The following is a 57,671-nucleotide window of genomic DNA, read 5'->3' as shown; positions in this document are numbered from 1 at the left end:
TAGTGTTAGCTTTAATAGGGGTAGAATCCATGGAAATAAACTCACCGGAGATAATACCCATATTTTTGAGGATATTGACCTGATTTTGAAAAATAGAGGTCAAATAATCATGAGAGAAGTCATTAATAAAACGGCGAAAAGTCCAATAAGAAGGAAGAGGTTTAGAAATGTCGAAGCCACAAAGATGAGCAATGATAAGATTATTGCGGAGATAATCTAAAAGGTCAGAAATTGTGCCGAATCTTTCAGCTTTCATGACAATAAAAGCTCTAAAAAGTGCATGGTGAGAATAACCCTTACGGCCAGGACTAGAGGAAGGGAATTCAGGTATTGAAGACAGGTCAAGATTTTCAAACATAGAAGAATAGAAATCAATTTTAGACTGAGAGGTAAAGAGTTCAGGTATATTTAAAAGCAATTGAAGCTGGTACATGTAGGATTTCCTCCTTCTTAAAAAATTTTTTATAGTGTATATATAATAATTCGACAAATGGGAGGGGAAATCCTACATAAAAGATAAAAAATTCAAGAGTGATAGGAAAAAAGTATGTCTGTAGAATGGCTTAAATTAAGGCTTCTGAATTTTGCACAAGTCTATAATATTTAACAAAAGAGGGGGGAATTCCTTTGAAAGTATATAACTGAACCCCTTAATTTAAGGATTTTGGGGATTTGCAAAAGTTTAAAAATAATTTAAAACTGAAGGAGGTGGCGGGGGTTTTTGTTCACAATAGGAACTGCAAAAGCCTAAAAAATAATTAAAATGAAGGAGGATGTAAAGATGGATCAACAAATTACTCTTAGTGCTGGACAGGCAGCTTTAATAGCTCTATGGGTAGCAATAGTAGAAGCACGTGCTCTTGGATACTCTACGTTAATGCTTCGCTTTACTCCTATGATGACAGGTTTGATAGTTGGCATAGTTCTGCATAATATTCCTACTGCTATGACTGTTACTGCTGCTATTCAACTAATTTACATGGGTTTAATTGCTCCAGGTGGTACAATGCCAAGCGAACCGGCTGTGGCAACTGCTATAGCAGTACCGGTCGCGATTTTGGCAAAGCTAAGTCCAGAAGCAGCAATTGCTGTAGCTGTTCCTATAGGGCTTTTAGGTAGTTATCTTTATACTTTTAGGTTTTTTATTAATACCTTTGTCGTTCGTTTAGCTAATAAATTTGCAGATCAGCTAAATGAGAGAGGTATAACTTTCTCTATTGTCGTTCTCCCCATCATTGTGAGTTTAGTTATCTTTTTTCCAACAATTTTCATTGCACTTTATAAAGGGACACCTTTAATAGCTGCATTAGTGAAAACAGTTTCTGCTGGCAAAGTTTTTCATATGTTGTCGGTTATAGGAGGAGGGTTGCCTGCGTTAGGAATTGCTTTGACATTAACTGTTATAGGGAAAAGAAAATTCGTTGTATTTTTCCTTCTGGCTTATTTTATGACAGTAATTTTGAAACCTCTTAATGTAAATACTGTAACATATGCAGTCTTAGGGGGAATAATAGCTTATTTGTATGTTATGTTAGCTAGCCCGCAACAAGTCGAAGAATAAAAATGATTAAGGAGGTAGATGAGAAATGGGGACAAACGAAAAGAGTAAAGATTTAAGTACTGACCAGGCTAATGGTTTTCCAGAGAAGATTACTAAGAAAGATTTACACCGGGCTTGGTTTCGATGGTGGTATGTAAATGAGATTCCTCATAATTATGAAACAATGATAGCTCCTTCATTTTTGTGGGCTATGATGCCTATTTTAAAGAAATTATATAAAAAGGCAGAAGACTTAAAAGAAGCATATAAAAGACACCTCCTATTTTTTAATACCCAATGTATCTGGGGAGGAGGTACTATACTTGGAATTACGATTTCTTTAGAAGAAGAGAGAGCTAAAGCAATAGCTGAAGGAAGAAAAGAAGAAGCCGTCACTCCTGAAGTTATTAATAATACAAAAGTTGGTTTGATGGGGCCGCTTGCGGGTATAGGAGATGCGATAGATTCTGGGACTGTTCAATATATTTTAATAGCTCTTGCTCTTCCTTGGGCACAAGCAGGCAATCCTTTGGGTGCTTTGATTCCGTGGGTTGCATTCGTTACAATAACATATCTTTACGGATTTTACTTTGTTAGGGCAGGGTATAGTTTGGGACGAGCTGCAGTAGCGGAGATAGTTAGTGGTAAACGCATAAGAAGCATCATAGATGGATTATCGGTTTTGGGTACCTTTATGATGGGCGTTTTAGCAGCTTCATATGTGAATGTAAGTACTCCACTTAAGTGGACTATTTCAGGGAAAGAATTTGTGCTTCAACAGATACTGGATAAAATATTACCTGGTATGCTACCTTTACTTGTGGTAATGTCAGTTTATTTATATTTCTCTAGAAAAGGATTGAAAATTATACAAGTGCTTATGTGGTTAATAGTTATCTTTGCTGTGTTAGGGTTTATAGGTATACTCTAATATTAAATAGGTATACTCTAATATTAAATATTAATGGTTTTTAAGAGTTAAAAATATAGACTTAATTGATATATTTTGTAATACATTAGTAGAATAATGAAAGATAAAATTTTAAAAGTTGACTATGATAAAATCGCAAATTGATAAACTTGTAATTCTCTGAAATTATAAGGGAGGAGGGATGCTTGTTTCTCCCTCTTACCTTGTTTAGGGATAAACATATATACTAAAAAACTTGAATGAAAGACAAGCTATTTAATTAAAGAATGAATATGCTATGTATGAAGGAAACATTTTAACATTTAACGCCATTAAAAATAGAAAGAGGGGGAACAATGAAAGAGAAGGCTATTTTGATTATTACGCACGGAAATTTTGGTAAAGAGTTATTAAAGAGCGCTGAATTGATTATGGGAGACCAAAAAGATGTAGTTGCACTTGGACTTAATTTAGGGGATGATGTTGAATCATTACGGATGGACGTCGAAAAAATTGTTAAAGACAACCAAAAAGCGAATAAAGAAACAATTATTCTTGTAGATCTGTTTGGTGGAAGCCCATCAAATAGTGCTTTATCTGTTTCAAAGCAATATGATGTAAAAATTTTGACAGGGGTTAATTTGCCAATGTTGATAGAAATGTTATCATCTAGGGACAATTATGATACAGAAGATTTGATTGAAATAAGCTATAAATCAAGTGTTGATGGAATTAAAAAATTAGGATACAAAATTAGTAAAAAGGAGGAAAATAACTAGAAATGGGAGAAATACTTTTTGCTAGAGTGGATGATAGATTAATTCATGGCCAGGTTATGACTAAATGGTCAAAAGGATTTGGTTGTAATGCTGTTTTTGTAATTGACAATAATCTTGCGAAGGATGAATATATGAAAAGTATTTATTTAATGTCAGCTGCGACATCTAATTTAGCGGTAAAAATACTTGGCGTGGACGAAGCAATCTCGTTATGGAATAATGATAAGTTTGGGAATTACAGAGTTATTTTGCTTTACAAAGATATTGCTACAGTGAAAGAATCTATTACTAAAGGCTTGCCTATAAAAAAGTTGAATGTAGGAGGACTTGCTAAAAGTCCAGAGAAAAAATTTGTGATTCCGAGTGTTAGTTTAAAAAAGGAAGAAGCGGAGATGCTGTGGGAATTGGCAAATAATTTTGATGTCGAGGTATTTTTTCAAACACTTCCAGAAAGCAAAAGAGTTAACTTAGACGCTGCTCTAAAGCTATTTGGAATAAATATGTAAGTTTAGATACAGTGATAGAAAGGGTGATGTTAATGCCAAAGATTGTAGATGCAAAAAAATTAAAAGAACTAGAAGTAGAAATTTTTAAAAAAGCGGGTTTTAAAGAGTCAGATGCCAAAATAATAGCGGAGAACCTTATATATTCAGATTTAAGAGGAATAGAATCTCATGGAATATCTAACTTACCTATTTATGTAAAAAGAGCAAAATTAGGCTTGTATAATTTATCAGGTGATATAGATATCTTGAATTTAGATAAAGATATACCATTATTATTGATAGATGGTAAAAATAACATGGGACAGGTTGCTGCATATAAAGCGGTGGAACCTTTAGTAAATAAAGCAAAGAAAAGTGGGATTGCAGCAGCATTTATAGGGAATACAAACCATTGTGGTTCATTAGGGTATTATGGAAATATGATAGCAAATAATGACTGCATCTTTATAGGTATGACAAATGCTCCTGCATCAATGGCACCATGGGGTGGGAAAGTCAAATTTGTTGGGACAAATCCTTTATGTATTACAATTCCGTATAACGGCCAAGTAATAAATTTAGATATGGCAACTTCTACTGTAGCAAAAGGAAAAATTTATGTTGCATTGTCTAAAGGTGACAAAATACCAGATAATTGGGCTTTTGATGCAAATGGGAAGCCCACAACTGACCCTCAAGAAGCTTTAAAAGGAACACTATATCCGTTAGGGGGATATAAAGGATTTGGACTAGCAATGTTGATTGATATTATATCCGGTTTACTAACAGGTTCGTCATGGGGACCGGAGGTAGGATCACTTCATAACACATTAGATCGTGGTCAGGATGTAGGAATAGTATTTATAGCAATTAATATTACTGATCTAATGCCAATAAAAGAATATAATGAGAAAATTAATTGTTATATTGAAAAAATGAAATCTGTTCCAAGGTCAGAGGATAATATTGAAATTATGTTTCCAGGTGAACCAGAACTAAGAAAGATGGAAGAGCGTTTGAAAAACGGAATTCCGATAAACGACAAAACGTATGAAGAAGTAATAGAGTTGGCAAAAGAGTATAATATAAATTTTGAAGTGTAAGGTAAAGTGAGTAGCAAATGTAAAGTTGACTAAATCGTGGTGGGTTAACAAAGGGCAATCTTATAGGAATTACAATTAAAGTAAAACAAAATATGTTATATTTTTAACGTAAATTATGTGTCTTGGTATTATAAAAAAACTATAACATGGGTGGTTCGAGATGAGAAAAAAGATATTAATAACACCAAGATCTTTTGGCAAGACAAGTAATGTTCCATTTGAAATGCTAAAAAAATACGATTATGAAATTATAAGAAATGAATCAGGGAAACCATATGAAGAATCTGAATTGATTAATATTATAAAAGATATAGATGGTATTATTGTAGGTTTAGACAAAATTACAAGTAATGTATTAAAAAACGCAAAAAAGCTAAAAGTTATAACAAAGTATGGAGTTGGGATGGATAATATAGATATTGAAGAAGCTGAGAAGTTAGGAATAAAAATCACTTTTACTCCTGGTGCGAACAAAGAATCTGTAGCAGATTTAGCCTTTTCTCTGATGCTGTGCTTAAGCAGAAATGTTATTAAGTTGGATAATATAGTGAGGAGCAATAAATGGGAAAAGATAGTTGGTTATGAGGTGTATGGTAAAACTTTAGGAATCGTTGGTACAGGGAGTATTGGAAAGGGTGTTGCCAAAAGAGCTACAGGTTTTGACATGAAAATATTAGCTTATGATAAATACCCTGATTATGATTTTGCAGATAAAATAGGCATGAAATATGTTGATAAAAAAACGTTATTGGAAGAATCAGATTTTATAACATTGCATATACCGTTAAGTGATGAAACATATCACTTTATAGATGAAGAAGAATTTAATATTATGAAAAATACGACATATATAATTAATACTTCTCGGGGTGGAATTATAAACGAGAATGCATTATATAACGCTTTAAAAAACAAAAAAATAGCAGGGGCAGCATTAGATGCTTTTGAAGAAGAGCCACCACTAAATAGCAAATTGTTTGAATTAGATAATGTAATTTTATCACCTCATTGTGGAGCGTCTACTAAAGAAGCTACAGACAGGATGGGAATTATGGCGGTAGAAGGGCTTATCAGTGTGTTAGAAGGTATGGAACCTAAATATCTTTATAAGAAATAAAAATTAAGAGGAGGATGCGAAATGAAAAAGCAGGAAATAATTGAAAAACTTAAACAACTTAAAATAACAGCTGTAATTAGAAATAGCGATATAAACACAATGTTTTCTTTAGCTGATGCCTTAAAAAAAGGTGGTATTGAAGCATTAGAAATAACTGTTGAAACTCCTGGTGCTTTAGATGTAATTAAAGAATTAAATAAAGAAAATAAATATTTTGTTGGAGCTGGAACAGTATTAGATGCAGAAACAGCGAGGGCTGCTATTATAGCTGGTGCGAAGTTTATATTTACACCAGTTATGAGACTTGATGTAATAAAATTGTGCAATAGGTATGGTATACCTGTAATTCCCGGTGCTACAACACCCACAGAAATTTTAACAGGTTATGAGGCAGGAGCAGATTTCATTAAAGTTTTCCCTGCGGGTGTATTTGGACCTCAATATTTAAAAGAAATTTTAGGGCCACTTAAACATATACCTATTTTTGTAACGGGAGGAATTAATAAAAATAATATTAAAGATTTCATTTTAGCAGGTGCAACAGGTGTATCATTAGGTGGAGCATTAGTAGATAAAGATCTTATAGCAAAAGGCATGTTTGACAAAATAACCGAAAGAGCCAGGGAGTTTGTAAATTTAGTAAATCAAGTTTAAATTTACGTTGGTAAGTAAAATTAGGTATACAATGCTTAATTTTACTTACCATATTTAATTTAATAAATGGGGGATTTAAAATGGAGAGGGGAAAGAAACGATAGAAAGAGCATTTGCAAGATTTTATCCAATATTTATCAAATTTATTCAAAAACAACGAAGACCCCACTTTTTGTATGAGTTAAAAATGGAGTTTGTCTTAAAACTGAAGTGCAGAGAATTTCCTCTGCACTTTTAAAATATATTTTTCAAATCAATTTTTAAGTCATCGTATATCACCGATTTTAATACCTCATCTTTTGAAAAATTAATTGGTTCACCGTATACGCCGTCTTGCAAACTGAATATCTGAATTTCTTGGTTTTTTGGTGATACTATCCAGTATTCTTTTACTCCAAACCTCATGTACAAATCCATTTTTATTATATAATCTTTTGATGCTGTGGAAGGAGATAGTATCTCCACTACAAGTTCAGGTACTCCAGTATAGTTATTTTCAGTGAGTCCTTTTTCATCACAAATAACAGTTATATCTGGCTGTACTTTGTGCTTTTCTTGGTCATTTTGTAGTATAACATCTAAAGGGGCAACAAAATGTTTGCACTTTTTATCTATAAAATATATTCCAAATTCTGTCGATAAGTTCGTTAAAATTCTTTGGTGTGCCACTGAAGGGGCGGATAACAAATATATTTCGCCGTTTATGAATTCGAGCATTTCATCAGTTTTAGAGTCTATTTCTTCGAATTCTTCATAAGTAATTTTTTTGTTTTTAGGTATTATATTTTCCATTATATCATCCCCATTTACTACGTTCTAAATATATTTTAGCACATTTTTCAATATTAACAATTATTCATTACCTTTATAAGATAGTGTCAAGATACTGTAGGATATTTTTTTAAAGACAACCCCTGAAATTGCTTAAATCAAGGTTTCCATTATTATGTGTTTTTTATATCACTCTTTCATATTTTATTGCTTTTAAAATTCTATATATTGGTGTTACTTTGCCCATGTTTAATACTGTAATATTGTTTATTTGTTCTTTTGTATACGTTTTAGCTCTCTTTACTGCCTCTTTTATTTGCTTCTTTGTTAATTTATAACCTTCATTGTTGTTTTTGCGCTTTTTACGCCATTCTACTTCTCTTAAATTGCCTCCATTTTTCTTAAATACTCTTAATTTCGCCATTAGCTTTAATCCTTCTCTACTCCATCCTAATGGGTTCCTGCTTAACCTGTCTGAAAATACATGGCTTATATGCCCTTCTGCACTGCACCCTATTGCATCCTCATCTTCTTTGTATATTTTTATCCCTTCCCAGTTGTTTAATATGTATTTCTTTACTTCCCTTATTTTCTTCTTCTCTTGCTCTGTTTGTGCTATTTTTGATAGTTCATTAAATGCTTCTTTTAATTCTTTTTCATTCCCTTCATTTATTGCTCTCCATATCCTATCTCTATATCTTGGCTCTTTCGATGTTGCCATGAGTATGTATTTGTTTAAATGATACCTGTCTAATACAAATCTTGATTTTGGTATCCACTCTATCCCTTCTTTTATCCATCTTGCTCCATCACCTGCTATGTATATCTTCTCTATTTTTTCTTCTTTGTAATTGTCATTTATGTAATTTGCTACGTCTATCCATATGTCTTCTGGCTTTTGTCCTACATATGCTTTGTAATGGACATTCTTTAGCTCAGACCTACCGTTCTTTGTCTCTTTGCCTTCATGTATGTATACAAGTCGTGGCATTTCTTTTCCCCCGTCTTGTAAGGATACGTGGTCTTCATCTGCTTCTATGTATAATACTTTTATTTCTTTCTTTTCTTCTACTTCTTTTTTTATTTCTACTTCTCCTATCTCTCTTATTGCATTTAATACTGTCTGTCTACTTAATTCTACTGGGCTTGCTTCTTTACTGCTTTTTTCATAGGATTCTTCTGTCGCTTTTTCTACTATCTTTACTTTTACTCCTTCTTCTATCCTCTCATGCCTACCTATCCCTAATGCGTCATCTGTTAAGTAGGTGTATCTCCCATCTTCTTTTGATTTGTAATATGTCCTTTTATATTTTATTTCTCCTACTGTCGTTATTAAAGTCTTTTCATCTTCCCTTTCTACTACCCATTTCTCTTTCCTTCTCTTGTCTTCTTTTATTATCTTATCTAATTCTTCTATAATTGCTACCATTGTTTCTATACCTAATTTGTCTACCATTTCTCTAACTTTTAATGAAAGTTCTGTTATATCCATCCCTTCTTCTAATAACTTTTTAAAAATTTCTATCACATTATTGATGTAATTACATGCATTTTGTAGTATAATATCTTCAAACTTAATTTTTTTCACAAGAGACACCCCTTTCATGTTTTTTTGGTTTTCCACAATCTATTTTATCACAGGGGTTGTCTCTTGTTTTTTTATCATCTAAAAATCCTACGATAATTTTACACTATGCCTTTATAAAAATATCTAAAAAACTTTTTATAAACTAGAAGGAATTTTTAAATATGTGTCGAATATAAATAAAAAAGAGGTTAATTAAAATAATAAACAAACTCTTTTAAATGTTTTTCATTGCATGTGAATGTCATGTTTTAATAATCTCTTGTTTTAACAAAGCCATTGTATACTGTGGATTTCTTTTTTATTACAGACTTAATTAAAAAATATAATAAAGTCACTGGAGGATATATTATGGATTCCAGAGAGGTAGCATTACACATCGAGCGGCTTATAAAGTTTGCACTTAAAAAAGGCTTGATAGAGGAATTAGATGTGATTCCAAGCCGCAATGCACTTATGGATTTATTTAAAATAGAAAAACCTTATGAAGGTGAGGTTTCTGAGGAGGAATTAGAAAGCCCTTCTCCTATTTTAAACAAATTATTGGACTATGCGGTGGAGATAGGCCTTATTGAGGATACTGTTACCTATAGAGATTTAATGGATGCAAGAATTATGGGGCTTTTAATGCCAAGAGAATCAGAAGTTGTAAAAAAGTTTAATACCATTGCCTCTGAAAAGGGGATTGAAAAAGCCACTGAGTATTTTTATGAGCTTTCTAAAGCTTCTAACTATATTCGCATGGATAAAACTTCACAAAATCTATACTGGCGCACTCCCACTGAATATGGGGCTTTGGAGATTACAATAAATCTTTCAAAGCCGGAAAAAGATCCAAAAGAAATTGAGGCGGCAAAGAAAATTCCTCAGTCAGGATATCCAAAGTGCCTTTTGTGCATTGAAAATGTAGGTTTTGCGGGAAATTTAAATCATCCAGCAAGGCAAAACTTAAGAATAATCCCGGTAAAAGTTGCGGGAGAGCAATGGTATTTCCAGTATTCACCTTATGTATATTACAATGAGCACTGCATTTTGCTCCATGAATCCCATATTCCAATGAAAATATCAGAAAAAACTTTTGTGAGGCTTTTTGATTTTATTGAGCAATTCCCCCATTATTTTATGGGCTCCAATGCAGATTTGCCAATTGTGGGAGGCTCGATTTTATCCCATGAACATTTTCAAGGGGGAAGGCACGTTTTTCCAATGGAAGAGGCTTCTATAGAAGAATACTTTATACATCCTCAATATCCTAACATTAAAGCAGGAATAGTCAAATGGCCTATGTCTGCAATTCGCCTTTCAAGTAAAGACAAGGATAAACTAATAGAGCTTTCTTCACATATATTGAATACTTGGAAGGACTATAGTGATGAATCCTGTGACATATTGGCATATACTAAAAAGAATAGGGAACTCGTTCCTCACAATACGATTACACCAATTGCGAGGATTAATAAAGAGGGGAAATTTGAAATTGACCTTGTCCTTCGGAATAATAGGACAACAGATGAATACCCCTATGGAATTTTCCATCCTCATGAGGAACTTCACCATATAAAAAAAGAAAACATTGGACTTATAGAAGTTATGGGATTAGCAGTTTTGCCAGGAAGGCTGAAATTTGAGCTGGAGGAAATTATTAAGTTTTTAATAGGGGAAGAAAAATTTAATCCAGACTTGTATGGTGAAGGCAGTCCTTTATACAAACATATTCCATGGATTAAAGAATTGCTTCTAAAATATGGTACTAACTGCACTAGGGAAGAAGCCGAAAGCTATATAAAACAGGAGGTTGGAAACAAATTTTTGAAGGTTCTTTTAGATGCAGGAGTTTTTAAAAGAGATGAAAAAGGGAAAAAAGCCTTTGAAAGATTTATGAAAACAGTAGGCTTTGAAAAAATAGATATGAAAGGAGACCTTAAATGAAAACGGCTGTAATTGAAGCACTTGAAAAATTCTACGGTAAAAATGATGCTGAAATAAGGCTTTTCTATTCTCCGGGACGAGTAAATCTAATAGGAGAGCATACAGATTACAATGGAGGCTATGTATTTCCTTGTGCCCTTGACTTTGGAACATATGCTGCGATTAGAAAAAGAAATGACAAAAAAGTCTTCATGGCTTCTTTAAATTTCGATTTAAAGGTGGAAGTAGACCTTGATGCACTCAATTTTGATAAAAGCCATGATTGGGCCAACTACCCGAAAGGGGTTTTAAAAGTGCTACAGGATGAGGGGTATGACTTTTCTGGATTTGAAATTGTGTTTGAAGGCAACATTCCAAATGGTGCTGGACTTTCCTCATCTGCTTCAATAGAGCTGGTTACTGCTGTTGCAGTGAATGAAGTTTTCAATTTAAATATTGACAGAATAAAATTGGTGAAATTGTGTCAAAAAGCAGAAAATACTTTTGTTGGGGTAAATTGTGGCATAATGGACCAATTTGCTGTTGGAATGGGTAAAAAAGACCATGCTATTTTATTAAAAAGCGATACATTAGAGTATTCATACGTGCCTTTGAAGTTAGAAGGTTATAAAATTTTGATAACAAATACAAATAAAAGGAGAGGGCTCTTGGATTCAAAATACAATGAAAGAAGAAGTGAATGTGAAAAGGCCCTTTCATATCTTCAAGAAGCTTTGCCTGTAAAAAATCTATCTGAAATTACAATTGAACAATTTGAAGAATACAAAGATTTGATACCTGACGAAGTGCTTAGAAAAAGGGCAAAGCATGTTATAACTGAAAATAAAAGAGTTTTAGATGCAGTAAAAGCACTTAATGATAAAGACTTAATCAAATTTGGAGAATTAATGATTGAATCTCATAATTCTTTGAGAGATGATTACGAAGTTACAGGGAAAGAACTGGACACTTTGGTAGAAGAAGCGCTAAAATTAAAGGGAGTAATAGGTTCCCGTATGACTGGAGCAGGCTTTGGTGGCTGCACTGTAAGCATTGTAAAAGAAGATGCAGTAGAGGAATTTATAAAAGTGGTTACTCACAATTACACTCAAAAAATAGGCTACAGGCCAACAGTCTATATAACGGGAATAGGTGAAGGAGCAGGAGAAATTAAATACTGAAGGAGGTAAAAATATGGCGGTTTTAGTATGTGGTGGTGCAGGTTATATTGGAAGCCACACAGTTGCAGCACTTTTAAGGAGAAATGAAGAAGTTGTCGTTGTAGATAACCTCGTCACAGGACATAAAGAATCTGTTTTGGGAGGGAAATTGTATATAGGAGATTTAAGGGATGAAGCTTTTTTAGACAAGGTATTTACAGAAAATGAAATTGAAGCGGTGATTGATTTTGCAGCTTTTTCACTTGTAGGAGAAAGTGTAGAGGAGCCATTTAAATATTATGAAAACAACGTATGCGGGACATTGAGCCTTTTAAAAGCGATGAAGAAACACAATGTCAACAAAATCGTGTTTTCTTCAACAGCTGCAACATATGGAGAACCAGAAAGAATTCCAATAGAAGAGGAAGATAGAACTAATCCCACCAGCCCTTATGGTGAGACAAAGCTTGCCGTTGAAAAGATGTTAAAATGGGCAGACAGTGCTTATGGAATCAAATACGTCGCTTTGCGATATTTTAACGTTGCAGGGGCTATTGAAACAGGCGAGATTGGAGAGGACCATTCTCCTGAGACGCACCTTATACCGATTATACTTCAGGTTGCACTTGGGAAAAGAGAAAAGATAATGATTTATGGTGATGATTATCCTACTAAAGATGGGACATGTATAAGAGATTATATTCACGTGATGGATTTAGCAGATGCACATATACTTGCGCTTTATAAATTGAGAAAAGACCATAATAGCGCAATTTATAACCTGGGAAATGGAGAAGGTTTTAGTGTAAAGGAAGTGATAGAAGTTGCAAGAAAAGTGACAGGACATCCTATTCCAGCAGAAGTTGCTGGGCGCCGTCCGGGAGACCCTGCAGTACTTGTGGCATCTTCCAAAAAGGCAATAGAAGAGTTAGGTTGGGTGCCAAAACATCCATCTTTAGAAGAAATAATTGAAAGTGCTTGGATGTGGCACAAAAATCATCCAAATGGCTTTAAGAGAGGGTAAAGGAAGGGGTATAAATGGAAAACTTAATACCAGTCAGCTACAAATTGTTAAAAGGAATGAACGAATCAGTTATATTAAATATCATAAGAAAAATGGGACCTATTTCAAGAGCGGATATTGCCAAAGAGACAAATTTAACGCCACCGACTGTGACTAATATTGTAAACAAACTCATTGCTGAAAATATTGTAATGGAGTACAAAGTTGGCGAATCAAATGGTGGAAGGCCTCCTGTACTTATCAAATTAAATCCTGATTTTATGAGTATTATTGTCATTCATATAAGCACCTACAACTTACATCAATATACTCTTGATGCAGAACTTAAAACAAAAAAGAAAGAGAAGAATTCTATTAGAGGTTTAAAGCAAGAAGAAGTTTTAGAATTGTTGACATCTGTTCTTGATAAAGCAATAAAAGAATCTCCACAAAATGTATCGGGGATAGGAATTGTAGTTAGAGGACCTGTAAAAATGAAAGAAGGTATATCTGTATTTGCACCTAATATTGGGTGGAGAAATGTTCCTTTAAAATCAATTGTAGAAGAAAAATTTGGTGTACCTACCTATGTTATAAATGACGTGCGAGCTATGGCTTTAGGAGAATTTCACATGGGCAAAGCAAAAGATGTTGAAAATATGATATTTTTAAAGGTTGGCTATGGAATAGGTTCAGCAATACTTATAAATGGCAGGATATATACTGGAGCCAGTGACGGTGCGGGTGAAATAGGGCATACAACTATTGATGTAGCAGGGCCACAATGTAGTTGCGGCAATTACGGTTGCTTTGAAGCGTTGGCTTCAGAAAAAGCCTTAGTGAATTTAGTTGTTAAATCTATTAAAGAGGGTATGGATTCTATTGTGTATCAAATGGCAGAAGGGATGTTAGACAGTGTTACTCCTGAGATGATATACAAGGCAGCAAAACTAAACGATAAATTAGCAGTCAATGCTTTAAAAACTATAGGAAGATATTTAGGAATAGGTATAGCCAATACAATAAATACATTTAACCCAGAGCTCATTTTGATAGGGGGAGGGATTGTGCAGGCACGTGAGCTTATTGAAGATATCATCATAGAAAGTGCTAAAAAGCGCACTTTTGAGAATTCATTTTCTTCCTGCAGAATAGCTTTTGCTGAATTAGGTGATGATGCTACACTCATCGGTGCTGCCAATATGGTCATGGATGAAGTATTGTAACACCTCTCTGTCATTCTGAGCGCAGCGAAGAATCTTACCTACTGAAGTAATGAAAAAAATAAAAAATTATGCAGAAAGGAATGAGAATAGTATGGCAATAAAAATTGACAAAATAAACTTTTTAGGGTGGGAAAATAGTATAAAGCTGTCCAATGGCATTATTGATGTTGTGGCTACAACTGATATAGGCCCAAGAATTGTAAGGTTTGGATTTGAAAATGATGTAAACGAATTTAATTTGGACCCTAAAACTATTGGCTTAAAAGGAGGTGACGAATACAGATATTATGGCGGCCATAGACTGTGGCATAGCCCTGAAGACAGAAAGAGGACATATGTACCAGATAATGATGAAATTGATTGGCATGAAATAGAAAATGGTGTGAGACTTATTCAAAAGCCAGAAAAATGGGTTAACACACAAAAGCAAATCGATATAATCTTAAATCCTGATGAGAGTAGAGTAAGGCTTATACACAGGATAACCAATCTTGGAGCATGGCCTATTGAGCTTTCAGCATGGACAATAACAGTATTAAACACAGAAGGAATTGAAATAATTCCTCAGCCAAATAAAGACACAGATTTACTTCCAAATAGGCAAATTGTACTCTGGCCTTATTCTAAAATGAATGATAAAAGGGTGTATTGGGGAGAAAAATATATTGCACTGAAACAAGATCCTAATAACAGAGAACCTTTTAAGTTAGGAATTAACAATCAAGAAGGCTGGGCAGCTTACGCAAGAGGAGGACATCTTTTTGTAAAAAGATATTATCCACAACAAGATGTAACATATCCTGACTTTGGAGTATCTTTTGAAACCTATACAAACGATTGGATGCTTGAAATAGAAACGTTAAGTCCGTTTACAAAATTACAGCCTGGTGAAACTGTTGAGCATGTTGAAGAATGGGAGCTTTACAATAATGTAAATGTAAAAGATATAGATGAAGGTGCTTTTGATGAGGTTGTAGAAAAATATTGCAGGAAGTAAATTTTTGGTTACAAAAAAGTTTATAAAAATTTTTAATAAATTACGCTTTCGAAGAAGGAATTTTCGAATTCATGTCGAATATATAATATAGGAGTTAGTTAAAATAAAAAATAAAGTATAAAGAATGAGTTTTTGAAAAGCGAATTAAAAATGTTTACAGAAGGAATATATGATAATGAAATTGCAATAAATAACAATAATAATAAAAGTGTTTTAATAAACTATTATACCATAGTGATAAGTTTAGAAATTGTATAAATTAGATTAATTAGAATTTTTAAAGAAGATTATGTTAATTGATAACGTTCGCTGAAATCTACTTATAATTCTTCCATAGAGAAATTTTATTGTGAAAGAAGGTGGTAAAGCATTTTACGAATAAAAACAAATTTAAAAATAAAATAGAAAGCATAAAATCTTAATTGACTCTTAATTTTAAATTTCTTAATTACAAAAAAGGAGGAGAAACAATTTATGAGAAAACTATTAACTTATGTTGCCTTGCTTATGTTTGTTATTTCAATAGTACTTACTGGATGTGGTAATTCCAGTAATACTACATCAACTAGTAATTCTCAGCAAAATGCGGGAAGCAGTACAAGCAGTAATACCAACAACAAAAAATTACCTGTTATAGGTGTAGCAATTTACAAATTTGATGATACTTTTATGACAAGTGTAAGAAATGCTATGAATGAAGATGCGCAAGGTAAAGCTCAGCTTAATATGGTAGATAGTCAAAATTCACAGCCTACTCAAAATAATCAAATCGATCTTTTTATAACTAAACATGTAGATGCACTTGCAATTAATCCAGTTGATAGAACTGCTGCAGGTACTATTATTAGCAAAGCTAAAGCAGCAAATATTCCAGTTGTGTTTTTCAATAGAGAGCCATTACCACAAGATATGCAATCTTGGGATAAAGTTTACTATGTAGGAGCTAAAGCAGAGCAATCTGGTATTTTGCAAGGGCAAATAATGGCAGATTATTGGAAATCACATCCAGAAGCTGATAAGAATCATGATGGTGTTATGGAGTATGTTATGCTGATGGGACAACCAGGGCATCAAGATGCTATACTTCGAACAAAATATTCTATACAGACTGTCGAAGAAGCAGGTATTAAAGTTAAATGCCTTGCACAAGATTATGCAAATTGGGATAGAGTAACAGCACATGACAAGATGGCTGCTTGGTTATCTGCATATGGAGACAAGATTGAAGCAGTATTTGCTAATAATGATGATATGGCGCTTGGTGCTATTCAAGCACTGAAAGAAGCAGGCTATTTCAAAAATGGTAAATATATTCCTGTAGTTGGAGTAGATGCAACAGTTCCAGGAGTGCAAGCTCTTAAAGATGGTACATTGTTAGGTACAGTTCTAAATGATGCTAAAAATCAAGCTAAAGCTACATTTAATATTGCTTACGTTCTTGCACAAGGGCAAACACCGACTAAAGAGAATATCGGTTACGATATTACTGATGGCAAATATGTATGGATTCCTTATAAGAAAATCACAAAGGATAATATTAATGATGCTCTACAATAAAATTTAATGGCCAATATTATGTTTTTATAAATTTCTAAAGCAAGGGCTTGAATGTCCCTTGCTTTAGAAAAATTTTTAATGGCAGAAGCAGGAGGCATAAAAATGGCTGCTAATGAATTCGTATTAGAAATGAACAATATTTCAAAGCAGTTTCCAGGAGTAAAAGCTTTGGATAATGTAACACTTAAAGTTCGTAAAGGAACAGTACATGCAATTATGGGGGAAAATGGGGCAGGAAAATCTACTTTAATGAAATGTCTTTTTGGTATTTATGAACCTGATTCAGGCGAAATAGTATTAAATGGGCAAAAAATTACCATAAAAAATTCTAGAGAGGCTTTGGAGTGAAAAGAAAATGTACGTAGAAACGGAAAAACTTTTATCTAGGTTAGATATAGACATTAAGCCAAATGAATTAGTCAAAAATTTGTCAGCATCAAAGATTCAATATATAGAAATAGCTAAAGCAATTTCTTATAATGCAAAAATTATAATTATGGATGAACCAACATCCTCTCTGACAGAAAACGAAGTTGCTCATTTATTTGACCTTATACGCACTTTAAAAAAAGAAGGTGTTTCAATAATTTATATATCTCATAAAATCGATGAAATTTTTGAAATTGCGGATGAAGTAACTATTATGCGTGATGGAAAAGTGGTTGGCACATGGGATACTAAAGAATTAACGGAAGACATGATAATATCAAAAATGGTTGGACGTGAGATGACTAACAGATTTCCAATAAGGAATAGTAAGCCAGGAGAAGTATTCTAAAAGTTGAAAATTTAACATCGCCATTACCAAAATCATTTAAAAATGTTTCTTTCGAACTTAGGAAGGGTGAAATTTTAGGTATAGGTGGGTTAGTAGGTTCTCAGCGTACCGAACTGGTAGAAGCTATATTTGGATTAAGGTCAATAGCGTCAGGGAAAATATTTATTAAAGGGAAAGAAGCTGTTATTAGATCGCCTATTGATGCAAAAAGATATGGATTGGCATTACTTACTGAAAGCATGGAATTTCTATGATACATCAGGAATTACATCCTGTAAGAGATCGAAATGTAATGGAAAACATATGGCTTGGGAGGTTTCCTATAAAAAATTATGGATTTATGAAATTAGTTGATACGTTCTACTGGAATTTTCCCGGATTTAAATATAACAGAAAATGCTACGATTGCTAATATATCAAAATATATAGGCCGTTTTTTGTTACTTAATGATAAAATAAGGAAAGATGACACTACACAAATGGTAAAAACTTTAAGAGTTAAAACACCATCATTAGGAACTTTGATAAGGGATTTATCAGGTGGAAACCAACAAAAAGTACTTTTAGCACGATGGCTGCTTACTTCTCCTGAAATATTAATACTTGACGAGCCAACAAGAGGAATCGATGTTGGTGCGAAGTATGAAATATATACAATTATGAATGAACTTACAATGCAAGGCAAAAGTATTATAATGATATCATCTGAGATGCCTGAACTTTTAGGAATGGCAGATAGAATAATGGTGATGTGTGAAGGCTATTTATCTGGAATCCTTGATAAAGAAGAAGCAACTGAAGAAAAAATAATGCGCCTTGCTAGTAAATATACAAACTAAGACGGAGGAGATATTGATGAACAACAAAATTAAAACGTATTTAAGTCAATATGCAATATATTTTGTATTACTATTATTAATTATAGTTATTGCTATTAAGGATCCTTCTTTTATATCGGTAAGAGTTTTTAGAGATATTCTCGTTCAAAGTTCTACGAGGATTATTATTGCGTTGGGAGCTTCTCTTGCTATTTTGATAGGAGGTGCAGATCTTTCTGCAGGGCGTTTAGTCGGACTTGCAGCAGTACTTTCTGCATCACTTTTGCAAGACCCAAATTACTCAGCAAGATTTTTTCCACATTTACCACAACTTCCATTGTTAGTTCCGCTTTTAATAACTGCTATAGTTGGGTTGCTATTTGGACTGTTAAATGGATTTGTTGTGTCAAGATTTAATGTACCTCCTTTTATTGCAACTTTAGGTACTATGGTTATTGCTTATGGAGCAGATAATATTTATTTTAGCTTACCTCCTAATAATTCACAGCCAATTGCTGGTCTTAGAAAAGATTTTCTTGAATTAGGTACAGGAGGATTTCTTGGGATTCCATATGTTGTTATTATTGCTGTTATTATTACCATAATTATGTGGATAATTATGAATAAAACAAGTTTTGGTAAAAATTTATATGCAATTGGTGGAAATAGAGAGGCGGCAGTTGTATCAGGTGTTGATGTAAAGAAACATATTTTATGGCTATTTGCTATCGCAGGGACTTTATACGCTATTGCTGGTGCACTTGAAGCTGCAAGAACAGGAGGAGCAACTAGTGAATATGGAACTATGTATGAATTAGACGCAATAGCTGCCTGTGTTGTTGGTGGATGGTCAGTATCAGGAGGGGTTGGAACAGTCCCGGGCGTCATAGTTGGTGTTCTTTTGTTTACTGTTATTAATTACGGCTTAACATTTATTGGAATGAATCCTTATTGGCAATTAATAATCAAGGGAGCTATTATTGTATCAGCTGTTGCTGTTGATATTAGAAAATATTTAACTAAAAAATAAAGCTCATCCACACTGTAATACATCTTGATTTAAGCGGGATAGCTGATATTGTTTCTAGGCTAGTTTGAATAATTTATCAAAAAGTATTATAAAAGAGAAAATGAATGTGGAGAATGTAGTAGAGACATTTAATCCCACCCTTTGCGGTGGGGTTTTTTGACGTGCGCCCGGCATGAGCGATAACTAGGCGGTGAAAGTCCATTGTGGGCTTGGTACTAGCCAAGAGCAAGGGTGTCCATCGTGAGGTGGAATCTGAAGGAAGCTTAAGGCAAAATCTCGGTCTGATGAATAAAAACCAGATAGGAGGCTGAATTGGGGCTGATGAATTTGCATTACAAAACGAAGTCCAACACTACTCGAATCTCATACAGTAAATCTGGCAGATAGATGAGAAAAAAGTTATCGTTCTTACCGGGGAGGTCTGAATGATATGCTCAAGTCGAGAATAAATTTTCTCCATGAGTAACCTATATCGTGAGATATAGCTTAATATTCAGAAGTCAGTTCAAGTCATAGTACTGTTTGAACCTACCGAAGGGATAGGTAAAGGGGACTTGACGGTAGTATTTAAGTAGATATTAGGATAGACTATTCATGTTTGAAAGCTGTCAACCCTGATAGGGACTGCCTAACAGAAAATAGAGTGGAACTCGAAGATAAAGGTTAGGAGTGCTTAGTGAAATTTACGCCTAATATATGGAGCATTCCTGTAATGAATAAAAAATAAGGAAGAATGAACTTTAAAAAAATAAGTACCTCCTGATAAAATACAGAGTGTAAGTTCTAGAACTTACCTCGAATTATCAAAATAAACAGGAGATACCTAAAATGAAGTATACACAAAATGAAAAGATTTTGCAAGTAACAGAAGACACATTAATTGCGGGAGTAGACATAGCAAAAGAAAGCCATTATGCCAGAGCATTTGACTACAGAGGAGTAGAATATGGGAAATACCTAAGATTTGAAAACAATAGAGAAGGTATGACAAAATTTTTTAGATGGGCAAAAGAGTTGATGGAGAGACATAAGAAAAACAAACTAATAGTAGGGATAGAACCGACAGGGCAATATTGGCTATGTTTTGCCCAATACCTTAAAGACAATAACATAAAGGTAGTATTGGTTAATCCATTTCATGTAAAGAGGAGCAAAGAATTAGATGACAATTCTCCCACAAAAAGCGATAAAAAAGACCCAAAAACAATAGCAATGCTAGTAAAAGATGGGAGATATGTAGAGCCGACAATACCTGAAGGAGTATATGCAGAATTAAGGGTAGCGATGGACATAAAAGACAGGTTGAACAAACAAATAGGGATGACAAAAAATCAAATAACAAGATGGATGGACATATACTTTCCGGAGTTTAACACCGTATTTTCAGACTGGGAAGGGAAAGCAGCACTTATCACATTAAGAGAATTTCCAACGCCTGAGAAGATAGAAAAAAAGAGTGCTGAAGAAATAATATCGATATGGAAGAAAGAAGTACAAAGAGGGGTAGGAGAAAAAAGGGCTATAAAGCTGATAGAAACTGCTAAGGAGAGCATAGGGAAGAAGCAGGGCATAAAGATGGCGGAATACGAGATAAAGACTCTCATTGAACAATACGAATTTCTCAAAAAACAAATTGAAGAAATAGAGAAGAAGATAGAAGAATTAATAGTTGAAATACCAGGGGTTAAAGAACTACTAGAAATCAAAGGGATAGGAGTAAATACAGTAGCGGGTTTTATTGCAGAAGTAGGAGATATTGAGAAATATGAACATCCAAAACAGATACAAAAACTAGGAGGATTAAACCTAGTAGAGAATAGCTCTGGTAAGCATAAAGGAGAAACGACAATAAGTAAAAGAGGGAGGAAGCGATTGAGGAGAGTACTATTTAATGCAGTAATGGCCTTGGTTGCAAAAAACGAAGAGTTTCGTGAACTACACAAATATTACACTACCAGAGCGCAAAACCCGCTAAAAAAGAAGCAATCACTAATAGTATTGTGTAACAAACTGATAAGGGTATTTTATGTCATATTAAAAAAGGAGTAAAATATGACCCAATCAAGATGATGAAGGACATAAAGAGGCCAGCCTTACAGGAAGCTGCATAAAAAGTGCTAACATACTATCAAATCAATTAAGGGTTAATCATCTTCTCTTCAGCTTTAAATTACTCACATCTAAAAAGCTGACCCTTAAGAAGAATTAATTTTTAGGGAAAAGGAAAGTGTGAACGACGTGACATAAAAGGTAAAGTAAGGAATAAAACAAAAACAACTAGTCAAGAGATGGGATATTGACAACAAGAGCGGGAATTGTCATACAAGAATAATCACCATACGGGCAAAGACCCTGCAATGGAGCAGAAATGACATCCACCTCATGGCAGGTAGAACGAAGGAATTAAGGACTAAGATCCAGTGAGACATGGGAGGGTAAACCCCATGAGATAAGTGGAGCTATCCCGCCATAATATGGAAATAGGATATGAGGTTTATTAAACTTACCTATTTAATGGTTAGATAAGTAAGAAATGATAATATAAGCCATGAGATGCTCTTGTTGTGATGAAAAAATTAAAGAAAAACTAAGATATTAAGAGAAAATAAAAAATAATATAAGGAGGAGGACTTACTATGCCTATTCATTTTAATGATAAAACAAAAACTTTTTACCTAACTGCCAAAGATACAAGTTATGTAATTTATGTTTTAAAAAATGGCGCTGTTTTACATGCATATTTTGGCAAAATAATAAAGGATCCCAATATATACCATTTATTAAAATTACCTCATACAAGTATAGATAATGATATTATTAACTTTGGGAATCAGTTAATGCTGGATTTTTTACCACAAGAGTACTCTGCGTATGGTAATACTGATTTTAGGAGTCCTGCATATCAAATTCAGCTTGAAAACGGTTCTACTGTTTCTGATTTAAGGTACTTATCTCACAAAATCTATAAAGGTAAGCCTAAATTAGAAGGGCTTCCGGCTACTTATGTTGAAAATGAAGATGAAGCTGATACTCTTGAGTTAGAATTGTATGATAAAGTAGCTAATTTAAAGGTAACCTTAATTTATACAGCATTTAGGGATTATGATGTTATAACAAGGTCAGTGAGATTTGAAAACATGGGAAAAGGAGACATAAAACTACTTAGAGCTTTGTCTATGAATGTTGACTTTAATGATAGTAATTTTGAAATGCTTCAATTGTCAGGGGCTTGGGCAAGAGAAAGACATGTTATAAGAAGACCCCTTGTACCAGGAATTCAGTCTATTGAAAGCAGAAGAGGTGCAAGCAGCCATCATCAAAATCCTTTTATAGCACTTTTAAGAAAAGACGCTGATGAATGGCGTGGAGATGTTTATGGATTTAGCATTGTTTACAGTGGCAATTTCTTGGCACAAGTAGAAGTAGATCAATATAATATGGCAAGGGTTTCTATGGGAATCAATCCATTTGATTTTTCATGGCTTCTAAAGACAGGTGAGGTATTTCAAACACCAGAAGTCGTTATGGTTTATTCGGATAGTGGCTTAAATAAAATGTCAAATACCTATCACAAATTGTACAGAAATAGAATTATGAGAAGTAAATTTAAGGACAAAGAAAGACCAATTCTTATAAACAATTGGGAAGCCACTTATTTTGATTTTACAGAAGAAAAGCTTAAAGAACTTGCTAAAGAAGCTAAAAATTTGGGTATTGAATTGTTTGTTCTTGACGATGGATGGTTTGGGAAAAGAAATTCTGACAATTCTTCACTGGGAGATTGGTTTGTAAATAAAGAAAAGATTCCAAGTGGTTTGGATGGCCTTGCAAAAGACATAAATTCTTTAGGTTTAAAATTTGGATTATGGATGGAACCAGAAATGGTATCTCCTGATAGTGATCTATATAGAAAGCATCCTGATTGGTGTATACATGTGCCTGATAGGTTAAGAAGTGAAAGCAGAAATCAACTTGTGTTAGACTTGTCGCGAAAAGATGTACAAGATTATATTATAAAGGTAGTCTCAGATATTTTAGAAAGCGCCAATATAAGTTATGTAAAATGGGATATGAATAGAAATATGACAGAGATAGGCTCTGCACTTTTGCCTCCTGAAAGACAAAGAGAAACTGCTCACAGATATATACTTGGACTTTACAGGATATTAGAAGAATTAACGACAAAGTTTCCTGATGTTTTGTTTGAAAGTTGTGCTGGTGGTGGCGGCCGTTTTGACCCTGGAATGCTTTATTACATGCCACAGACTTGGACCAGTGATGATACAGATGCTGTAGAAAGACTCAAAATACAGTATGGTACAAGTATAGTTTATCCTCTTATTTCAATGGGAAGCCACATATCTGCTGTACCAAATCACCAGGTTCACAGAATTACACCTTTAAAAATACGTGCACATATAGCAATGTCGGCTAATTTTGGCTTTGAACTTGATTTGACCAAACTATCTAATGAAGAAAAAGAGGAAATAAAGAAATATGTAAGAAAGTATAAAGAAATTAGGAAACTGGTGCAATTTGGAGATTTTTATCGATTGTTAAGTCCCTTTGAAGGGAATGAAACTGCTTGGTTGATTGTTTCTGAAGATAAAAGAGAATTTTTGCTTTATTATTTTGAAGTTTTGAAAGGAGCAAATGAACCTATTAAAAGACTTCGTCTAAAAGGAATAAATCCAGATTTTAATTATGTTTTAGAAGATGATGGCAGTTTATATAGTGGTGATGAACTTATGTATGCAGGGTTAGTAATTCCAGAACTTAAAGGGGACTTCCAGAGCATTATGATGCATTTTAAGGAGGAGAGTATTAAGAATGAGTAGGAAAGTATTGAATTTTAATGTAGATTGGCTATATATTCCTGAAAACTTAAATGATGCATATAAACTTGATTTTGATGAAAGCAATTTTGAACTTGTTAGTCTTCCTCATGCAAACAAAACATTTCCTCACCACTATTTTAAAGAAGAAGACTACAGGTTTATTTCATGGTACAGAAAACATTTTAAAGTAGGTGAGAGATACAAAGGTAAAAAGGTTTATGTTCATTTTGAAGGTGTTATGACTGTTGCGAAGATTTATGTAAATGGCGAATTTGTAGGAGAACATAAAGGAGGATATACCCCTTTTGAATTTGACATTACAGAATATGTCAAATATGGTGATTTCGAAAATTTAATTGCTGTACAAGTGGATTCAAGAGAACATAAAGATATTCCTCCAGAAGGTCATCTTGTAGATTATATGTTGTTTGGTGGAATATACAGAAATGTATGGCTGAAAATTTTAAATGATACCCATATAAAAGATGTTTATTTTGTTGTTGATAAATTGCAAGATTCTGTTGCGGAAATTTCAATTACTACAACCATCGAAGGTAAAGAGGTAAGAAATGCAAAAATATTGACAGAGGTTATAAATAAAGAAGGTGTTGTGTGTTCATCTTCGGTTACTGATGTTAAAGACATGCAAAAGGAGATTATACAGCGAATAAAGATGGATAATCCATTAACTTGGCATCCAGATCATCCATATTTATATAATGTGTATGTAAAACTTATTGCAGAGAATGAAATTTTAGATAATTATACTTTTAGAACAGGAATAAGGACTGTGCATTTTGGAGATGACGGTAAGTTTTATATTAATTGTGAACCTTTAAAATTAAGAGGATTAAACAGACATCAGACTTTTCCTTATGTTGGCGGTGCTATGCCGGATAGAATACAAAGAAAAGATGCAGATATACTAAAGTATGAATTGGGATTAAATTATGTTAGGACGTCACATTATCCGCAGGCTGTTTCATTTTTGGATAGATGTGATGAGATAGGCTTGCTAGTTTTTGAAGAGATACCTGGATGGCAGCATATAGGCGACGAAAATTGGAAGAACATTGCAAAAGAGAATTTAAAAGAAATGATTTTAAGAGATAGAAATCATCCTTGTGTATTTATTTGGGGTGTGCGAATAAATGAGTCTTTAGATGACCACGATTTTTATACAGAGACAAATGAAATAGCTCATAACCTGGATAGGAGTAGACCAACATGTGGTGTTAGATATTTAAGAGATAGTGAAAAACTTGAAGATGTATTTACATATAACGACTTTATATATGATTTAGAAGGGAAAATACAACTTCCAAATCACAAAAAGTATATGGTAACAGAATATATGGGCCATATGTATCCGACAAAATCATATGATAACCTTAATAGACTTATTACTCATGCAAGGTTGCATGCTCTTATTCAAGACAAACAATATGGGATACCAAACATGGCTGGTGCATCAGGCTGGTGTGCATTTGATTATAATACCACAAGTGCTTTTGGTTCAGGAGACAATATATGCTATCATGGAGTCTGTGATATATTTAGACTTCCAAAATTTGCAGCTCATTTTTACAGAAGCCAGGCCGATCCTCACTTATATGGGCCCTATGTGTTTATAGCTTCGTACTTAATACCATCATTTGAAGAGGAAAATGGTGATAAATTGCTTGTATTTAGTAATTGTGAAGAAGTGGAACTTTATATAAATGATAAATTTGTGAAAAGACAAATGCCCAATAGAGTTGACTTTCCTAGTTTACCACATCCACCTTTTGAATTTTCAATAAAGGAATGCGGAATCAACTATATGGAGGTAAGAGTTAATAATGCTTCTATTACTGCGGTAGGTTTGATAGACGGTAAGGAAGTAGCAAGACATACATTAAGGCCATATGGGAAACCACATAAATTAATTTTTTCTTGTGATGATAATGAGATTATGGCAGATGGCGCTGATTGTACACGGGTTGTTATAAGTGTTGTGGATGAAAACGGCTCTATTCTCCCATATGCTAATATACCTGTATCATTTGAAATAGAAGGTGAAGGAAAACTGATTGGAGAAAATCCGTTGACATTAGAAACTGGCAGAGGAGCAGTTTATGTAAAATCGACACGAAAGCCGGGAGAAATAATTTTAAAAGCTAAATCTCATTATGTAGCGGAAGAAAGCAATGTATCTATAAAAACTAAGTCAATAGGATATTAAAAACCCACCCTGTGCGGTGGTTTTTTGATTTTATCATGCAAATAGAAGCTGAAAGATTATAATATTGACAGATTTTTCTTAAATAAAATATAATGAAAACAAAATAATAAAAAAACTGTTAAGAGATATAGAAGATATAGGAGAGGAGCATTAATTATGAAGAGACAATATTTGGCATTTATTATGTTAATTGCATTTAGTATCATTACTTCAGGTTGTTCTAATTCAAATTCACAAGAAAATCTTTATACGGGAACAATAGAAGCCGAAACTTTGTATGTACAATCAGAGATATCTGGTCTTATCACTGATTTATATGTAAAAGAAGGAGATGAAATTAGAAAAGGAGATAAGATAGCTTTACTTGATGTAAGTCAATATGAAGAACAAGCAAAAATAGCTAAAGCCAATTTGGAAATAGCAAAGTTAAAGTATGACCAAGTTAAAAATGGACCTAAGAATCAAGCTGATATAGCGAGATTAAACGTAGACCAAGCGCAAGCAAATTATGATTTAACCAACCTTATGATTAAAAAGGGAACAATAACTTCTCCGATTGATGGTACTATAACTAATATTTACATTAATGCTGGCGAAATAGCTATGGCAGGAGGAAATATTGCTCAAATATCTGATTTAAAGAATCTTTTTATAAAAATATACATACCAGAAAAGAATTTGCATAAAGTTTCTTTAAACCAAGAAGTAAGTATAAAAGTAGATTCTATAAAAGATTTAATTAAAGGAAAGATTACTTATATTTCACCAAACGGCGAATTCACTCCCAAAAACACTGTGACAAAGTCATCAAAAGAAGATGTAGTATACCAAGTAAAAGTTCAAATCCTTGACCACATAAAAGATTTAAAACCTGGAATGTTGGCAGATGTCATTGTAAATGAATAGAAGGTGTAGATAATGGAATATGTAATAGAATTGAAAGAATTGACAAAACGATTTGGCAATATAACTGCTGTAGACAAGCTTACGTTACAAGTTCCGACTTATAAAATATTCGGCCTATTAGGGCCAAACGGCTCAGGAAAATCCACCACTATACGGATGATTTGTGGCATTTTAAAGCCCACATCAGGAGAGGGAGCTGTTCTAGGCTATGATATAGAAAAAGAAAGTGAGAAAATAAAAAAATCTATAGGGTATATGTCTCAAAAATTTAGCCTTTACGAAGATTTAACTGTGAGAGAAAATTTAAATTTTTATGCGAGTGTGTATGGACTAAGTAAAAAAGAGATGAAACAAAGAATCAAAGAAGTTCTTGATATTGTTGGATTAGAGGAGAGAGGAAAGCAAATTGCTGGTACATTATCAGGAGGATTGAAGCAGAGGCTTGCTTTAGGCTGTGCTATATTACATAATCCTAAATTGCTTATACTTGATGAACCTACATCAGGAGTGGACCCTTTATCAAGAAGGATGTTTTGGGATATCATAAAAAGCCTTGCTAATGATGGTATGTCAATTTTATTGACTACTCATTATATGGAAGAAGCAGAAATATGTGACCTCACAGCTTTTATGTTTAATGGAAAGTTGATGGCTTTTGGTACCCCCTATGAGATAAAAAGAGAAAATAATCTTGATTCGCTTGAAGATGTCTTTATTAAATACGTAAGGATGATGAATAATGAATAAGACGAGGCTTTTTGCAATTATTAAAAAAGAAATTATACATATAAGAAGAGACAGGATAAGTTTAGTTATTTCATTTATTATGCCTATTACAATGCTTTTGCTCTTTGGCTATGCTGTTGCAACAGAAGTTGACCATATACCAATGGCAGTTTTTGACCAAAGCAAGACCTATGAAAGCAGAAACTATATTGAAGCATACAAAAATTCACTGTATTTTAATCCGGATTTTTATGTAAGTAGTATAGATGAGTTAAATCGTTTACTGGATGAAGGAAAGGTAAAAGCAGGTCTTATTATACCGCCGGATTTTTCGCAGTATAAAGTAAAAATGGTACAGCCTTTACTTAAAATTGATGGTTCTGATCCTACCACAGCAAGGACTGCTTTATCAAGCGGTATTATGATATCTCAAATGTTTTCAAACAATATTGTACAAAAAGAATTGAAAGTCAAAGGCATGAAAATGCCTTCCATTGGAATAGACCTTTCTACAAAAGTAGAATACAATCCAGAACTCAACACGCAAGTGTTTACAATTCCGGGGCTTTTGGGTCTAATCATGCAAAACATCACCATAATATTGACGGCTTTTGCGCTTGTGAGAGAAAAAGAAAGGGGCACAATAGAACAATTGATTGTAACCCCTATAAAATCTTCAGAATTAATGATTGGAAAACTTTTACCTTACATTCTAATTGGTTACACAGATTTTTTAATGGTTTTAGGGCTTAGCATGTATTGGTTTGGCGTGCCTGTTAGAGGTAATATATATCTATTGCTTTTATTAGGACTTGATTTTATAACCTGTGCTCTTGCAATAGGAATACTTATCTCAACAGTAGCGCAGACTCAAACTCAAGCAATGCAGGGGGCATTTTTCGTATTGCTTCCAACCATAATATTGTCAGGATTTATTTTTCCGAGGGAACAAATGCCTACTGTTATAAGAGCAGTTGGAGATATTTTTCCACTTACATATTTTCTAGTTATTTTGAGAGGGATAATAATAAAGGGTATAGATGCTTCTCTTCTTGTACATCAAATAGTGATAATTACTCTTATGTCAGTTTTTCTTTTGACAGTGGCCATATTGAGATTTAGAAAGAGACTGGACTAAACCTGAAAAAGTATTTATTACGGAGAAAGTTTTTATGGTAAAATTAACGTAGAACAAAAAGTATTTAAAATTTTTTTGGAAAGGAAGAATTTTTATGAAAGGGACTTGCTATTTTTGTATGAAAGAATTTGAAAAATCTTCAATGTTGAGACATATTCTTTCATGTAAAAGTATGAAAGAGTATTTTTCAAAGCTGTCAGATGAAGAAGGGATAAAAGAAAAGGAAGTTTTTATTTTAAGCGTATATCCTAAATACGATTCATCACTTTATTGGCTATATGTTTCTGTGGATACAAAAGCTACCTTAAGAGATATTGACAAGTTTTTGCGTGATTTTTGGCTTGAGTGTTGTGGACATTTGAGCCAATTTAAAATTGATGGTGAAATATATGATATAGATCCGAAAGGGTGGTTAGATGAACCTTTCTTTTTTGGACCAAAACCGAAAAGTATGAACTATAAATTAACAAATGTTATAACGGAAAACATGAAGTTTGATTATGAGTATGATTTTGGTTCAACCACGCACTTGGAATTGAAAGTTTTAAAAAGACAATTACTTCCACAGAAAAAGAAAGTAGTTGTTTTGGCACAAAATATTGCCCCGATTTACTATTGTGATAATTGTCAGGAAAAAGCTGAATATTTTTGCTATGAATGTGGAGAATTTTTGTGTGAAAATTGTGTAAAACAACATTTATATCATGAGGAAATGATAGAGAAAATTGCGAATGGGATTGCAAATTCTCCTCGCAATGGCGTTTGTGGATATGGCTTTCAAGATATGTCTTCTATGATGAAAAAATATTTACCTACGGAGTAGATGCTGAAATATGGTTTAATCATATACTAAATTTAATCTAAAGTTTTTACAAGTTTTGTCGATGAATAAATTAAACAAAAACAAAAGAGAATTGGGGGTGGAAATATGGCAAGCCTCATTGATACAAATTATTGGTATATGTATCCTTATTACAGTGAGTATAGTTATCTTTTTAATATGACTAATCCATTGACTTCAATACAAAATATTACACCAAGTAATATATTTGAAATTGCACAGCAAGCGATGTATATAAATAATGAGAATCAACAATTGCCAACGCAAATAACTAATGTTCTTGTAATGTTAAATAGCTATGCGAACAATCTAGCAGATACAGCAGCCCAACTTCAACTTACATCACCAAATAGTGTCTTTAATCAGATGGTTGCTACATCCAGTGACCCAAATTCCATAAGTGCAACAGCTCAAGCGGGTGCAACTGCTTCTACTTATAATGTATCTGTAAATCAGCTTGCTGTGGCTCAACAAAATATTGGAACGAGCTTAGCAAGTAACAGCATTACAAGCCTTACACCTGGGACTTACAGCTTTACTGTACAAGTAGGTGGTAAGCAGTATAATATATCCTTCAATGTTAATCAAGGTGATACAAATCAAACTGTTTTAAATAATATGGCTCAAGCAATTAACTCTGCTAATATGGGAATTACAGCTATTGTAAATAATGATCCGTATCTTGGTACAAGCCAGTTAGTATTGAATGCAAATAGCACTGGAACAAATAATGCATTTACATTGACTGATGTTACTGGCAATGCAGTTTCTTATACCGGTGCAAATACAGTATCAGTGGCAGCAGCAAATGCAACTTATACTATTAATGGTGTGAGTAATACCTCTCAATCAAATACTATTTATCTTGACAATAACAATTTAGCCATAACATTTAATAAAACGGCAAGTAATGTCACTGTTACAGTTACACATGATATACAAGCTATAAGCAACAGTATCAATAATTTTGTTAATGAATACAACAAAATGATAACATATGTAAATCAAAACCAGCAATATATAAGCCCCCTTGTTACTTCGGAACTTGTGCAAAGTTATGAATATCAAGCAGCAAATTTGCAAGCGATCGGAATTATTCAAAATCCAGATATGACTCTCTCTATCGATCAAAATACCTTAAACAGTGCGCTGCAGAATAATTTTAATACGGTCCAAACAGCTTTTGCTGGTTACAATGGTTTAGCTGTAAATGTGGGTCAACTTGCCGAGCAAATAGCCGAGAGTCCCCTCACAGCCTATGCAAATGAAATGGTGCCAATAGGTAATAATTATATGGGGCTTTATAATTCACTTGGAATGTTGGATACTTCTTTAATCTGGTCAATGTTGCTGCCATCAGGGCAATTTGTAAATTCATTTATTTAAATTAAGGACAATCCTACTGATATATTTATCAATTTCTATGTTGTTGCTTTTGGCATATGTAAGAACTAAAAGAACTATTTTTAAAATACCCCACTAAAAATTATACATGCTTTCGAATAAAATATAAAAAATAAAAATGGAAGTAATCTCACTTATTTATTTACCGAACCGCCGTATACCGAACGGTACGTACGGTGGTGTGAGAGGACGGCGGTTAGTCACCGCCTCCTACTCGATTTATTTATAGTCATTTATACTTGCTTACCACTTTTTCTTAAAAAGACAATATCTCTATAATCAACTATCCCCACCAGTTGCTATATAAGCAATTGTACTTTTATTATGTGGTTAATAATGTACGATTGACCAATGCATTTACGATTGCATTCATATTATCATATATAATCACTTTTTGCTCTTCGATTTTATTGTAAAGCTGTTTTAAGTATTGTACTTCTTCAAAATCCTTTGACTCTAAATAGGACATATATTCATTAAAAAATTTTCTTGATAATAGCTGTTCTAGATTTTCTAAAATCATATCGCTATCATCTATTCTTTGAGGTAAATTATTAACATACTTAGATAGGGATATAACGAATCTTATCTTTATTAAACTAATCTGGGCATTTGTTGGTATAGCTAAAAATTCTAATATGTTTTGAAGCTTTTCTTTGAGGTCATTATTTTTTGTAGTTTTTTCTATTTCTACTATTTTGCCTAATATAGAAGAATACACTTTTTCTGCAACTATATCTTCATCAAAAATTTCATCTATCACTTCGTCAAATATAGAATCAAAAAGTTCTTGTTGTTCTGTGTTTTTCTTTTTAAAGAGTTCAGCAGCTTTTGTAAGGAACTTTAAATAAAAAATATAAAATGCATAAAATGGTATTTCAATTTCCATTTCAGGGTCTAAAATATAATTTAAATCATCTCCCATTTCCATAAACATATTGGCACTTAAATATTCGGCAAATATAGGATATTTGTAGAAGATTTCCATCACTTTCTTATTTACTAAGTCTTGAGGTAATTTTTCTGCATCATTTAAAACTTTTTCTAATTCATCTTCTCCATCTATAAGGTCAAATTCCGTTGCTTCTAAGATAGGTGTTGTAAATATCTTATAAGTTTTATCTATAAATGCTATCGAAAGCCAGATAAAGATATTCTTCATTTCTTCTTCGGTAAATTTTTCTGTACGTAGAGAATAGGCTAAATTCAATAAATAGTTTTCTAAAAAAGATGTATTAGATATTTTATCTAAAACTCTTTCCATTTCTTCTTCATTATCAAGATCTAGATTCATTATAAAAGTAACTGGGACTCTTAAGTCTTTCAACCCTTCATTTTTTCTGAATATACTTACAATTTTTCTAAATAACTCTTCGGTTATTTCATCTTCATTTTCTTCATTAAGTTCTTCCAGTTGTTGTTTTCTTTCTCTCAATGATTCTATTAGTAATACTTTTAATTTTTCCACATTTACAGCCTCATTTTTATTATCCAGCTTAATTCCATACATTACACTTAATATTCGTATAAATTCATAATCATAAGGTAAAAATACATCTTCCTTTTCTATTTCTCTTAAGAGGTTTTTTTCAATTTTTTCTATGTTAGGAAGACAGCATTTTTTATATTTTTTCCCACTTCCACAAATACATTCATCATTTCTATCAATATCAAAAATTTTACTCATTTAAGGCCCTCCAAATTGATTTTTACTTTCTTTTTATAGATTATCATATTGTTTTTTTCTTGTCTATTGTTTTTAAATATATATTTAAACTTTCAAATGCATACACAGAGATTTCGTATTCACCCTCCATGCTTAACAGAGAGCAACTATATTATAGAAAGGATGTTTTATTTTGCAATTTTTTGAGAGTGACTTTTGTTTTTATTAGTTCTTCACAACCACACTTAAAACATTTATTCATAATATTTGTCTCCTTATGTTCAAGATTAACTTTTTTATATTCAAGTTCTCCATGTGATATACTCCTTTTGTTCTAAATAGATTTTAATGATGTAGCGTTAATTTTAATTGATAGTACAAAATTTAAGTAGGTGATTAAGCAGGGAAAAGGAGTATATGAAGTTACTCGAGAAGATCAAAAAGATTTTTGAATGGGCATAAGAAAAGCGAATGCAAAATACCCCACTTTTTGTATTAATTATAAAGTGGGGTTACAACTTAAACGTTAAAGAAATATTTTATACATTAAGTTCTTCTGGCTTACGTTTTAATATAAATTTTAATATGATGTAGTAAATTATTCCTATCAAAGTCCATGCAGCGCCAAGGATTTTGGCATGTACATTAAGGCTTATCCATACATAGAAGATAACTAGAAAGCCTAAAATTGGAGATATTAAGTGTTTCCATATATTGCTAGAATGATTTTTTATCATAAAATATGTTATAACGGTGATGTGGAGAACTAAAAACGAAGTTAAAGCTCCAAAGTTTATAACAGATGTAAGATCAGCTATCCTGTCACTATAGATTGCTACGAGGACAGCTGAAAGTATAGCGATAAAAATAGTTGCTATATAAGGAGTTTTATATTTTGGATGAACCTTTGAAAGAAATTGGGGTAAGTTTTGGTCTCTTGCCATACTGAATAATACCCTTGAAACAGCAGCTTGAGCTGCCAATGAGTTTGCTATTCCCCAAGCGAAAGCTGTTGCCAAAGAAGTAGTAAGCATGAGCCATTTTCCTCCTGCACGATTAGCAACTTCATAAAAAGCTACGTCTAGATTGGAAAAAGCTTTGTAATCAGGCCATACCATTGATGCTACCCATGTTTGAAGTATAAACAATATGCCAGCGAATAAAAGTGCAAGTACAGTTGCTCTTCCTACAGTTTTTTTACCACCTATTGTTTCTTCAGCAAGGGTACTTATACCGTCAAAACCAAGAAAACTTAAAACTGCTATAGAAACAGCACTCATTACAAGACCTAAGCTAAAATTTTGCGGGTCATAAAAAGCTTTAAATGAAAATTTTGCTCCATCTATACCATGAGAAATTGCAAAAGCACCAACTCCTATAAAAACCGCTAAAACTATAAGTTCAAGTATTAGTACAATTTTATTAAACTTAGCTGTAATTTCGATTCCTACAATGTTAATTATTGTATTTATTAAAATGAATGCTAATGCCCACACTATTACAGGAATAGCTGGAAATATACCATTTAAAGCAGCTGCACTGACAACGTAAAGAAGAGCAGGAACTAATAAATAATCTAGCAAAATGACCCAGCCAGTAAAGAATCCTATAACTTTATTCAAACCTTTAGTTGCGTATGAATAAACAGAACCAGCAATCGGAAAAGCTTCAGACATTGATGCATAACTAAAAGCAGTAAATATCATTCCTACTATTCCAATTGCGTAGGCAAGCGCAACCATTCCTTTTGATATATCAGCGACAAACCCATAAATACCAAATGGCGCAATAGGAACCATAAAGATGAGCCCATATATTATTAAGTCCCAAATTGTCAAAGCTCTTTTTAATTCTTGCTTATATCCAAAATTCTCTAATGATGTATCATTCTTATTTTCCATAGCTTTTCCTCCCTTAGAACACTATGTTATAGCTATCCAATACCCAGTTTGGCAAACTAAAGCGTGCAGTTTTAAGTGGATCTACTACTTGTGAAATCTGTACATTTCCTGCTATGCTAAAAAGTGTAGCTATCTCCTCTATTGATAAGTTGGTAAAACTTTGAAATAAGTTTGCCATATCGTGAACTGCTATTTTTACTGCTTTATCCAAAGATTCATCTGATGCTATTGTTGCTGTTACCTCTGGTGTTTTTACGAGAGGATTTACAAGTTTTAAATTTTTTACAACTCTAACTTCTACTGTAACTGAGCCTGCTACTTCTACGCCTGATACACCTACTTCTCCATCTCCCATTACAGCGTGTAAATCTCCCAAAGCTAACAAAGCACCATCTACAAATACTGGCAAAAAAAGTTTTGAACCTTCACCGATAAGTGCAGTGTCCATATTTCCACCATGAGAACCAGGTGTTCCACAGTTTATATTACCATTCTTTGGTGAAACGCCAATTACTCCTATCATAGGTTTAATTGGAATAAAAATTTTTTCATCAAAAATAATTTTCCCATCTTTTATATTAACCACTCGGGAATACAGTTCATCCATTAAATCACCCAATACTCCTAGGTCTTTGCCTGTTGCCACTACACCTTTATCAGCTATTTCAATATTTTTAATTGTGACTTCCAAAACATCTCCTTCTTTAGCACCTTCAACATAAATAGGGCCTGTTGCAGGGTTTACTTTGTTCCAATCCATTTGTTCTAATTTATCCTCATTTGTTTGGATTTGATTTGAAAAGCAATCCAAAGTCTCAATTTCTATTTCGTCTCCGCTTTTTACAAAAAGTACAGGTTTATTATCTTTGGAAAAACTAAATATATGATTTTCTTTAGATAATTTGTGTATCATATTCTCAATCCCCCTTTTCATTTTAGAGTGAATTTTAGACCATTATACTACCTAAAAATTTGTTATTCAAGGTTAAAATTTTTAAATTACTAAAATTTTTTAATTATGGGGTGTTTGGTTGATTTCTATTAAAAAATAAAATTTTTTAAACTTTCAAATGCGTAAATATTTTTTATATAACAATATGGTAATTTATAGTATAATAAAACTATAAAAGAATAATAAAGAACGCGGATAGTAAAAAGATGGAGACTTTTTAAAAAGGGGGTGAGACAAAATGAATAGGAGTTCAACAGAATCTAATATGCGAAGAGATGAAATTTTAAAACGTTTAAAAGAAAATATTTCAAAAGGAAAAGCGATTGTTGGAGTTGCTGTAGGGTCCGGCTCAGCAGCAAGGTATGCAGAGGAAGGAGGAGCGGATTTTATTCTTATATTGAATGCAGGCATATTTCGAAGTGCTGGTATACCTTCCATTGCCTCGTACTTGCCTTTTAAATCTTCAAATGAAATGGTAATGAACACAGGTGAAACAGAGATAATACCCAGAGTTAAAAAAATTCCCGTAATATTTGGAGTTTGTGCTACTGATCCATTGTTAAACTATGACTATTTTTTTACTAGAATTAAAAGAATTGGTTTTACAGGAGTTATTAATTATCCCACTGTATGTCTCATCGATGGACAATATCGACAATATTTAGAAGAAACAGGTTTAGGATTTGAAAATGAAGTAAATTTTATGAGAGAGGCTTCCAGAGCAGGATTAGTTACTATAGCTTATGTACATGATGTACAAGATGCTGAAGCCATGGCTAAAGTTGATGTTGATATCCTATGTATAAATTTTGGATTTACTGTGGGTGGGAAAAGTGGAATTAAATACGGATTTACTTTACAACAAGCAGCCGAAAAAGCTCAACAAATTTTTTCTGCTGCAAGTCGTATAAAACCAGATATCATTAAACTGGTATATGGAGGACCAATTACATATCCTAATGATTTTCAATATATAGTAGAAACTACAGATGCTCAAGGATATATTGGAGGCTCTGCCATAGAAAGAATTCCTGTTGAAAGCAGCATTTCAGAAACTACTTCTAGATTCAAAAGCATTTACATGCTTCAAAAAGAAAATATTTATTTAAAACAAGAATTAGCCAAAAAACAAGGTTTTGATAAAATTATCGGTAATTCTAAGGTTATGCAAGAGCTTTATGACCTTATAGTAAAAGTAGCAGAAACAGATGTGAATGTTTTAATTACTGGTGAAACTGGGACAGGGAAAGACCTTGTTGCCAGAGCAATTCACTTACATAGCAATAGAAGAAATGGACCTTTTATTACCGTTAATTGTGCTACGCTGCCATTGACACTTTTAGAAAGCGAATTATTTGGGTATGAAAAAGGTGCTTTTACCGGGGCATTGCAAAGGAAATTGGGGCGTTTTGAATTGGCGCAAGATGGGACACTTTTTTTAGATGAAATTGGAGAAATGGAACTCCCTTTGCAAGCAAAATTATTGAGGGTTATTCAAGAAAAAGAATTTGAAAGAATTGGAGGACTTAAAACTATTCATTCAGACGTGAGGATTATTTCTGCTACTAATAGGGACTTACAAAAAACTATTGAAGAGAAAAAATTTAGAGAGGATTTGTACTATAGATTAAATGTTGTAGAAATTCGCGTGCCTCCTTTGAGAGAAAGAAAAGATGATATTCCTGCATTAGTAAGCTATTTTGTTAAAAATATAAATGAAAAATTTGGATTCGATATCGAACGAATATCTCCGAGTGCTTTTCAAGTTTTACTTGAATATGACTGGCCAGGTAATGTTAGAGAACTTAAAAATGTACTAGAACATGCAGCTGTGTTGAGTAATAAAAGGAGTATCGAATTAAAAGATTTACCATTATATTTACAAAAATATTCTAATACAGCATTAGATAGGATGCCGGAAATTGCTGAGTTAGAAAATCATAAACCTGAGATTCAAGATACCAATAATAAAGAATTTTATCAAAAACTTTTGGCAAAAAACCGGTGGAATATTACAAAAACTGCACAAGAATTAAAGATAAGTCGAAAAACACTTTACAAAAAATTAAAGGAACTTGGACTTAAATAATCTTTTAAGTGTATATTAGGAATTTTGTAAGGGGTAACACATTGTTACTTAAAGAAACAAAGTGTTACCCCTTGTTTTATAGTACCACTCATTAAAGTAAAGAAAAAATGGCTTAAGAATATTGGCATTGATTTTGCATAATAATTTAGAGTAAACGATAAACAAAACAAGGAAGGAGGTGCAATAGTGTCGAAAACAATCGTATTACTTGGAACCTTTGATACTAAAGGACGAGAATTTGCGTACATTAAAGAAATAATCGAGAAACGTGGCCATCAAACTATATTAATCGATGCAGGAATTATGGGCTCGCCACTAATACAGCCAGATATTTCTCGAAAAGAAGTGGCTTTCAAGGGTGGCTCTACAATTGAGGAGCTAGTTTCAAAAAAAGATAGGGGATTTGCTATAGACATAATGTCTAAAGGTGCCTCTGCAATTGTCCAAGAACTTTATAAAGAGGGCAAGCTAGACGGAATTATCAGCTTAGGTGGTTCTGGAGGCACTGCATTAGCAACAGCCGCTATGAGGACACTGCCAGTGGGAATTCCCAAAGTAATGGTGTCAACAATGGCGTCTGGCGATACAAAGCCATATGTTGGTGTCAAAGATATCTCAATGATGTATTCGGTAGTAGATATTTCTGGAATAAACAGATTATCAGCTTCTATTTTGACAAATGCTGCAGGTGCTATTTGTGGGATGGTAGAGGTTGAATTACCTAAGAAAAGTAAAGCTTCTGGTGAAAAACCTCTTATTGGTGCTACTATGTTTGGAGTAACTACTCCTTGTGTAGAAAGAGTACGCTCTATTCTTGAAGAAAACGGCTGCGAAGTGCTGGTTTTTCATGCAACAGGAACAGGCGGAATGGCTATGGAAAGTTTAATTGAAAGCGGCTTTATTAACGCTGTGGCTGATATTACTACAACAGAATGGTGTGACGAACTTGTTGGAGGCGTACTTTCTGCAGGCCCAACCAGGCTAGATGCTGCAGGGAAAGCAGGTATACCTCAAGTAGTGTCTGTAGGAGCATTGGATATGGTTAATTTTGGACCAATGGATACAGTACCAGAGAAATTTAGGTCGAGGAAATTATATAAACATAATCCTACTGTAACATTGATGAGAACTACCGTAGAAGAAAATCGCAAATTAGGAGAAATTATAGCCGAAAAACTCAATAAAGCTAAAGGGCCAGTAGTATTATTTATTCCACTGAAAGGAGTTTCTGCTATTGATCGAGAAGGTATGCCTTTTTATGATCCGGAAGCAGATGCTGCATTGTTTGAATCTATTAAAGAACACTTAAAACCGCATGTCGAGATTAGAGAAATGAATTGCCACATTAATGATCCTGAATTTGCCGAAGCAATGGCTAAAACATTGCTTCAATTGATTAAAAAGTAAAATGGAGGGGATAAAAAATGGCAATTAGCAGAGAAGTTGCGTTAAGCAGGTTAAAAAAAGTAGTCGAAGAAGGGAAACCTATAATTGGTGCAGGAGCTGGTACGGGAATTTCAGCTAAGTTTTCCGTACAAGGTGGTGTGGACCTAATCATTATTTACAATTCAGGTCGTTATAGAATGGCAGGGCGAGGCTCTCTTGCGGGGTTGATGCCTTATGGTGATGCAAATCAAATTGTTGTTGAAATGGCAAGCGAAGTTTTGCCACTAGTGAGGGATACTGCTGTTCTTGCAGGAGTTTGTGGCACAGATCCGTTTAGGTTAATGCCGGTTTTTTTAAAACAATTAAAAGAAATGGGATTTACAGGTGTTCAAAATTTCCCTACAGTTGGCTTGATAGATGGTCAATTCCGCCAAAATTTAGAGGAAACAGATATGGGGTATTACAAGGAAGTAGAAATGATAGCTCTTGCACATGAATTAGATATGCTTACATGTCCTTATGTGTTTAATGAAGATGATGCAGTTAAAATGGCTAAAGCAGGTGCGGATATTTTGGTAGCCCATATGGGATTAACTACAAAAGGATCAATTGGTGCTAAAACAGCTCTTACTTTAGAAGAATCTGCTAAACGAATTCAGGCTATACACGATGCAGCAAAAGAAGTAAATCCAGATATCCTTGTTTTGTGCCATGGTGGACCTATTGCTGAACCAGAAGATGTACAATATATTTTTGATCATACAAAAGGTATTGTGGGTTTCTTTGGAGCATCCAGTATGGAACGTCTGCCAACCGAATTAGCAATAAAAGCTCAAGCTGAAAAATTTAAGAGTTTAAAAATAAAAAAATAGAATAAAAAATATATCCGGATATCCTAAAAGATTAAATGGGATATCCGGATATGCTCCTACTTAAATTGGTGTATAAAAATATCACTTATATTTGTTGATTTTCAATGCCTTGATTTTTCACTACAGTATGGCTGACTTACTAGGAGTTAAAGTAAAAATGAAAAAGTATGAAATTGTTTGATGAATGAAGGGAGCATTCCTGTAATGAATAAAAAATAAGGAAGAATGAACTTTGAAAAAATAAGTACCTCCTGATAAAATACAGAGTGTAAGTTCTAGAACTTACCTCGAATTATCAAAATAAACAGGAGGTACCTAAAATGAAGTATACACAAAATGAAAAGATTTTGCAAGTAACAGAAGACACATTAATTGCGGGAGTAGACATAGCAAAAGAAAGCCATTATGCCAGAGCATTTGACTACAGAGGAGTAGAATATGGGAAATACCTAAGATTTGAAAACAATAGAGAAGGTATGACAAAATTTTTTAGATGGGCAAAAGAGTTGATGGAGAGACATAAGAAAAACAAACTAATAGTAGGGATAGAACCGACAGGGCAATATTGGCTATGTTTTGCCCAATACCTTAAAGACAATAACATAAAGGTAGTATTGGTTAATCCATTTCATGTAAAGAGGAGCAAAGAATTAGATGACAATTCTCCCACAAAAAGCGATAAAAAAGACCCAAAAACAATAGCAATGCTAGTAAAAGATGGGAGATATGTAGAGCCGACAATACCTGAAGGAGTATATGCAGAATTAAGGGTAGCGATGGACATAAAAGACAGGTTGAACAAACAAATAGGGATGACAAAAAATCAAATAACAAGATGGATGGACATATACTTTCCGGAGTTTAACACCGTATTTTCAGACTGGGAAGGGAAAGCAGCACTTATCACATTAAGAGAATTTCCAACGCCTGAGAAGATAGCAAAAAAGAGTGCTGAAGAAATAATATCGATATGGAAGAAAGAAGTACAAAGAGGGGTAGGAGAAAAAAGGGCTATAAAGCTGATAGAAACTGCTAAGGAGAGCATAGGGAAGAAGCAGGGCATAAAGATGGCGGAATACGAGATAAAGACTCTCATTGAACAATACGAATTTCTCAAAAAACAAATTGAAGAAATAGAGAAGAAGATAGAAGAATTAATAGTTGAGATACCAGGGGTTAAAGAACTACTAGAAATCAAAGGGATAGGAGTAAATACAGTAGCAGGTTTTATTGCAGAAGTAGGAGATATTGAGAAATATGAACATCCAAAACAGATACAAAAACTAGGAGGATTAAACCTAGTAGAGAATAGCTCTGGTAAACATAAAGGAGAAACGACAATAAGTAAAAGAGGGAGGAAGCGATTGAGGAGAGTACTATTTAATGCAGTAATGGCCTTGGTTGCAAAAAACGAAGAGTTTCGTGAACTACACAAATATTACACTACCAGAGCGCAAAACCCGCTAAAAAAGAAGCAATCACTAATAGTATTGTGCAACAAACTGATAAGGGTATTTTATGTCATATTAAAAAAAGGAGTAAAATATGACCCAATCAAGATGATGAAGGACATAAAGAGGCCAGCCTTACAGGAAGCTGCATAAAAAGTGCTAACATACTATCAAATCAATTAAGGGTTAATCATCTTCTCTTCAGCTTTAAATTACTCACATCTAAAAAGCTGACCCTTAAGAAGAATTAATTTTTAGGGAAAACGAAAGTGTGAACGACGTGACATAAAAGGTAAAGTAAGGAATAAAACAAAAACAACTAGTCAAGATGGTATATTGACAACAAGAGCGGGAATTGTCATACAAGAATAATCACCATACGGGCAAAGACCCTGCAATGGAGCAGAAATGACATCCACCTCATGGCAGGTAGAACGAAGGAATTAAGGACTAAGATCCAGTAAGACATGGGAGGGTAAACCCCATGAGATAAGTGGAGCTATCCCGCCATAATATGGAAATAGGATATGAGGTTTATTAAACTTACCTATTTAATGGTTAGATAAGTAAGAAATGATAATATAAGCCATGAGATGCTCTTGTTGTGATGAGAAAATTAAAGAAAAACTAAGATATTAAGAGAAAATAAAAGATAATAGAGGGAGGCGCTTATTATTTCAGGAATTGCAATGCTTAAATTTGGTAATTCACGTCCTGCATCTGGCGCAGAACATCATTTATCACATTATTTAGAGATGAGAGAAATATTATCTGAAAATGAACATCATCTTCATGGGACAAAAGTCGGCGTAACCAGCGTTATTATTTCAGAAATTTATCATTACATATTTTCATTTACACTGGACGATATAAAAAAGCTTATGTCAAAAAAACTTTCACTAAATGGTGATGAATTTGAAGCGAGGATAAAAAATGCATATGGTGCTATAGCTAACGAAGTTTTGAGTAATTTAAATTATTTTTATTTAGATGAGGTAAAAAGAAAACAAAGACAAGAGAAGATACTTAAAAACTGGGATCATATGAGAAATTGGGTAAAAATAAATGTTCCTGATGCAGCAACCATTCAGAATTTATTACAAACAATAGGTGCTCCATCTGAATTAAATGAAATAGGGGTAAATGAAGTTTTACTTTACGATATGTTAAATAATGCTAAAGAGATAAGAAAAAATTATACGATCTTAAGACTTGCAGAAGATATAAATTTTCCTATTGAAAAATTATTTAAAAAAGTTAAAAAATTTTTAGGCACAGTTTAAAAATGAAATAACCTTTATTTTCCACAGTATAAAGCATGGCTTTTAATTTTTTAAAGTTAGATATATAATAAAGGTAAATAAATTGATAACGGAGGGATGAAGTGATGAAATTTTTTCTTGACACTGCAAATGTTGACGAAATAAGAGAAGCTAATGCATTAGGTGTAATATCAGGTGTTACTACAAACCCATCTCTTATTGCCAAAGAAGGAAGAGATTTTATTGAGGTAGTAAAAGAAATTACTCAAATTGTAGATGGTCCTATAAGTGCAGAAGTTATAAGCGATGACCATGAGGGTATGATTAAGGAAGCAAGAGAATTGGCAAAGATACATAAAAATATAGTAATAAAAATTCCTATGACGGCTGAAGGGTTGAAAGCAGTAAATGTTCTTTCAAAAGAAGGAATTAAAACAAATGTGACGCTAATATTTACAGCAAATCAAGCTTTATTAGCAGCTCGTGCAGGTGCGACATATGTAAGTCCTTTTGTAGGAAGGCTTGATGATATAAATACAGATGGCTTGCAGATTATTGAGGATATTGTTACGATATTCAATAATTACGACATAGATACAGAGATAATAACTGCAAGTGTAAGACATCCTATACATGTTTTACAGGCAGCAAAACTAGGGGCACATATAGCGACAGTACCATATAAAGTGCTCATGCAGATGGTAAAACATCCGTTGACAGATGCGGGAATAGAAAGATTTAAAGAGGATTGGAGAAAAGCAGGGCTAAAAATATAAATTGATAAAAAAGCAGGGTAGAATTAGGAAAGCTATCCTGCTTTTTTAGTTATTTAAGAGTGATTCTAGTGTAAAAACTCAATTTTAGAATCTGCTTTTCTGTACTTTGACAATTTATTTAGGTAAATTGTGGTAATTTACACCTATGATAACAAAAATCCAGTGTAAAGTCTGCCGAGAAAAGCTTACATTTTACCTTTATAATACGTTATTACCATTTATTGGGCCAATATGGGCACACCTCCCCCTTGGATCTCTGGAATAGCTTTTTTAGCTCGCTCCAACATGTATCTTGCAAAACGCTTAAAGTTCTGGGCCAATACCTTTAAGCCTACGTTTACTCTACATTTTACAAGTCCCCTTACTCGAAGCTTCGAAAGACCATGACCCCTCTTCAAGGCTGAATTGGTACCTTCTATTGCAGCTCTTTTGCTCTTGTCTTCCTCACACCTACATTCTATCTTTTCCCGTTGTTTGGCTGCTTCTATCGATTTTAGATTTATCCTCACCACGTAATCTTTTTTCTGTTCTTTGCAGTAACATTGATTTTTCAATTCACACATTGCACAGGCTTCTTTTGGAAAATGGGCCACCGTCTGCCCCTTCTTAACACCGGCATGGATGGGTATTATTCCCCTTGGGCACTTCGTTATCACTTTCGTTTCTTCATCTATTTCATATTCGGTCACTGATATCCTAGAAATAGGCTTCCTGCCGCTTAAGTCGGTAAAGTGGAGTTCCACACCGTTTTCTTTTGCAATTTGCACTACTTCTTCGGAGTAATAACCACCGTCTACATAGACTTCTTGGCATTCGGTATTTTGTTTTACAATAGGTAGTCTTTCTTTTAAAAGTTCTACATCGCTTTTTATGTTCTTTTCTACCGTATAGTCTGTTATGAGCTGGAAGGGATTTTCTTTTGAACAGGTTTCGCTAAGGTTTAAAACGTATCCGCTTTCAACTTTGTTCCCCTTCTTGCGATAAGTGGCATCCTCATCGTATGCTGACTGAAGGGAGTCGCTGGGTATGCTTTTGCTGTCTTTGGCCTTAAGCTTCTTGGTTTTTTCGTCGTAGTATGCCTGTTCTGACAGGAATCTTGTGAGGATTCTATATGCATCGGATTTCCCAAGTCCGGGAATATTTTCGATTGTTTCCTTTGCTTCCTGGCACAGATTCAAGAGCATTTCGAGCCTGCTTTCGCTTTCTGAAGGCTTGGTTTTGTGTATCACTTCTGTCTTGAATTCAGGGTTAAGAACTTCTTTCAGGTTCTCTGAAAGTCTATCTTCAGGGATGGATTTTACTGCCCTGTAAAGTACATCAAAGGCAAGGGCGATTCTTCCTGCTTTTTTGATGTTTGACATGAACATGGTGGAGTCCATGCGCTGTTCTTTTATGGATATGCCTGCTTCTTTGGCAAAAATCCTGGTAAGATTTAAAAACTGCCCGAATATCAAGTCTTCTTGTTCAGGATGTTTTATGAGGTATTGGTATATTCTTGATCTAAAGTCATACAAGGTTTTCTCTGAAAGGTTCATGCCTCCTAATGTCCTTATTCCTACAGCGTAATTTATCAGGTAATTGAAGTTGAAGTTTTCGATAAGTTCATCATCAGAGTAGTTTTTAAGGTGTTTTATGTATTCCAGGGAAAGGAGTATGTTAACCGGGAAATTAGGCCTTCCTGTATCACTGTATAAAACTGAAAAGGGTTTTTCATCGATGTTGCAGAACACGTATTTATAGAATATGGGTGCCCATGATTTTTCTAGTTTAGCCTTTATCCTTGAATCCATGAAGTTAACACTTTCAAATAATGATTGTTGGAGATGGTCGCTGTTTTCTCTAAACAAGTGCAACACCCCATTTGTTGTAATTTTTGCTTCTTTGATTCTAACATAATTCTATGAAAATTTGTACTACCTATATTTTTATGTTTATTTATTCAATCTATTTTATATTTATACTTCTTCATAAAGAAAAGAGGCTTTTTACACTAGAATCAAGAGTAATTTTTAGAATATAGATAGTAAGAGGTGGTTAATGTGAGAAAGCCTTTTACTATTTTGTTATATTTGTTAGTGATATTTTTTCTTATATATTGGCCTTACTATATGAATCTTTATGAAAAAGAACAAATACAAGAAAAAAATCAGGTAGAAGAGGAGTTTAGGGGGATAATAACTTTTTGGGATTTTCCTCATCCTTCAATAGGAGACCCGGGAGGATTTAAATTTATAAAAAAGAAAATAGAATTATTTCAGTACAAATACCCGGGTGTGGTAATAGATTTTGAGCCTCTTTCATACAAAGACGGATATGAAAAACTGATTAACTCTTCTAAAGATGGCTCTTTGCCAGATATTTTACCTGTTGGGGCAGATTTTTATTTTATTTCAAAGGATTATTTAAGTCCTATCAATAAATATGTAGATGAAGCGTTTAAGAAGCAATACAAGGAAGGCGTTATTGATGCTATAAGTTATAAAGGCAATATTTATGGAATGCCTTTAGGAATGTATACTAATGTTCTTTTTTTAAATGTTGATATGTTTGCCGAAAAAGAAATTCAATTGCCTGAAAATGGGGAATGGAATTACGAAGAATTTGTTGATAGTATGGCAAAACTCACCTACACTGAAGGGAAAAAGGATAAAAAATATTTTTATGGATTAGGTCTTTCTCTCGCGCCTTATAGCTATAATTTATGGGGGTTTTTACTTTTAGATGGTGCGAGGGCTTTTGACAAAGAAAAGTATTCTTTTTTTGGCCCTCAAGCAGTTTCAGGGGTGCAAAAAGTTTTGGATTTATTCAATAAATATAAGGTGGTCAATCCTGTTTCACTTGAGGGAGACAGAGAAAAATTATGGCAAGACTTTATTACTACTAAAAACACTGCTGTATTAATAGAAGAAAGCTATAAAATAGCACAGCTTAAAAATTTACAGTCAAAAGAAAAGCTGTTTGAGTTTGATGTAGCGATGTATCCTGAAGGGGAAAGCGGCATCCCACTGACATTATCACCTAAAATATATGCCTATGGTATAAAGAAAGAAAAGGATGAAAAAAAGCTTGAAATGGAATATAAGTTTATAAAGTTTATTACAGAAGACCAACAAAAGGTAATTGAATTAGGTTATGTACCAGTTAAAAAAGACAAAATTATTGAAGACGATAAAATGAAAAGAATTGAATTAGCTACTAATTATACAAATATTATCCCACAATTTGGTGGATGGAGTAAAATAAACAACACAGTGATAGAAAAAATAAAAGAAGGGATAAAGAATAACAAAAATGCCTTTGATATAACAGAGGAAATAAAAAACAGTGTGAGTCAGTAAAGGGTATTTATAGTTTTTTTCTTATTATGATGATAGGCTTGGACACTTTCTTTTTATTGGCATATACTTTCTTTATCCCCTTTAATGTGACACATTTAATGAAGAGTTTCTTTCAAAGAGAAAAAATGCTTTTGAATAATAGGGCCGTTATTTAATATAACTTTTTTACCATCCTATTTTTTTATTGGTGTGCTAAATAAACTGGTATTATTATTTTTTTACTGTATCGTAATATCTAAGAGTGTCTCTTAATATTTCCTGGGCTATTGGCGCGGCTACTTCTCCTCCCATATACCCATTTTGCGTAGGATTTTTAACAAGAACTAATACGGCAATTTTTGGGTTTTCAACTGGTGCAAATCCAGCAAATGATGCTACGTATTTTCCTGGAGCATAATTTTCCGTTGTACCTGTTTTTCCACCTACTGTATAGCCAGGTACTTGTGCTGTTTGAGCAGTGCCTTCTGTTACTGTTTTTTCAAGTATATACTTCATTGTATCGGAAGTTTTTTTAGAAATTACCTGTCTGACTATTTGAGGTTTATATTCTTTAATTATTTTATCTCCCTCTTCAATATATTTTACAATATGTGGAACCATGAGGTTTCCACCGTTTATTACAGCGGAAAAAGCCGTAATCATTTGAATAGGAGTCACGGCAATTCCCTGACCAAATGACATAGTGGCGAGGTCTACGGGGTATACTTTTGACTTTAGCAAAATCATTCCACTGGCTTCGCCGGGCAGTTCAATCCCCGTAGGCGAGCCAAAACCAAAAGCATATATGTATTTATAAAAAGTGTCAAGGCCTAAACGTTCTACCACCTGCATAAAAACTGTATCACTTGATTTTTCAATAGCTTGCGAAAAAGTTATATCTCCCAAAACTGTCCAACTTCTAATTTTTCTACCGGAGACTATATAATACCCAGGGTCATAGAATTTTTCGTTTGGCGTAACTACAGCTGATTCTAATGCTGCAGAAGCGGTTATCACTTTAAATACCGAACCGGGTTCGTAAATACTTGATATTGCAGGATTTGACCAATATTCTTGTGAAGGTACATCTTGCGGATTATTTGGGTCAAAATCAGGCAAGTTAGCCATTGCAAGTATTTCACCCGTTTTTGGATTCATAACTATTGCTGTTATACCATCTTGCGGTTTATACTTTTCATAGCCATTTTTTATAGCTTTTTCTGTATAACTTTGTATTACAGAATCAATTGTGAGGACAATATTATCACCATTTGTAGGTTTGTAAAGCTTGCTTGGGACTCCTACTTTTCTACCTTCTGCATCTACAAGAGAGATTTCACGGCCAGGTACACCACTTAAGTATTTATTTAAAGAATATTCAAGGCCATACAAACCATTGCCATCAATTCCTGTGAACCCTAATACTTGTGATAGCATTTTGCCGTTGGGATAATTTCTCATAAAAGTATCTTCTACATATATGCCTGGTATGTTAAGACTTTTTATTTTATTTATATTTTCAAGAGGAATGGACCTGCCAAGTACAGCCCATTCTGATTTTTTATTTGAAAGAATTTTATAAAGTGAATCTTTGTCCATATTTAAATATTTATAGAGTTCTTCAGAAACTTTTTCTGGGTTTTTTATAAATTTAGGAGCCGCAAATACATCTCCTGCTGGAACATTACAGGCAAGTATATTCCCGTTTACATCATAAATATTGCCCCGTTGAGGCTTTAATATGATATCAGCAGTACTTTGCCTTTCGACTGCCATGGCAAGTTTTTCGGAGTTTATACCCTGTATCCATATAAGCCTTACAATAAGGGCGAAAAACATGATAGTAAGAAAGACGAATATAGTAAATGTTCGTTTTTTTACATATGATGTCAATTTTATTCTAACCCCTTTTTATAAAGATTTTGTTTATCCAATATAATTATACCATAGATATTTTGTGGTATAATTAGATAAAAAGATAAAATAATTAAGCTTTATTAAATGCTAAGCAAAAATCATAAATCCAAACCGAAAAACAGTCTTTAATATGTAGCCTTTTCACTTGTATTTTTGTTTAAAAAATGTATAATATTATTATAGAGAAAAATTAAATGACGGTGATGAAGCTCACCTTATTGCCGTGAAGGCTAATGGCTTCTACATTGTTGAATGTAGAGGCCATTTTTGTTTATTTGACAAAAAAGAGAGGATGAGAATCTGCATGAAGTTAGAATTTATTCCATTGTATGAGGTTTTTGAAAAATATAAGGGAGGTTGTCCAATATGCAAGATTATAAAAGACGAAGAAAAAGCCTATTGTGAGCATTTGTTTGAAGATGAGGTTTTAAAAGACCCTGAAATGTATGTCAAAATAAGAGAGACAAATTTCTGCCATTATCATTTGGAATTATTGAATAATTCATATGATAAATTGGGTTTGGCAATTGCATTAAAAGCAAATATCAGTTATAAATTGCAGCAGATTACAGACAAACGTAAGTCTTTAAAGAAAAAAAGAGCGAAAGAAACAAAAAACAAATGCCTTATTTGTGATTATTTAAGTGAAAGAGATAAATACCAGATGCATATATTGATAGATATTTTACATACTGATAAAGAATTTGTTGAAAAGCATAGTGAAGGGTTGTCTAAATTGTGTTTTCATCACCTAAATATGCTTATAGAAGCTAAAAAGGATATTACACCACAAATTGAGAAAATAATTAAAATAAATGAAACGGCAATTGAAAAAAATATTACTGATCTTGAATGGTTTATAACAAAATTTGATTATAGATTTCATGATGAACCATGGTATGACTCCAAGGATTCGTTTGAAAGAGCATTGAAATTATTGAGAGGTGGCTATTATGATTAGGATTTCTTTTGAAATTACTGATGAAAGCTTTGAAGAAATCAAAGAGTTAGTTGCTGACTTTGAAAAAGATGGTTTTACAGAAGAAGATGCATATAGAGCTATTTTTGAAATGGGGATTAAAGCATATCAAATAGAAAGGGATAATCCTAATGAAGATGACTTAAGAAGACAGCTTATTTCTATGGCGTCTAAATACTCTGCAATGAAATTTAAAAATTTTCAGTTGATGCGTGACAACCAAACACTTGAAATAAGATTAAAAGGTTATGAGTCTGAAAATAGATATCTTAAAAAAACTTTAGGTATAAGGGTTGATGAATGATGAGATATATATGTCCTGTGTGTTTTAAAATAGCTGAAATTGGAGAAGAAAAGTGCTCGAATTGCGGATATGATTTTAAAAATATATCAAAGGATGATTACAGTGAAAAACTTATAAAAGCTATAAATCATCCAGACTATAATGTTGCTTACATGGCAGCAAAAATAATTGGGGAACTTAAAATAAAGAAAGCAGAAAAAGTATTGATAGAACATTTACGCAATAATGGGGGTAAAAAGGACCCATATATTGAACAGATTATTGTTTGGGCTCTTGGAGAGATTGGCGGAGAAGAGTCTCACAGGTTTCTTTTAGAAAACAAAGATAAATTCTCAATTTTAACAAAAAATATCATTGAAAATTCTTTGGAGAAAATTAAAACAAGAGTGGCAAATAAGGAAGGTGAGTCAATTGGAAAATAAAGAGATAAAAAACAACGTGAATAATAACATTAAAGTCTTGGGGTGGGTTGCATTTTTTGGTGGATTAAGTCAGGATATGATTGTACCTATTTTGCCTACTTTTTATACGCAGATTCTGGGACTGAGTAAAGAAATGGTAGGTTTAATAGAGGGAAGTGTCACTACAGTTGTAAGCCTTATGAGAATAATATCCGGAATAATTTCAGATAAGATTGGGAAAAGAAAATCTATTGTGTTTATTGGATATCTATTTTCTGCCATTGGAAGAGTATTACTGCCATTGACGAATGGTGCTGCCATGGCTTTTGGGTTGAGACTGGTTGATGGTATTGGAAAAGGTACAAAAGATGCGCCGAGAGATGCACTTGTTGCAAAATCTTCTAAAATTAAAAATATGGGCTTTTCGTTTGGATTTCAAAGAATGCTTGACACATTAGGTTCCTTCCTTGGGCCATTGATTACTGCCGGTTTAATGCTCTTGTTTACCAAATATATAGATTCTATAAAGTACAGATTAATATTTTTGATTGCTGGCCTTGTAGCTTTTATCACAATAATCCTCATAGGTTTATTTGTAGTGGAGCAAAAGGGTGAAAGAGTAAGTTCATCTTTCAAATTAGATTTGTCTGTTTTTAAGGGAAAATTTCTGCTGTTTTTCATTGTAATGCTAGTTTTTACGCTTGGCAACAGTAGTGATGCATTTTTGATTCTAAGAGCTCGCAGTGTAGGTGTAAGTGAATCGACGATACCGATAATTATAGCTATGTTTAATCTGTTTTATGCGTTGTTGTCAGTACCGAGTGGAGTATTGTCTGACAAAATAGGAAGAGTTAATGTAATCAGGTTAGGCTGGATTATTTATGCAGTTACATATCTCGGTTTTGCATTAGCAAAATTGCCGTGGCATATTTGGGTTTTGTACGCGATATATGGAGTTTACTATTCAACAACGGAAGGTGTTGCAAAGTCTCTTGTTGCACATATAGTCGATGATAGTAATAGAGGAACTGCATTTGGGTTGTATAATGCATCGATGGGACTACTTGCACTCCCGGCAAGTTTTATTGCTGGATATTTGTGGGATAAAGTATCTCCTGCTGCACCCTTTTACTTTGGAGCATTATGTTCCATAATGGCAGTTGTTCTAATAACACTGTTTAAAATTGAAAAAAGTTAAAAGGGGGATGAGAGAAATGCCGTCTATAGATTCCTGGGCAAGAACTATAAAAGACTACAGTGAAATTCCTGAAATGTTTAAATCTTATTACGATAAAAACTTTAAAGATTCGACGCGTTTTTTAAATGCTGTATATACTCCTGCTGATAGCTGGGGTAGAAGAAAGACAAACGATAAACTCATGTTCTTGTATGAAAATAATGTGGTTTTTCTCGAAAAAATGAAAAATAGTATTAATGCTGTTTCGTATCCTATTGAAAATATTAATTACATTGAAAATGGGTCTATATTGTTATATTCATGGCTAAAAATAAATGGGAACATAGAAGGTGAAACGAGGTCATTTGTGCTTGAGTACAACACTGTTGTCGAAAATATATTTAAGCCTATAATTGAAAAATTACGTATATTATTATGTGACATAGAAACGTCTGATAAGGAAAAAGAAATAGATGACTTTGATTGTTTGAGGGATATAAATTACAAGTTTATGAATTATGCAAAAAAAGCTGTATTAAATGGCGAAAAAGTAATAGATTTTTTATATCAAGCTGATATAAAAGTTCCTTACTTTAAATTCTTCAAAAAATTAAAATCAACTTCTCATATGATTATATTTACAAATAAAGAATTAATAATATTACAAGAAGAAAATGCAAAGTCTATAAAAGATGTAAAATATGGTGGTATATGGATTTACATTCCTGTACATAAGATTTTAAATGCGTACATTGATGAGGAAGAAACTGGGTTTTTAAATTTATCTATTAATGTATCTGGCTCTAATGTTTTTAAGTCACGATTTGAATTTTCACAAAAGGAGAAGGTAGAAGGATTAATTGAACAAATTAACAAAATAGCAAGATACAATCTATTATAATATTAATAAGTTTCAAAAATGTCAACCGTATTATAAACGGTTGACATTTTATCAAAAAATTTATGTCAAACGGTTGACATATAAAAATTAATTAAGTATAATAAGAGTAAATCTAAAAAATTTAAAGAAAGGGGATTGTCATGAAGAGAAAAATTTTATCCATTATGTTGACGTTTGCATTGGTTTTTTCGCTCATGGCAGGCTGTGGTACAAAAAGCAGCGATAATGGAGAAAGTAATAGTACTGCCACGGCAACAAAGACTGTAAAAATTACTTTGCTAAATTCTAAGGGGGAAATTCAGGCTCAATTAGAAGATGCAGCTAAAGCTTTTACAAAAGAAAATCCGAATATTACTGTAGAAGTCATTCCTGCAGCAGCCGGTCAGTCACCTTTTGAAAAGGTTACCTCCATGTATGCATCTGGTAATGCACCGACAATGGCAATGTTAGATCCAGGTGATATAGCAAAATTCAAAGATAAATTCTTAGATTTAAGCAGTGAAAAGTGGGTTTCAGATGCAATAGATGGTGCTTTAAATGCAGCTACAGTGGATGGAAAGGTTATAGCGTTTCCGTTTGCTGTTGAAGGATATGGACTTATTTACAACAAGGCTGTACTGGACAAGGCTTATGGTGGAAACTTTGATCCGAGTTCTATAAAGACGAGAGATGCTTTAGAAGAAGCATTTAAAAAAGTAGAAGCAACAGGTGCTAAAGCACTAGAAATTTCTCCAATGGATTGGTCTTTAGGCGCACATTTCCTTTCAATAGCGTATGCGGATCAATCTAAAGATCCTGCTCAAGTAGCTCAATTTTTATCAGACTTAAAAGCGGGAAAAGTTGATTTAGCAAATAATAAAGTGTTTAATGGCTTAATGGATACTTTTGACATGATGAAAAAGTACAACATAGATAAAAATGATCCATTATCTCCGACTTATGATAGAGGACCAGAGCTTATTGGTAAAGGTGAAGTTGGATTTTGGTTTATGGGAAATTGGGCATGGCCACAGATAAAAGAATTTGATACTGCAAATGGACAATACGGCTTTATACCTGTACCAATCAGCAATAACCCAGATGACTATGGTAATTCAGGTATACCTGTAGGTGTAACAAAATTTATCGGCATAGATAAAACACAAAATAGTGCTGAGCAGCAAGATGCAGCTAAGAAATTTTTAGATTGGTTGGTATACAGCTCTACAGGTCAAGACATGCTTGTGAACAAACTTAACATTATACCTGCATTTAAAAATATAACTTTACAACCGCAAGATCCCCTTGCTAAATCTATTTTGCAGTATGTTAAGAGTGGTAATACTTTAGAGTTTATGACTACATTGCCACCTGACCACTGGTCAAAGTTAGGAGCTTCAATGCAAAAGTATTTGGCAGGGAAAATTGACAGAAAAGGCTTGATTGATGAAATAGAAAATTATTGGAAAAATGTTCAATAATACGTAAGATTTGATTGAATAACGGATAGAATGTTATTGTCTATCCGTTATTCAATATAAAAGTGAAGGAGGATATGAGTGTGGAACAAGAAAAAACTTTGTTGGCTAAACTCAAAACGTACTTGATATTTGCAGGACCTACTACCTTTGCTTTTCTCACAGTAATAATACTACCGTTTTTATATGGAATATATTTAACTTTTACTGATTGGAATGGTATTTCTGCTACACATGCTTTTGTAGGTTTTTCAAATTATTTACAAGTATTTAAAGATAAAGTATTTTGGACATCTTTTTTATTGACACTAAAATATGTATTTTTCACAGTAATATTAATTAATGTCATAGCTTTTTTCTTGGCTTATATGTTAACGAGTGGCGTAAAAGGCCAAAATTTCTTTAGAGCAGGGTTTTTTACTCCCAATTTGATAGGCGGAATATTGTTAGGTTTTATATGGCAATTTATTTTTTCAAACATTTTAGTATATTTAGGAAAATCATATAATATACCAATTTTGTCAGGCTCTTGGTTGTCAGATCCTGACAAAGCTTTTTGGGCTTTGGTGATTGTGACAGTCTGGCAGTATACTGGTTATATGATGGTGATATATATTTCAGGTTTTATGAATATACCGAGAGATTTGTTAGAAGCAGCAAGTATAGACGGAGCAAATACTTATCAAAGACTAAAAAATGTGATACTTCCATTAATGGTGCCTTCTTTTACTATAAGTGTTTTTTTGACTTTACAAAGAGGGTTTATGGTTTACGATATAAACTTGGCTTTGACAAATGGAGGACCATATAAAAGCACCGAACTCATATCACTTCACATATATAACACTGCTTTTTTAAGTCAGCAGTATGGTATTGGTCAAGCAGAGGCGTTTTTTCTCTTTTTTGTGGTAGCGGCTGTCACGTTGCTTCAAGTGTATTTTAGCAAAAAGCTGGAGGTGGAAAATTGATGGAAAAGAATAATCGCCTACTTGGTGGAATAAAATTTTTTGCTTTAAGTATTTTTTTGGTACTTTATATATTTCCATTTTTTATAGTTTTAATTAATTCCTTTAAAGAGAGAAAGGAAATACTAGAAAACCCACTCAAGCTTCCGTCGGTGCTGAATTTAAGCAATTACATTGATGCTTTTACAAAAATGAATTATCTACATGCTTTTTTGAATTCTTTGATTATAACTGCTTTTAGTGTATTTTTGATTACATTGCTGTCATCAATGACTGCTTATATTTTTGTAAGAAAAAAGTGGAAATTCAATCAGTTTATGTTCTTTTTTATGGTGGCATCTATGATTATTCCTTTCCAAGGGATAATGATACCCCTTGTAAAAATATATGGTTCTATCGGCATGATGAATAGCAAATGGGCATTGATTTATATGTATGTAGGTTTTGGTGCATCTTTGGCCGTATTTATGTATCACGGTTTTATAAAGAGTATACCATTGGAATTAGAAGAGGCTGCTACTATTGATGGGTGCAGCCAGCTTCAGACTTTCTTTAAAATTGTTTTTCCGCTTTTGAAGCCAGTAACAACAACAATAGCTATATTGGATATTTTGTGGATATGGAATGACTTTCTATTGCCATATTTAGTACTCATGGCGCCAGAGCAGAGAACTTTACCGCTTTCTGTTTTCTATTTTTATGGAACTTACACGATTGAATATGGGCCTGCTATGGCAGCTCTTATGTTAGCTACAATTCCTGTAATAATTGCATATTTACTAATGCAAAAGCAGATTATAGAAGGCGTTTTAAAGGGTTCAATAAAATAAAGGTCTGGAGGTAGTAGAATTGGAATTGAGAAATATAAATGATGCAAATAAGTATATTCAAGCAAATAAGAGTAGATTAAATTTACAGTATAGATTGAAATACCATCTAATGGGTGAATATGGTTGGATTAATGACCCTAATGGATTTATATATTACAAAGGTAATTACCATTTGTTTTATCAGCACAACCCTTATGAAGCAGTTTGGGGTCCAATGCATTGGGGGCATGCGATTAGTAAGGATTTGGTTAAATGGACTTATCTTCCAATAGCGTTAGTGCCGGGAGATGATTTTGACAAAGATGGGTGTTTTTCAGGTAGTGCCATTGAAAAAGACGATATGTTATGTTTACTGTATACTGGACACATATATACAGGACCTGATAAGAGTAAAGATTATAAGCAGGTTCAAAATTTGGCTTACTCGAAAGATGGCATTAATTTCATAAAATACAGTAAAAATCCTGTAATTGGAGAAAAACAAATTCCAGAAGAAGCAAGTAAAAAGGATTTTAGAGACCCTAAAGTTTTTAAAAACGGACAATATTATTACATGATGTTAGGTTCAAATGATGGAAATGGACACGGGCAGGTATTATTGTATAAATCAACAAATTTAAAAGATTGGGATTTTGTAAATATACTTGCGAGAGGGAATGAAAACACAGGTTACAATTGGGAATGTCCTGATTTATTTGAATTAGAGGGCAGGCATGTACTGATGGTATCTGCAGAACATATAAAGACTAGAGGGAATGATTTTAATAGTACTCACTCATCTATATATTTTATTGGAGATTTAGACATAAACAAAGGGATATTTAAGTTTGATATTGATGGTTATCAACAGATTGACTATGGATTTGACTTTTATGCTCCACAAACTACTAGTGATAAATTGGGAAGAAGGCTTATGGTTGCATGGATGGATATGTGGGGGGAAGTTATGCCAACACAGGAAAGAGGCCATAATTGGGCTGGAGCCATGACATTACCAAGGGAAATTTTAATGGTTAATGGTAAATTATATTTTAGGCCGATTAAAGAAATAGAAAACTACAGAAAAAATCATTATAAGCTTATAAACTTAAAGATAGATGGAGAAAAAAACTTAGACACATATGGTGACTGTTATGAACTTGAAGTTGAGTTTGAGGGGGGTAAAGCAGAGGAATTTGGTTTAAAAATAAGAAAAGGAGACAATGAAGAAACTATTTTATCATATAAAAGAGATGAATCATTATTTATATTTGACCGCAATAAATCAGGTATAGGACCTAAAGGAGAAAGGAAAATAAATGTAGCTTTAAAAAATAATAAACTTAAACTCAGAGTATTTGTAGATGTAAGTTCGGTTGAGATATTTATTAATGATTGGGAAAAAGTAATGAGTGGAAGGATATATCCTAGCAAAAATTCGGTAAATATATCTGTATATTCCAAAGGGGAATGCAAAATTAATTATTTAAATAAATGGGATATTGTTGTAGATTAAATTTATTGATAAATTTAAAGTGAGCGTTACCACAGTGTAAAATAAAATCTGTGTGGGGTGATTATAATGTATGAT

The 57,671-nt window shown here is 33.3% G+C and carries 46 protein-coding genes, 2 pseudogenes and 1 riboswitch (2 of these 49 cut by a window edge); of the genes and pseudogenes, 40 read left to right on the top strand and 8 right to left on the bottom strand.

Annotated elements, in window-relative coordinates; all coding sequences use genetic code 11:
• Window positions 1-433 carry the start of a transposase gene (locus tag EB239_RS12390; RefSeq protein WP_003869069.1) on the bottom strand. Its footprint begins 845 nt before the window's first position, so 433 of the gene's 1,278 nt are visible here — the first part of the coding sequence; it begins with the start codon at window positions 431-433; the stop codon falls past the left edge of the window.
• Between the two features lie 348 nt (window positions 434-781).
• On the opposite strand from EB239_RS12390, the gene EB239_RS12385 reads away from it, so the two are divergent.
• The 7 genes from EB239_RS12385 (at window position 782) to EB239_RS12355 (ending at window position 6,588) form a co-directional block, all read left to right on the top strand.
• Window positions 782-1,561 (top strand): PTS mannose/fructose/sorbose/N-acetylgalactosamine transporter subunit IIC, encoded by a 780-nt coding sequence (locus tag EB239_RS12385; protein WP_003869391.1) that lies wholly within the window; start codon window positions 782-784, stop codon window positions 1,559-1,561.
• A 25-nt stretch (window positions 1,562-1,586) separates the two neighbouring features.
• A complete protein-coding gene (locus tag EB239_RS12380; RefSeq protein WP_003866637.1) occupies window positions 1,587-2,471 on the top strand; it encodes a PTS system mannose/fructose/sorbose family transporter subunit IID in 885 nt (294 codons plus the stop codon).
• A 335-nt stretch (window positions 2,472-2,806) separates the two neighbouring features.
• Entirely contained in the window at window positions 2,807-3,229 is a 423-nt protein-coding gene (locus tag EB239_RS12375) for a PTS sugar transporter subunit IIA (RefSeq protein ID WP_003866638.1), read from the top strand.
• Between the two features lie 2 nt (window positions 3,230-3,231).
• A complete protein-coding gene (locus EB239_RS12370) occupies window positions 3,232-3,735 on the top strand; it encodes a PTS system mannose/fructose/N-acetylgalactosamine-transporter subunit IIB (RefSeq protein WP_003866639.1) in 504 nt (167 codons plus the stop codon).
• An 11-nt stretch (window positions 3,736-3,746) separates the two neighbouring features.
• On the top strand, window positions 3,747-4,817 hold the full coding sequence (locus tag EB239_RS12365) for an Ldh family oxidoreductase (RefSeq protein ID WP_318261388.1): 1,071 nt from the start codon (window positions 3,747-3,749) through the stop codon (window positions 4,815-4,817).
• Window positions 4,818-4,977: 160 nt separating this feature from the next.
• On the top strand, window positions 4,978-5,934 hold the full coding sequence (locus EB239_RS12360; protein WP_003869389.1) for a phosphoglycerate dehydrogenase: 957 nt from the start codon (window positions 4,978-4,980) through the stop codon (window positions 5,932-5,934).
• Window positions 5,935-5,955: 21 nt separating this feature from the next.
• Window positions 5,956-6,588, top strand: coding sequence for a bifunctional 4-hydroxy-2-oxoglutarate aldolase/2-dehydro-3-deoxy-phosphogluconate aldolase (locus EB239_RS12355; protein WP_003866642.1), 633 nt, complete (start codon window positions 5,956-5,958; stop codon window positions 6,586-6,588).
• 234 nt (window positions 6,589-6,822) lie between these two features.
• Here EB239_RS12355 and EB239_RS12350 read toward each other — a convergent pair whose 3' ends face one another.
• Both EB239_RS12350 and EB239_RS12345 read right to left on the bottom strand, forming a co-directional pair.
• The gene (locus EB239_RS12350; RefSeq protein WP_003869388.1) at window positions 6,823-7,380 is read right to left on the bottom strand and encodes a Uma2 family endonuclease; all 558 of its coding nucleotides are present in this window, start codon (window positions 7,378-7,380) and stop codon (window positions 6,823-6,825) included.
• Between the two features lie 163 nt (window positions 7,381-7,543).
• Window positions 7,544-8,965, bottom strand: coding sequence for an ISLre2-like element ISTet1 family transposase (locus tag EB239_RS12345; RefSeq protein WP_003869387.1), 1,422 nt, complete (start codon window positions 8,963-8,965; stop codon window positions 7,544-7,546).
• Window positions 8,966-9,295: 330 nt separating this feature from the next.
• Between EB239_RS12345 and galT the strand changes: the two genes are divergently transcribed.
• The 16 genes and pseudogenes from galT to fliD all read left to right on the top strand — a co-directional run bounded on the left by galT (window position 9,296) and on the right by fliD (window position 31,480).
• Complete coding sequence (gene galT, locus EB239_RS12340; RefSeq protein WP_003869386.1) at window positions 9,296-10,873, top strand: UDP-glucose--hexose-1-phosphate uridylyltransferase; 1,578 nt, start codon at window positions 9,296-9,298, stop codon at window positions 10,871-10,873.
• A complete protein-coding gene (locus tag EB239_RS12335; protein ID WP_003869385.1) occupies window positions 10,870-12,033 on the top strand; it encodes a galactokinase in 1,164 nt (387 codons plus the stop codon). The genes galT and EB239_RS12335 overlap by 4 nt, the downstream gene beginning before the upstream one ends.
• Before the next feature lie 13 nt (window positions 12,034-12,046).
• A complete protein-coding gene (gene galE / locus EB239_RS12330; RefSeq protein WP_003869384.1) occupies window positions 12,047-13,036 on the top strand; it encodes a UDP-glucose 4-epimerase GalE in 990 nt (329 codons plus the stop codon).
• A gap of 14 nt (window positions 13,037-13,050) precedes the next feature.
• The gene (gene galR / locus EB239_RS12325; protein ID WP_003869383.1) at window positions 13,051-14,241 is read left to right on the top strand and encodes a transcriptional regulator GalR; all 1,191 of its coding nucleotides are present in this window, start codon (window positions 13,051-13,053) and stop codon (window positions 14,239-14,241) included.
• Between the two features lie 91 nt (window positions 14,242-14,332).
• Window positions 14,333-15,238, top strand: coding sequence for a TTE1925 family mutarotase (locus EB239_RS12320; protein ID WP_003869382.1), 906 nt, complete (start codon window positions 14,333-14,335; stop codon window positions 15,236-15,238).
• 474 nt (window positions 15,239-15,712) lie between these two features.
• Window positions 15,713-16,795 (top strand): galactose ABC transporter substrate-binding protein, encoded by a 1,083-nt coding sequence (locus EB239_RS12315; RefSeq protein WP_003869381.1) that lies wholly within the window; start codon window positions 15,713-15,715, stop codon window positions 16,793-16,795.
• Between the two features lie 102 nt (window positions 16,796-16,897).
• Window positions 16,898-18,412 (top strand): annotated as a pseudogene (locus EB239_RS15375) (sugar ABC transporter ATP-binding protein).
• Window positions 18,413-18,428: 16 nt separating this feature from the next.
• Complete coding sequence (gene mglC / locus EB239_RS12300) at window positions 18,429-19,421, top strand: galactose/methyl galactoside ABC transporter permease MglC (protein WP_003869377.1); 993 nt, start codon at window positions 18,429-18,431, stop codon at window positions 19,419-19,421.
• Window positions 19,422-20,249: 828 nt separating this feature from the next.
• A pseudogene (locus EB239_RS12295) lies at window positions 20,250-21,532 on the top strand (IS110 family transposase).
• Window positions 21,533-22,057: 525 nt separating this feature from the next.
• Window positions 22,058-24,259, top strand: a complete 2,202-nt coding sequence (locus tag EB239_RS12290; protein WP_003869375.1) for an alpha-galactosidase — start codon at window positions 22,058-22,060, stop codon at window positions 24,257-24,259.
• Entirely contained in the window at window positions 24,252-26,483 is a 2,232-nt protein-coding gene (locus EB239_RS12285; RefSeq protein ID WP_003869374.1) for a glycoside hydrolase family 2 TIM barrel-domain containing protein, read from the top strand. Before EB239_RS12290 ends, EB239_RS12285 begins: the two co-directional genes overlap by 8 nt.
• A gap of 156 nt (window positions 26,484-26,639) precedes the next feature.
• Entirely contained in the window at window positions 26,640-27,389 is a 750-nt protein-coding gene (locus EB239_RS12280) for an HlyD family secretion protein (protein ID WP_003869373.1), read from the top strand.
• A gap of 12 nt (window positions 27,390-27,401) precedes the next feature.
• Entirely contained in the window at window positions 27,402-28,136 is a 735-nt protein-coding gene (locus EB239_RS12275) for an ABC transporter ATP-binding protein (protein WP_003869372.1), read from the top strand.
• The gene (locus tag EB239_RS12270; protein WP_003869371.1) at window positions 28,129-29,253 is read left to right on the top strand and encodes an ABC transporter permease; all 1,125 of its coding nucleotides are present in this window, start codon (window positions 28,129-28,131) and stop codon (window positions 29,251-29,253) included. Before EB239_RS12275 ends, EB239_RS12270 begins: the two co-directional genes overlap by 8 nt.
• A gap of 118 nt (window positions 29,254-29,371) precedes the next feature.
• The gene (locus tag EB239_RS12265; RefSeq protein ID WP_318261383.1) at window positions 29,372-30,076 is read left to right on the top strand and encodes a B-box zinc finger protein; all 705 of its coding nucleotides are present in this window, start codon (window positions 29,372-29,374) and stop codon (window positions 30,074-30,076) included.
• 105 nt (window positions 30,077-30,181) lie between these two features.
• A complete protein-coding gene (gene fliD, locus EB239_RS12260; RefSeq protein WP_003869369.1) occupies window positions 30,182-31,480 on the top strand; it encodes a flagellar filament capping protein FliD in 1,299 nt (432 codons plus the stop codon).
• 340 nt (window positions 31,481-31,820) lie between these two features.
• On the opposite strand, the gene EB239_RS12255 is transcribed toward fliD, so the two are convergent.
• The 3 genes from EB239_RS12255 to EB239_RS12245 form a co-directional block, all read right to left on the bottom strand.
• On the bottom strand, window positions 31,821-33,185 hold the full coding sequence (locus EB239_RS12255; protein WP_003869368.1) for an SEC-C domain-containing protein: 1,365 nt from the start codon (window positions 33,183-33,185) through the stop codon (window positions 31,821-31,823).
• Window positions 33,186-33,703: 518 nt separating this feature from the next.
• The gene (locus EB239_RS12250; protein WP_003869367.1) at window positions 33,704-35,065 is read right to left on the bottom strand and encodes an APC family permease; all 1,362 of its coding nucleotides are present in this window, start codon (window positions 35,063-35,065) and stop codon (window positions 33,704-33,706) included.
• Between the two features lie 13 nt (window positions 35,066-35,078).
• A complete protein-coding gene (locus EB239_RS12245) occupies window positions 35,079-35,978 on the bottom strand; it encodes an acetamidase/formamidase family protein (RefSeq protein WP_003869366.1) in 900 nt (299 codons plus the stop codon).
• Window positions 35,979-36,255: 277 nt separating this feature from the next.
• On the opposite strand from EB239_RS12245, the gene EB239_RS12240 reads away from it, so the two are divergent.
• The 6 genes from EB239_RS12240 (at window position 36,256) to fsa (ending at window position 43,853) form a co-directional block, all read left to right on the top strand.
• Window positions 36,256-38,106 (top strand): phosphoenolpyruvate hydrolase family protein, encoded by a 1,851-nt coding sequence (locus tag EB239_RS12240; protein WP_003869365.1) that lies wholly within the window; start codon window positions 36,256-36,258, stop codon window positions 38,104-38,106.
• A gap of 186 nt (window positions 38,107-38,292) precedes the next feature.
• Window positions 38,293-39,513: a Tm-1-like ATP-binding domain-containing protein gene (locus EB239_RS12235; RefSeq protein WP_003869364.1), complete on the top strand. Its 1,221-nt coding sequence runs from the start codon at window positions 38,293-38,295 to the stop codon at window positions 39,511-39,513.
• 17 nt (window positions 39,514-39,530) lie between these two features.
• Complete coding sequence (locus tag EB239_RS12230; RefSeq protein ID WP_003869363.1) at window positions 39,531-40,364, top strand: phosphoenolpyruvate hydrolase family protein; 834 nt, start codon at window positions 39,531-39,533, stop codon at window positions 40,362-40,364.
• Window positions 40,365-40,684: 320 nt separating this feature from the next.
• A complete protein-coding gene (locus tag EB239_RS12225; RefSeq protein ID WP_003869362.1) occupies window positions 40,685-41,968 on the top strand; it encodes an IS110 family RNA-guided transposase in 1,284 nt (427 codons plus the stop codon).
• A gap of 536 nt (window positions 41,969-42,504) precedes the next feature.
• A complete protein-coding gene (locus EB239_RS12220) occupies window positions 42,505-43,098 on the top strand; it encodes a dehydroquinate synthase/iron-containing alcohol dehydrogenase family protein (RefSeq protein ID WP_003869361.1) in 594 nt (197 codons plus the stop codon).
• Between the two features lie 104 nt (window positions 43,099-43,202).
• On the top strand, window positions 43,203-43,853 hold the full coding sequence (gene fsa / locus EB239_RS12215) for a fructose-6-phosphate aldolase (RefSeq protein WP_003869360.1): 651 nt from the start codon (window positions 43,203-43,205) through the stop codon (window positions 43,851-43,853).
• 218 nt (window positions 43,854-44,071) lie between these two features.
• Here the strand turns inward: fsa and EB239_RS12210 are convergent, their stop codons facing one another.
• Window positions 44,072-45,709, bottom strand: a complete 1,638-nt coding sequence (locus tag EB239_RS12210) for a transposase (protein ID WP_129545152.1) — start codon at window positions 45,707-45,709, stop codon at window positions 44,072-44,074.
• 183 nt (window positions 45,710-45,892) lie between these two features.
• Here EB239_RS12210 and EB239_RS12205 point away from each other — a divergent pair, with 183 nt between their 5' ends.
• On the top strand, window positions 45,893-47,191 hold the full coding sequence (locus EB239_RS12205) for an ABC transporter substrate-binding protein (RefSeq protein ID WP_003870818.1): 1,299 nt from the start codon (window positions 45,893-45,895) through the stop codon (window positions 47,189-47,191).
• A 210-nt stretch (window positions 47,192-47,401) separates the two neighbouring features.
• On the opposite strand, the gene EB239_RS12200 is transcribed toward EB239_RS12205, so the two are convergent.
• Window positions 47,402-49,009, bottom strand: coding sequence for a peptidoglycan D,D-transpeptidase FtsI family protein (locus EB239_RS12200; RefSeq protein WP_318261382.1), 1,608 nt, complete (start codon window positions 49,007-49,009; stop codon window positions 47,402-47,404).
• 268 nt (window positions 49,010-49,277) lie between these two features.
• A riboswitch (Fluoride riboswitch) is annotated at window positions 49,278-49,337 on the top strand.
• Between the two features lie 54 nt (window positions 49,338-49,391).
• Between EB239_RS12200 and EB239_RS12195 the strand changes: the two genes are divergently transcribed.
• The 10 genes from EB239_RS12195 to EB239_RS12150 all read left to right on the top strand — a co-directional run.
• The gene (locus EB239_RS12195; protein WP_003870820.1) at window positions 49,392-50,048 is read left to right on the top strand and encodes a DUF6062 family protein; all 657 of its coding nucleotides are present in this window, start codon (window positions 49,392-49,394) and stop codon (window positions 50,046-50,048) included.
• Complete coding sequence (locus tag EB239_RS12190; protein ID WP_003870821.1) at window positions 50,041-50,370, top strand: hypothetical protein; 330 nt, start codon at window positions 50,041-50,043, stop codon at window positions 50,368-50,370. The genes EB239_RS12195 and EB239_RS12190 overlap by 8 nt, the downstream gene beginning before the upstream one ends.
• Window positions 50,367-50,792: a HEAT repeat domain-containing protein gene (locus EB239_RS12185; RefSeq protein WP_003870822.1), complete on the top strand. Its 426-nt coding sequence runs from the start codon at window positions 50,367-50,369 to the stop codon at window positions 50,790-50,792. Before EB239_RS12190 ends, EB239_RS12185 begins: the two co-directional genes overlap by 4 nt.
• Window positions 50,782-51,969, top strand: coding sequence for an MFS transporter (locus tag EB239_RS12180; RefSeq protein ID WP_003870823.1), 1,188 nt, complete (start codon window positions 50,782-50,784; stop codon window positions 51,967-51,969). The genes EB239_RS12185 and EB239_RS12180 overlap by 11 nt, the downstream gene beginning before the upstream one ends.
• Before the next feature lie 16 nt (window positions 51,970-51,985).
• Window positions 51,986-52,849 (top strand): hypothetical protein, encoded by an 864-nt coding sequence (locus EB239_RS12175; RefSeq protein WP_003870824.1) that lies wholly within the window; start codon window positions 51,986-51,988, stop codon window positions 52,847-52,849.
• A 140-nt stretch (window positions 52,850-52,989) separates the two neighbouring features.
• Entirely contained in the window at window positions 52,990-54,309 is a 1,320-nt protein-coding gene (locus EB239_RS12170) for an ABC transporter substrate-binding protein (RefSeq protein ID WP_003870825.1), read from the top strand.
• An 80-nt stretch (window positions 54,310-54,389) separates the two neighbouring features.
• Window positions 54,390-55,274, top strand: a complete 885-nt coding sequence (locus EB239_RS12165; protein ID WP_003870826.1) for a carbohydrate ABC transporter permease — start codon at window positions 54,390-54,392, stop codon at window positions 55,272-55,274.
• A complete protein-coding gene (locus tag EB239_RS12160; protein WP_003870827.1) occupies window positions 55,274-56,101 on the top strand; it encodes a carbohydrate ABC transporter permease in 828 nt (275 codons plus the stop codon). The genes EB239_RS12165 and EB239_RS12160 overlap by 1 nt, the downstream gene beginning before the upstream one ends.
• A gap of 19 nt (window positions 56,102-56,120) precedes the next feature.
• Window positions 56,121-57,596 (top strand): glycoside hydrolase family 32 protein, encoded by a 1,476-nt coding sequence (locus tag EB239_RS12155; protein WP_003870828.1) that lies wholly within the window; start codon window positions 56,121-56,123, stop codon window positions 57,594-57,596.
• 66 nt (window positions 57,597-57,662) lie between these two features.
• A protein-coding gene (locus tag EB239_RS12150; RefSeq protein WP_003870829.1) for a carbohydrate kinase family protein crosses the window boundary here: on the top strand, window positions 57,663-57,671 show its 5' end (the start). The gene runs 960 nt beyond the window's last position; the window shows 9 of its 969 coding nt (coding positions 1-9); it begins with the start codon at window positions 57,663-57,665; its stop codon lies beyond the right edge, outside the window.

It is taken from the genome of Thermoanaerobacter ethanolicus JW 200 (assembly GCF_003722315.1).
Lineage (GTDB): Bacteria > Bacillota > Thermoanaerobacteria > Thermoanaerobacterales > Thermoanaerobacteraceae > Thermoanaerobacter > Thermoanaerobacter ethanolicus.
The sequence above is the reverse complement of the archived record's forward strand: the minus strand, read 5'-3'. Positions and strand labels throughout refer to the sequence as shown.

Excerpts from the sequence above, each read along its gene's own strand:
- EB239_RS12320 (WP_003869382.1), top strand. The coding sequence starts at position 14,333 with ATGGCAATAAAAATTGACAAAATAAACTTTTTAGGGTGGGAAAATAGT.
- EB239_RS12185 (WP_003870822.1), top strand. The coding sequence starts at position 50,367 with ATGATGAGATATATATGTCCTGTGTGTTTTAAAATAGCTGAAATTGGA.
- EB239_RS12280 (WP_003869373.1), top strand. The coding sequence starts at position 26,640 with ATGAAGAGACAATATTTGGCATTTATTATGTTAATTGCATTTAGTATC.
- EB239_RS12240 (WP_003869365.1), top strand. The coding sequence starts at position 36,256 with ATGAATAGGAGTTCAACAGAATCTAATATGCGAAGAGATGAAATTTTA.
- EB239_RS12225 (WP_003869362.1), top strand. The coding sequence starts at position 40,685 with ATGAAGTATACACAAAATGAAAAGATTTTGCAAGTAACAGAAGACACA.
- EB239_RS12275 (WP_003869372.1), top strand. The coding sequence starts at position 27,402 with ATGGAATATGTAATAGAATTGAAAGAATTGACAAAACGATTTGGCAAT.
- EB239_RS12175 (WP_003870824.1), top strand. The coding sequence starts at position 51,986 with ATGCCGTCTATAGATTCCTGGGCAAGAACTATAAAAGACTACAGTGAA.
- EB239_RS12195 (WP_003870820.1), top strand. The coding sequence starts at position 49,392 with ATGAAGTTAGAATTTATTCCATTGTATGAGGTTTTTGAAAAATATAAG.
- fliD (WP_003869369.1), top strand. The coding sequence starts at position 30,182 with ATGGCAAGCCTCATTGATACAAATTATTGGTATATGTATCCTTATTAC.
- galT (WP_003869386.1), top strand. The coding sequence starts at position 9,296 with ATGGATTCCAGAGAGGTAGCATTACACATCGAGCGGCTTATAAAGTTT.
- EB239_RS12250 (WP_003869367.1), bottom strand. The coding sequence starts at position 35,065 with ATGGAAAATAAGAATGATACATCATTAGAGAATTTTGGATATAAGCAA.
- EB239_RS12350 (WP_003869388.1), bottom strand. The coding sequence starts at position 7,380 with ATGGAAAATATAATACCTAAAAACAAAAAAATTACTTATGAAGAATTC.
- EB239_RS12315 (WP_003869381.1), top strand. The coding sequence starts at position 15,713 with ATGAGAAAACTATTAACTTATGTTGCCTTGCTTATGTTTGTTATTTCA.
- EB239_RS12220 (WP_003869361.1), top strand. The coding sequence starts at position 42,505 with ATGCTTAAATTTGGTAATTCACGTCCTGCATCTGGCGCAGAACATCAT.
- EB239_RS12375 (WP_003866638.1), top strand. The coding sequence starts at position 2,807 with ATGAAAGAGAAGGCTATTTTGATTATTACGCACGGAAATTTTGGTAAA.
- EB239_RS12160 (WP_003870827.1), top strand. The coding sequence starts at position 55,274 with ATGGAAAAGAATAATCGCCTACTTGGTGGAATAAAATTTTTTGCTTTA.
- EB239_RS12190 (WP_003870821.1), top strand. The coding sequence starts at position 50,041 with ATGATTAGGATTTCTTTTGAAATTACTGATGAAAGCTTTGAAGAAATC.
- EB239_RS12360 (WP_003869389.1), top strand. The coding sequence starts at position 4,978 with ATGAGAAAAAAGATATTAATAACACCAAGATCTTTTGGCAAGACAAGT.
- EB239_RS12355 (WP_003866642.1), top strand. The coding sequence starts at position 5,956 with ATGAAAAAGCAGGAAATAATTGAAAAACTTAAACAACTTAAAATAACA.
- EB239_RS12345 (WP_003869387.1), bottom strand. The coding sequence starts at position 8,965 with ATGAAAGGGGTGTCTCTTGTGAAAAAAATTAAGTTTGAAGATATTATA.
- EB239_RS12265 (WP_318261383.1), top strand. The coding sequence starts at position 29,372 with ATGAAAGAATTTGAAAAATCTTCAATGTTGAGACATATTCTTTCATGT.
- EB239_RS12370 (WP_003866639.1), top strand. The coding sequence starts at position 3,232 with ATGGGAGAAATACTTTTTGCTAGAGTGGATGATAGATTAATTCATGGC.
- mglC (WP_003869377.1), top strand. The coding sequence starts at position 18,429 with ATGAACAACAAAATTAAAACGTATTTAAGTCAATATGCAATATATTTT.
- EB239_RS12200 (WP_318261382.1), bottom strand. The coding sequence starts at position 49,009 with ATGTTTTTCGCCCTTATTGTAAGGCTTATATGGATACAGGGTATAAAC.
- EB239_RS12245 (WP_003869366.1), bottom strand. The coding sequence starts at position 35,978 with ATGATACACAAATTATCTAAAGAAAATCATATATTTAGTTTTTCCAAA.
- EB239_RS12230 (WP_003869363.1), top strand. The coding sequence starts at position 39,531 with ATGGCAATTAGCAGAGAAGTTGCGTTAAGCAGGTTAAAAAAAGTAGTC.
- fsa (WP_003869360.1), top strand. The coding sequence starts at position 43,203 with ATGAAATTTTTTCTTGACACTGCAAATGTTGACGAAATAAGAGAAGCT.
- EB239_RS12380 (WP_003866637.1), top strand. The coding sequence starts at position 1,587 with ATGGGGACAAACGAAAAGAGTAAAGATTTAAGTACTGACCAGGCTAAT.
- galE (WP_003869384.1), top strand. The coding sequence starts at position 12,047 with ATGGCGGTTTTAGTATGTGGTGGTGCAGGTTATATTGGAAGCCACACA.
- EB239_RS12285 (WP_003869374.1), top strand. The coding sequence starts at position 24,252 with ATGAGTAGGAAAGTATTGAATTTTAATGTAGATTGGCTATATATTCCT.
- EB239_RS12290 (WP_003869375.1), top strand. The coding sequence starts at position 22,058 with ATGCCTATTCATTTTAATGATAAAACAAAAACTTTTTACCTAACTGCC.
- EB239_RS12385 (WP_003869391.1), top strand. The coding sequence starts at position 782 with ATGGATCAACAAATTACTCTTAGTGCTGGACAGGCAGCTTTAATAGCT.
- EB239_RS12270 (WP_003869371.1), top strand. The coding sequence starts at position 28,129 with ATGAATAAGACGAGGCTTTTTGCAATTATTAAAAAAGAAATTATACAT.
- EB239_RS12335 (WP_003869385.1), top strand. The coding sequence starts at position 10,870 with ATGAAAACGGCTGTAATTGAAGCACTTGAAAAATTCTACGGTAAAAAT.
- EB239_RS12170 (WP_003870825.1), top strand. The coding sequence starts at position 52,990 with ATGAAGAGAAAAATTTTATCCATTATGTTGACGTTTGCATTGGTTTTT.
- EB239_RS12255 (WP_003869368.1), bottom strand. The coding sequence starts at position 33,185 with ATGAGTAAAATTTTTGATATTGATAGAAATGATGAATGTATTTGTGGA.
- galR (WP_003869383.1), top strand. The coding sequence starts at position 13,051 with ATGGAAAACTTAATACCAGTCAGCTACAAATTGTTAAAAGGAATGAAC.